The organism is Methylobacterium sp. P1-11, from assembly GCF_008329595.1.
Classification (GTDB): Bacteria; Pseudomonadota; Alphaproteobacteria; order Rhizobiales; family Beijerinckiaceae; genus Methylobacterium.
This window is the reverse complement of the sequence record NZ_NPKS01000009.1, coordinates 53,116-109,040: the sequence shown is the minus strand read 5'-3', so window position 1 is coordinate 109,040 and position 55,925 is coordinate 53,116. Positions and strand designations below refer to the sequence as shown.

Here is a 55,925-nt window from a genome sequence, read left to right as displayed (position 1 = left end):
GCACCAGCCGCTCGCTGGCCAGGCCCGTGAGATAGGCGACGATCGCGCCGGTCTCCGCGACCACCGTCGCGCCGTCGGTGATCACCGGCGCCTTGCCGAGCGGGTGCACGGCCACGAGTTCGGGGGGCGCGCGCAGAGTCCGGGGATCGCGGGCATAGCGCGTCACACGGTAGGGCAGCCCGAGTTCCTCCAGCAGCCAGAGCACGCGCTGCGAGCGGCTGTTCTCAAGGTGGTGGACCGTGATCATCGCGGGCAAGTCCGGGCCGGCGCCGGGACGCGCCGGGGCCCCTGTTACCCGAGTCCCGCCACGTGAGCATCCAGGTCAATGTCCAGCTCCGGCGCGGCGCCTTCGCGCTCGACGCCACCTTCGAGGCGGGGTCTGGGCTCACCGCCCTGTTCGGGCGCTCCGGCTCCGGAAAGACCACGCTGATCGACCTGATCGCCGGCCTCGCCCGGCCGGACCGGGGCCGGATCGTTGCCGGGGGGGCTCCGTGGGTCGACACCGCGACCGGGCTGATCCTGCCGCCGCATCGGCGGCAGGTCGGCGTGGTGTTCCAGGATGCACGGTTGTTCCCGCATCTCAGCGTCCGGAGCAATCTCGGCTACGGCCGCGTCTTCGCGCGGCGCCGTGCCGATCCCGCGGCCTTCTCGGCGGTGACGGGGATGCTCGGCATCGACCATCTCCTCGAGCGGCGACCTGCAGGCCTCTCGGGGGGTGAGCGCCAACGGGTGGCGATCGGGCGGGCGCTATTGGCCAAGCCGCGCCTGCTTCTGATGGACGAGCCCCTCGCGGCCCTGGACGAGGCCCGCAAGGCCGAGATCCTCCCCTATATCGAGCGGCTGCGCGACGAGGCCAGCGTACCGATCATCTATGTCAGCCACGCCGTGTCCGAGGTGGCGCGGCTCGCCACCACGGTGATCGTGCTGGAATCCGGGCGGGTGGCCGCCATCGGCCCAGCGGAAACGATCCTGCGCCGGGCCGATCTCGTGCCGATCCACGAGGCCGAGGCCGGCGCGCTCCTCGACATGGTCGTCGAAGCCGTCGATGGTGCGACGGGGCTCACATGCCTGGCCGGCACCGCCGGGCGCCTCCTGGTACCGGGGCTGTCGCGCCCCCCCGGGACGCGGCTGCGCGTCCGGATTCCCGCCCGCGACGTGCTCGTCGCCATCGAGCGCCCCCGCGGGCTCAGCGCCCGCAACGTGCTGGCCGGCCGGATCTGCGCATCGGCTCCAGCGGGCGCCGAGACGGCGCTGGAGATCGACTGCAACGGCGCACGCATCGTGGCGCGCGTGACGACGGCGGCCGTCCGTGAACTCGGGCTCATCCCGGGACGCGACGTTCACGCCATCATCAAGAGTGCGGCATTCGATCCCGCCGGGATCGGCCTGCTGCGGCCGCCGAGGGCGATCTGAGATCCTCCGCGATCGACGATGTCAGGGCGGCGGTCTCCGCAGCGAGCGCTATCATCGAGCAGCGCCGTACTTCCTGCCGCGCCTTACCCGAGCTGCGTGAGCAGCGTGAAGGCGCCGAAAATCAGGACCGCTCCTACCGAGGTGGCTAGCAGGATAAGCGCCGCGCGCGATTCCCGTATCTCCGGTGACATTGCCTCCTCCCGTCGCGGCCCGCCTTGGTTCGCGGGCCTAGTCTGTCAGGATTCGCACCGTTCGGCCGGCCTGTCGACGGCCGCCCTGGCAGACGGGGCGACATCACCCGCCCTCCGGAAAGCCCGGATGACGAGCGATGTCGGCACGTTAGGCGGCGGTGCGGCGCTCGACCATCCGCGCGAGGAAGGCGCTACCGATCGGGATGATCGAATCGTCGAAATTGTAGCCGGCATTGTGCAGGCCCGGGCCGGGATTGGCGCCGAGCCAGACATAGGCGCCGGGCACCGCCATGGTCATGTCGGCGAAGTCTTCGCTGCCCATCTTCGGCACGACGTTGGCCTCGACCTTGTCCGCCCCCAACAGCTCGGTGGCGACCTCCGTGGCGGCGGCCGCCTGCTCGGGGGCGTTCTCCAGCACGGAGAATACGTCCTGCAGGTCGACCGTAACCTCGGCGCCGTAGGCCGCGCCGAAGCCCGCCGCCAGCTCGCGCATACGGGTGCCGGCGAGCGCCCGGATCTCCTTGTCGAAGGTGCGGATCGTTCCGGCGAGATGGGCCGTCTCCGGAATGACGTTGTAGGCGGAGCCCGCCTCGATCCGGGTGATCGATAGGACGATGGACTTCAGCGGATCGGCGTTGCGCGAGACGATCGACTGGAGCGCCTGCGCGAGGCCGGTGGCGATGATGATCGGATCGACGCCCCGGTGCGGCTGGGCGGCGTGGATGCCCTTGCCGCGAATGTGGATGTCGAAGAAGTCGGCCGCCGCCATGATCGGACCGGGCCGCAGCTTGATCATGCCGTGGCCGCCGCCGGGCTGGTTGTGCAGGCCGTAGATCTCGTCGCAGGGAAAGCGCTCGAACAGCCCGTCCTTCAGCATGGCCCGGGCGCCGCCGCGGCCCTCCTCGGCCGGCTGGAAGACGAACACCGCCGTGCCGTCGAAGTCGCGGGTCTCGGCGAGGTAGCGCGCCGCGCCGACCAGCATCGTGGTGTGGCCGTCATGCCCGCAGGCGTGCATCTTGCCGGCGTAGGTGGAGCGGTAGGGGAGGTTGGTCTCCTCCTCGATTGGCAGGGCGTCCATGTCGGCGCGCAGGCCGATGCGCTTCCCGTTGTCGGTGCGCCCCTTGAGCAAGCCCACCACGCCGGTGCCGCCGACGCCGCGATGCACCTCGCAGCCGAATGTTTCCAGAAGGTCGGCGACGATGCCGGCGGTGCGGACCTCTTCGAAGCCGAGTTCCGGGTGGGCATGCAGGTCGCGGCGCAGCGCCGTCAGCTCGTCGGCATAGGTCTGAATGCGGTCGATCGGGCTCATGTCTCAGGGGCTCTCGGGGGGTGATGGTTTGGAACGCACCGCGCCGTCGCAGGCGTCGCCCTCATCCGTACGCCGGAAGGGCGTCAATGTGTCGAGGGCGTCCACCGCCTCGGCGACGTGGGCGCGTTCCCGCTGCAAGTAATCGGCCACCGCGCGGCGCAGCGCCGGGTCGGCGATGTCGTGGGCCGAGTGCATGAGGACGGGCCGGTAGCCGCGGGCGAGCTTGTGCTCCCCCTGGGCGCCGGCTTCGACGCGCTTCAGACCCCGGGCGATCGCGAAATCGATCGCCTGATAGTAGCAGACCTCGAAATGCAGGAACGGGTGATCCTCGATGCAGCCCCAGTTGCGCCCGTAGAGCGCCGTGTCTCCGATCAGGTTGATCGCGCCGGCGATGTAGGCGCCCGCCCGCTTGGCCATCACGAGGAGCACCCGGTCGGCCATGCGCTCTGACAGAAGCGAGAAGAACCTGCGGTTGAGGTAGGGACGCCCCCATTTCCGGGAGCCCGTGTCCATGTAGAAGGCGTAGAACGCGTCCCAATGGGCCTCGGTGATGTCGGCGCCGGTCAGGTGCTCCACCGTGATCCCGGGGGCGAGGGCGTCGCGGCGCTCCTTGCGTATGGTCTTGCGCTTGCGCGAGGCGAGGGCGGCGAGGAAGTCGTCGAAGTCCGCGTAGCCGTCGTTCTGCCAGTGAAACTGCTGATCGGTGCGCTGCAGGAACCCGGCAGCCCCCGCCCTGTCCCACTCCGCCTCGCGCATGAACGTGACGTGGACCGAGGAAGCCTTGGTCTCGCCGCGCAACGCCCGCAGGCCCGCAACGAGCCCGGCGGTGGCCTCATCCGGATCGGCGCCCGGGGCGATCAGGAAGCGCGGACCGGTCACCGGCGTGAACGGCACGCTTACCTGCAGCTTCGGGTAGTACTCGCCGCCGGCCCGCTCGTAGGCGTCGGCCCAGCCGTGATCGAACACGTACTCGCCCTGGCTGTGCGATTTCATGTAGCAGGGCGCCAGCCCGAGACGCTCGCCGTCGCGCTCCACGGAGACATGGAGCGGCAGCCAGCCGGTCCTGCGCGAGACGCAGCCGGACTCCTCCAGCGCCGAGAGGAAGGCGTGCGACACGAAGGGATTGTGGGTCTCGTCGCCGTCGGCCAGGGTCTCGGGTGAGAAGGCGCAGGCATCCCAATCCGCGGCGCCGATCTCCTTCAATCCGGGAAGCGCTCGCACGGTCAGTGCGGCGGTCTCCGGCGTCGGCCCGGGTGCTTGCTTCATGGGCGTGAGTCTAGCCCGTGCCCGGCGAGGAGCAAGCGGGCGGATGCGCGCGGCGGCAGTCGAAGCCTTGTCAGACGGCCGCGGACGTCACTCCGCCGGTTCGCCGAAACCGGATCCGCGGGCCATCGCCATGACCGGGCCCGCCGCAGAACATTTACGGCACGAACCCCTCGAACACCATCTGGTCCGCATGCGCGGCGGCACGGGCACGCTGCTCCGCGGTCCGGACCGTCCAGGTCATCACCGGGATCCGTCCGAGCAGCCGGCAGAGATGGGTCGGCGCGCAGGGCAGGTCGTCGACCCGCCAGGACAGGAAGTCGGGCCGCGTCTCGGCGAAGTGCAGCAGGTCGGAGAGCGACCTGCGGAGCGAAGGTGTCAGTGCCGCGTAGACCGGATCGTCCTGGGTCGTTTCCGCGACAATCCCCCGCGGGATCCTGGCCGGGCAGAGATCGCGCAGGGCCGCGACCACCTGCGGATCGAAGGATTTCAGCGCCACCGGCCCGGCATAGGCCGCGGCGATTTCAGCGCTGCGGGTCGCGAGCCGCAGGTCGCCGTCGTAGCGGGACTTCACCTCGATCACCACCGGGACCGCCCCGGCCACCGCCGCCAGGAAGGCCGGCAGGGTCGGGATCGTCTCCGCGGATCCCGCCACGGCCAGCGTCCCGAGTTCGGCGGCCGACCTGTCGGCTACTGCCTCGCGCGCGCCCGTGAGACGCCCGAGGGCGACATCGTGGAAGACCATCGCCTCGCCGTCGGCGCTCATCTGGACGTCGCACTCGATGCCGAAACCGCCCGCGACCGCCGCCCGGGCGGCCGCCAGCGTGTTCTCCGGCCGGCCCGCCGCCCGGTCGTGCAGACCGCGATGGGCGATCGGCCGCGCGGTGAGCCAGTCGGGGGCGGCCATGGTCAGCGGACCTCGAACAGGGCCTCGACCTCGACGGCGGCGTCGAGGGGCAGCTCCGCGACGCCGACGGTGGAGCGGGCATGGCGTCCGCGGTCGCCCAGCAGCTCGACCATCAGGTCGGAGGCGCCGTTCATCACCCCAGCCACGGCCGAGAAGCCCGGCGCCGCGTTGATGAAGCCACCGAGCCGCACGCACTGGACCACCGCGCGGTCGAGGTCGCCTACCGCCGCCTCGAGCTGGGCGAGGACGTTGAGCGCGCAGAGCCGGGCGGCCGCCTTCCCGGCTTCGGCAGTGACCCCGCCGCCGACCTTACCCTTGTGTTCGGCCGCGATGGCGCCGTCCGCGCCGAAGCAGACCTGACCGGAGATCACCACGAGGTTGCCGGTGCGCACGAACGGCACGTAGTTGGCGACCGGCGCCGCCGCCTTGGGCAGGGTGAGACCCTGCGCTTCCAGGCGTTCCTTGATCGTGCCCATCGGGATCTCCCAGCTTCCGTCGAATCCGCGGGAGCAGGAGCACGGCGGCACCCTGCGGCGCAAGGGCTGGACCCCCCGAAGGCTGGAAGCGCGGCGGCGATGGCCCGTCCCGGCGGCGGCCCTCGGGCATCCGTTCCGCGGGCGGGTGATTCGCCGACGGCGCACGCTAAGGCCGCACAGATTGGCCGCCGAGATCAGCGCTGTGCGAGCCTCGTGCAGGCCTGCCCGGCGGGTCCGCCGGCCATTGAAACGCCATTGAAACGTTGACAGCGGCCGGCTCTTTCATAGTAATCGCGCGCGTGCCGCCCATCCCTGAGGCGGCACTTTCATTTGGAGCCGGCTTAACGCTGGCTCCGAGATCCTGCGTGAAACGGAGATGGGACCCGTGACGTCAGCCCTTCTGCCGACTTACGTCCGCGCGCCGCTCGCCTTCGAGCGCGGCGAGGGCGCTTGGCTCGTGACGGAGGGCGGCGAGCGATACCTCGACTTCGGCGCCGGCATCGCAGTGAACGGCCTCGGCCACGCGCATCCGCACTTGGTCGGCGCGCTGACCGAGCAGGCGGCCAAGATCTGGCACACCTCGAACCTGTTCCAGATCCCGGGCGGCGAGCGCCTCGGGCAGCGCCTCGTCGACGCGACCTTCGCGGAGGTGGTGTTCTTCTGCAACTCGGGCGCGGAGGCCAACGAGGCGGCGATCAAGATCGCCCGCAAGTACCATGCGGCCGGCGGGCATCCCGAGCGCTACCGGATCGTCACCTTCGCGGGCGCCTTCCACGGGCGGACGCTGGCGACCCTCGCGGCCGGCGGCCAGCAGAAATACATCGAGGGCTTCGGGCCGAAGGTCGAGGGCTTCGATCAGGTCCCGGCCGGCGACTGGGCGGCGCTGGAGGCGGCGATCGGGCCGGAGACGGCGGCGCTGATGATCGAGCCGATCCAGGGCGAGGGCGGCGTGCGGGTCATTCCCCACGCGGATCTGCGCCGGCTGCGCGAGATCTGCGATGCTCAGGGTCTGCTGCTGATCATGGACGAGGTCCAGACCGGCGTCGGCCGCACCGGCCGGCTGTTCGCGCATGAATGGTCCGGCATCACCCCGGACATCATGAGCGTGGCCAAGGGCATCGGCGGCGGCTTCCCCCTCGGGGTGTGCCTCGCGACCCGCGAGGCCGCCCGCGGCATGACCGCCGGCACGCACGGCACGACCTTCGGCGGCAACCCGCTCGCCATGGCGGTGGGCAATGCCGTGCTGGACGTGGTGCTGGCAGACGGCTTCCTCGAACACGTCGCCCGCTCCGGCCTGCTGCTCAAGCAGAAGCTCGCCGCCCTGCGCGACCGCCATCCGCATGTCATCGAGGAGATCCGCGGCGAGGGGCTGATGCTCGGCCTCAAGCTCGGCGTGCCGAACACGGATTTCGCCGCCGCCGCACGGGACGCGCATCTTCTGGTGATTCCGGCAGGCGACAACATCGTCCGCCTGCTGCCGCCGCTGACCATCGGCGAGTCCGAGATCGACGAGGCGGTCCGGCGCCTGGACGCGACGGCATCCGGTTTCGAGGCCGTGCGCGGCGCGGCCGAGTAGCGCCGAGCCCCCTAATTTGCGAACACCGCCCTCCGGACCTCGGAGGGCGGCCCGAAGCGTTTCCGGGTGCGGCCGATCCCGCCGCGCCTGACGGAGATGCCCCTGCCAGGAGGTAGAGTGCGGTTCATGATCAGGTGATCGTTGAGCAGACTCTAATTATTGTGACGCGATGAAAGCCCAGATTGACGGCCGGGCACAGGCCCCGGCCAGGCACCTGAACGGTGCCGGCCCTCGTCATTTCCTCGATCTCAAGGATTTCTCCGGGGCGGAGCTGCGCCAGGTCCTCGATGCCAGCGCCGCCATCAAGGCGCGCCGCCGCAAGGGCGTGTTGGCCGCCGAGCGCCCGCTGGCGGGCAAGACGCTCGCCATGGTGTTCGACCGGCCCTCGACCCGCACCCGCGTGTCCTTCGACGTCGCCATGCGCGAACTCGGCGGCGAGACCCTGATGCTCACCGGCTCCGAGATGCAGCTCGGCCGAGGCGAGACCATCGGCGACACCGCGCAGGTGCTCTCGCGCTTCGTCGACGCAATCATGATCCGCATCCTCGACCACGGTCAGATGCTGGAACTGGCCGAATACGCCACCGTCCCGGTGATCAACGCCCTCACCAAGGTCTCGCACCCGTGCCAGATCATGGCCGACGTGCTGACCTTCGAGGAGCATCGCGGGCCGATCCGGGGACGGAAGGTCGCGTGGTCGGGCGATTCAAACAACGTGCTGGCGAGCTGGGTTCATGCGGCCGCCCGCTTCGACTTCACGCTCAACGTCGCGAGCCCGCCCGAACTCGCGCCGCCGCCCGCGCTGCTCGCCTGGGCGCAGCAGGAGGGCGCCGACGTCCACGTCACCACCGACGCCTTCGCGGCGGTGGACGGCGTCGATGCCGTGGTCACCGATTGCTGGGTGTCGATGGGCGACGACGACGAGGCCCACCGCCACAACCTGCTCAGCCCCTATCAGGTCAACGACAAGCTGATGGCGGCGGCGAATCCGGGCGCGATCTTCATGCACTGCCTCCCGGCTCATCGCGGCGAGGAGGTGACGGCCGAGGTGATGGACGGTCCGCGCTCGGTGGTGTTCGACGAGGCCGAGAACCGTCTGCACGCGCAGAAGGGCATCCTGGCCTGGTGCCTGGGCGCGAACGGGCTCTGATTCCGTCGCCACACGTCGCCGGATCCAACCGCACCCTGTCCGGCCTCGCGCTGGCGGGGTCGGCGCACCATATAGGCGTGAGCGGGCGGCCCGTACCGTCCGCCTCCCCATCACGGCTGCCGGAAGGCGGCATCCCGGCGACGAACGGAGCGCGCTGCGCCGCCGCTCCCGCTCCGGGCTGGTCGGGGTGAGGGATCCGATCGCTCCGCCAAGGTCATCGCCTCACGCCGCCCGGCCGCCGGGAAGACGGATCCCCGCCTTGCCGGCATGAGCCGCCGGACGCATCGATCGGAGACGGCATGACCTCAGGAACGCAGTCGCACCCCCAGTCGCCATCGCAGCCGCAGGCCCAGAATGCCGGCAACGGCCATGCCGGTGCGGACGACGCCGTGTTGCCCTTCGCCGTCGAGGCGCTGGACGTGCGCGGGCGCGTGGTCCGACTCGGTCCCGCCGTGGACACGATCCTGCGCCGCCACGGCTATCCCGACCCGGTTGCGCGGCTCCTCGGCGAGGCCGCGGCGCTGACGGTGTTGCTCGGCTCCTCCCTCAAATTCGAGGGCCGGTTCCAGCTCCAGACCAAGACCGACGGCCCGGTCACGATGATCGTGGTCGATTTCGAGGCCCCCGACCGGCTGCGCGCCACGGCCCGCTTCGACGCGGAGCGAGTCGCCGCCCTCGGCACCGGCCCGCTCCAGGATTCCGACCTGATCGGCACCGGCCATCTGGCCATGACCATCGACCAGGGTACCGCCGCCAGCCGCTATCAGGGCGTCGTGGCGCTGGAGGGCCAGAGCCTGGAGGAGGCCGCACATCAGTATTTCCGCCAGTCGGAACAGATCCCCACGCAAGTGCGCCTCGCCGTGGCCGAGGCCGTGGAGGAGGGGGCCGGGCATTGGCGGGCCGGCGGGCTGCTCGTGCAGTTCCTGCCCCAGTCGGTGGACCGTGCACGCCTCGCCGACCTGCCGCCGGGGGATATCCCGGAAGGCCACGCGCATCTCTCCGGCGGGGCGCCGGAGGACGATGCCTGGGTCGAGGCGCGCTCGCTGGTCACCACCGTCGAGGATCACGAACTGGTCGATCCGCACGTGTCGAGCGAGCGGCTGCTCTACCGGCTGTTCCACGAGCGCGGGGTACGGGTGTTCGATCGGCAGCCGGTCCACGAGACCTGCCGCTGCTCGCGCGAGCGCGTGATGGGCATGATCCGCTCGTTCTCGCCGCAGGAGCGGCACGACATGGTGGCGGATGACGGCCGCATCGTCATCACCTGCGAGTTCTGCTCCCGGCGCTACGATCTCGATCCGCAGGAGATCGAGGCGGAGATCGCCGGACAGCCGAGCCAGTAGAGAGCCGCCCCGCGGGCGCAGCGGACAGCATAGCTGCGCTTACGGCCAAGCTTTTTCGCGCGAAACGCCCGAAGTTCGGTATTCGTTGCGTAAATTTTTGGGACCTCCAGGCTGAACCGTTTCGCGACCTTTGACGTTGCGTGGCAGATTCAACATTGGAGGATTCGCTATGCGGACATTGTCGATCGGGTTGGCCGCGCTGCTGATCAGCACCTCGGCCTATGCCCAGCAGGGTGGGGCCGAGCGCGGCGCCGGGATGGGTGGACGCGGCGGCCAGGGCGGCGCCGAGTCCGGCATGAAGGCCGGCGGCGAGCGCGGCGGCATGCAGGGGGACATGAAGGGCGATCGTCAGGCGGCGTCCGACCGGTCCGGCGCCGATGCGGGCCGGGCCGCACAGGGACGCGAGGCCGGCAATGAGGGCCGCATGGCCCAGGATCGAGATCAGAATCGTGCCGGAGCCGAGCGCGGCGGTCGCGACGGTGCCCGCGCCGACCGGAACGAGCGCGGCGACCGTGACGGCGCCCGGGCCGAGCGTGACGACCGCCGCGGTGACCGCCGTGCCGACCGCACCGATTTCCACGGCCGGACCGATGTCAGCCGGACCGATGTCCGGTCCGAGCGGGTCGAGGGCGGCTTCCGCCGCGAGGGCCGGTACGTGTTCATCGGCGGCCGCCGGGTCGTGTACGGGTCGCCGGAATATCGCCGCCTGATCGTCACCGAGAACCGTGGTCCGCGCGCGCGCTACGTCGTCATCCGCGGACAGCGCGTTCTGTACGGCTCGCCCGAGTACCGGCGTCTCGTCAGTGTCCGCGAGACGGGGCCGCGCGAGCGCTACGTGGTCATCCGCGGCCATCGGGTCGTCTACGGGTCGCCCGAGTACCGGCGCCTCGTCTCCGTCCGGGAGGACCGCTTCGTGACGATCCGCGGCCAGCGGGTGCGCTACGGCTCCGACGAGTATCGTCGCCTGAGCGGCGGCGGCGCGGTCAGCGCGAGCTTCCGCTCCGAGCAGCGCGCCGGGGCGCGCTTCGACAAGCGCGAAGGGCGGGACGGCGTCCGCGATGTGTCACGGAAGGAAGGCCGCAACGACGGCCGCATGGACCGCACCGACCGTGGTCAAGACCGCGGGATGGATCGGGCGTCCGGCCGGGACGGCAAGAATGACGGCATGCGCAACAGCGACATGCGCGGCGGTCAGCAGGACGGCATCCGCAACGCGTCGGATCGCGGCGGCCAGCAGGGCGGCATGAAGTCCGGCGCCGAGGGCGGCCGGATGGGCGGCGCGGAGCGCGGCGGCATGAGCGGCGGCAATGCTGGTAACGCTGGCATGGGCGGTGCCCAGGGCGCCGGCCGGACCGGCGGCCAGACGGGTGCCGGTCGCAACTGAGCGGAAGAGAACGGGGAGGGGCCGTTCGGCTCCTCCCTCATGGCGCTTCCGGCCGTTCGCTTCGCGATCGTCCCGGCAGGCGCTGCGAAGGAAGTCCGCGGCACCCCGCGCGCTGATGTCGCCTGACCTGAGTTCATCGCCTCGCGCGTGCCGGCGGACGGCGCAGCATCAAGCTGAGGTTTCGGGCGACGGCCGTCTCACACCTTAAGGACGGGCTCCGCGATGTCGCCGCCCCCGCCGCGGGCCTTGAGATATTCGGGCTGGAACAGGCACATCCGCACCGCGTCGCGATAGCGCCCGTTCACGAAGAACTCGTCCTTCAGCACGCCTTCGGCATGGAAGCCGCAGCGCTCGTAGATGCGCACCGCCCGGGCATTGTCCCGGTCGACGTGCAGGTAGAGCTTGTGGATGTTGAGCACGCTGAATGCGTAATCCATGGCGATCCGCGTGGCCTGCCAGGCATAGCCGCGTCCCTGGAAGCTCGGGTGGATCGCGATCTGGAACTCGCAGCGCCGGTGCAGGTGGTTGATCTCCACCAGCTCGATCAGCCCGGCCGGCTCGCCACTGGGTTCGGCGACGATGAAGCGGCGCTCGGTCTGGTTGTGGATATTGCGCTCGTAGAGCTGCTGCAGTTCGGCGAAGGACTCGTAGGCCTCCTCGAACCAGTAGCGCATGATGCTGTCGTTGTTGTTAAGCTGGTGGACGAAGCGCAGGTCCTCCCGCTCCAGCGGCCGCAGCTTGATGGTGATTCCGGTCACCGCATTCATGACGCACTGGCCTCGATCAGTTTGCGCAGGAACCGCTCACCCTGGCCGAGGGCATCGAGGGTGATAAACTCGTCGGGCTGGTGCGCCTGGGCGATGTCGCCGGGGCCGCAGACCACGGTCGGCAGGCCCGCCGCCTGGAATCGCCCGGCCTCCGTGGCGTAGGGGACCGCGATGGTGCGGTTGCGTCCGGCGAAGCGCAGGCAGAGCCGCTCCGCCTCCGAGCCGGGCTCCGGGGCGAGACCCGGGATATCAACCTCCTCCAGGGTCTCGATCCGCCCGAACGCGCCATAGCGGTTGAGGCGCTCGCGGGTCACCCGCTCGGCCTCCTGGGCAAAGAGGCGCGGAATCTCGGCCGGGTCGAGATCGGGCAGACCGCGATACTCCCAGTGGAAGCGGCACTCCTTGGCCAGGATGTTGCGGGCGGTGCCGCCGTGAATCGTCCCGACATGGATTGTGGTCGAGGCCGGGTCGAACCGGCCTGACGAGTCGCCGCGCTCGATCATCAGATCGGCGATCCGGTTGAGGCCGGCGACGAGGTCGCAGGCGGCCGACACGGCATTGGCGCCGAGGGCGGGCCGGGCGGAATGGGCCTCGTGGCCGTGAACGGTGGTGAGGCAGGTGACGATGCTCTTGTGGGCGTCCGCCACCTCCATCCCGGTGGGCTCGCCGACGATGACAGCGGCCGGCCGGGGCAGGTCTTCGCCGAACCGTGCGATCCCATCCAGGGAGCCAAGGCAGGTGGTCTCCTCGTCGTAGGAGAGCAGGATGTGGATCGGCCGCCTCAGGTCGGCGGCGAGCATGTCGGGCACCAGAGCCAGCGCCAGGGCGTCGAAGCCCTTCATATCGACGGCGCCCCGGCCATAGGCCCGGCCGTCGGCGACGCGCAGCCTGAACGGGTCGCCGGTCCAGGCCTGCCCCGTCACCGGCACCACGTCTGTATGGCCGGAGAGGACGACGCCGCCATCGACCATCGGCCCGATCGTGGCCAGGATGGCCGCCTTGTCGCCCGTGGCGTTCGGGAGGCGCAGGTACGGCACGCCCCAGCCGTCGAGATAGGCGCAGACCGAGTCGATGAGGTCGAGGTTGGACTTGTCGCTCTCCGTGTCGAAGGACACGAGGCGGGCGAGCATGTCGAGTGGGCTCTGCCGCTCGCCGGTCGCGGACATGGATTCCTCCGGGGCGAGGCCCCGGGCCGGGACCTCAATGCAGGCTGCGGCGGACGTGCGGGCTGTCGAGGGAGAAGGCGGGGATCTCGGCCTCGAAGCTCTCGCCGGCCACCGTCGCCATGGTGTAGCTGCCGGCCATCAACCCGTCGGGCGTGTTGAGCGGACAGCCGCTGGTGTAGCAGAAGGACTCGCCCGGCTCCAGCACCGGCTGCTTGCCGACCACACCGGTGCCGCGCACCTCCTGGCAGGCGCCGTGGCCGTCGATGATGCGCCAATGCCGCGAGCGCAGCTGAACCTGCTCGCTGCCGTTGTTCACAATCTCGACCGTGTAGGCGAAGAAGTACCGGCTCTCGGTCGGCGAGGATTCCTCCTCGACGAAGCGAGATTGAACAGTCACACTTATTCCCCGCGTCTCGGCCTTGTACATCGCCCTAATTGGCCCTTCTTCGGACGGTGCGACTCGCTGAAGCCGAATGGAACACGCTTCCCGGCCGGTGGTAGTAGGCTGCGGAATCGCCGTCAATTGCGGCGGACTACCTCGCGCGGCGCCGGACCGGGTGCCCCGATCATCCCGGGCGCCGCAGTCTCGCGGAGCCCATCCATGGGTTAAGCCGGTATTAGCCGGTCCGGGCGGAAAACGGGCGGTGGACGCGGACCTGCCGGGGCGCGCGAGGGAGTCGGAGCGCGATGAACGCGGGCGCAGGCCAGGGGGGTACCCAGGAGGGTGCCGAGGGAGCCGCCAATCCGGGCGCGGACAGCCGCTCCGGCATTCTGCCGGCCCAGGCGATCGCCGCCCTGGCCAAAGCGGGCGGCATCCGCACCGGAACCCCCTTCGCGCCCGATCAGATCCAGCCCGCGAGTCTCGATCTGCGCCTGGGCGCCACGGCCTACCGGGTGCGGACGAGCTTCCTGCCCGGTTCGGGACGAACGGTCCAGAGCTGCGTCGACCGGCTGTCGCTGCACGCGGTCGATCTGCGCCCCGGCGCCGTCCTGGAGACGGGCTGCGTCTACATCGCGGAACTCCAGGAGAGCCTGGCTCTTCCCGGCAACCTGGCCGCGGCGGCAAATCCGAAAAGTTCGACCGGTCGCATCGATGTCTTCACCCGGGTCATCACCGACCGGGGTGAGGCCTTCGATCAGGTCGAGCCCGGCTATGACGGGCCGCTCTACGCGGAGATCTCACCGCGCACCTTCCCCGTCCTCGTGCGCAGCGGCTCCCGGCTGTCGCAGATCCGATTCCGCCGCGGGACGCCGCGGTTGACCGAATCCGAACTCGGCCTGCTGCATGCCCGTTCAGCCCTGGTCGACGCGGGCAGCCCGTCCTTCCAGGGCGGCGTCGCGGTCTCGGTGGACCTCGCCGGCTTCGACGGCCTCGTCGGCTACCGGGCGAAGCGCCATACCGGCCTTGTCGATGTGGATGCGCCCGGCCGCCACCGGGCTGCGGATTTCTGGGAGCCGCTCGCCGCCGACGGGTCGGGCAGCCTGATCCTCGATCCCGGGCAGTTCTATATCCTGGCTTCCAAGGAGGCCGTGCAGGTCCCGCCGGACCACGCCGCCGAGATGGTGCCGTTCGATCCTCTGGTGGGCGAGTTCCGGGTCCACTACGCCGGCTTCTTCGATCCGGGCTTCGGCTATGCCGGGGCCGGCGGGGCGGGGGCGCGGGCCGTGCTGGAGGTCCGCTCCCGCGACGTGCCGTTCCTCCTCGAGGACGGGCAGATCGTGGGCCGCCTCGTCTACGAGCGCATGCTCGACCTACCGGAGACGCTCTACGGGGCGGGGGCGGGCTCGAACTACCAGGCTCAGGGGCTCAAGCTCTCGAAGCATTTCGCGCTGTAATCCGGCCCGGGCCCGCCGGCGGGAGCATCGATCGCATGGACGCGGTGGACCGGAAGATCCTCGACCTGCTCCAGCAGGACGCGACGCTCCCGATCGCCGAGCTCGCCGAGCAGGTCGGGATCAGCACGGCGCCGTGCTGGCGCCGGGTGAAGAAGCTGGAAGCCTCCGGCGTGATCCGGCGCCGGGTCGCCCTGGTGGATCGCCGCAAGGTCAACGTCCCCACCACAGTGTTCGTGGCCGTGAAGGCGCCGCGCCACGCCGCCGACTGGTCCGACGCCTTCCGGCGGGTGGTGGCCGGCTTCCCCGAGATCGTGGAGGCTTGGCGCCTGACCGGCGAGATCGATTACCTGCTGCGGATCGTGGTGCCGGACATCGAGGCCTACGATGCGGTCTACCAGCGCCTCATCGCCAAGCTCGACTTCTCGAACCTGTCGTCGTCCATCGCCATGGAAGAGATGAAGTACACGACCGCCGTCCCGACGATCTACGTGACGTGATCGCGTCGCGGCGGACCTCAGCCCGCCGCCACCGCGTAGGTCCGGTGGATCGAAGTATCCTGCGCCCGGTGGTCGTAGCCGTAGACGTGGATCGAGACGGCCGCATCCGGTCCGTCATTGGCGATCCGGTGCAGGTTCGGCCCCGAAGGCATCATGCAGGCGACGAAGCCGGGCTCGCGGACGACGTCCTGCGTCGCCACCGCGTGGGTCTCGCTGATCGGGCGATACCACGTCTCCCGCAGGCTGCCGCGCAGCAGGCCGAAGCAGCACGAGCAGTGATGGTCGTGTACCGGCGTCACCGCGCCGGGGGCCCAGACCATCGCCCAGACGCTGATCGCCTCGCTGCCGAACAGAAGATTGCGGCTCAAGCCCGGACCGCGGCCGAGTAGCTTCGTCGAGTCGAGAAGGTCCGGCCGAGCCAGGATGCGGAGCAGCGTGGCCCGGGCCGAGGCCAGATAGGCATCCGGCGAGCGGCGCGCCGAGCGCGCGAGATTCGCCAACATCGCCTCGACCTCGGTCGGGCTGGTCGTCTGCGGCATCGGCGGGTCTCCTTCGGCGCACTTCACGAGGCTGTGCAAAGGGTACCGAAAGGCCGACGCTGCCGGATTGCGTTGTTGCGCGCATTTCCGCCCGCCGCGGCAATGACATTGCGTTCCAGGGCCAATTTGCGGAATTCTGTTGCGCGCTCTGCGCCCGCGCTGCGAAGCCGCCGCCGAAACGGGGGATCGTGCCGCGGACGCGACTCTCTCTGCGCCACTCAGGTCCTTCGCGGCACCGAGGCAGTCCAGCGCGCGGTCTCTGCCGCGCACAGCTGCAGACGGTCCGTGCGGCGCCGAGGGGAAAATACCCCGGGGGTCTTAACCCGCCGCGGCCTCATCGAGCAGCCACGCCACCGCGCCCGTGCTGGTTACGCGACCGGCGGGCAGGTCCTCACCCGCGGCGAGCCGGGTGAGGGGCGCCCGCTTGCCGGCACCCGTGACCAGGAACAGGACGTGCCGCGAGGAGGCGAGCGCCGGCAGCGTCAGGCTGATCCGCGGGACGAAGGGCTCCAGACCGGCCTCGGGCACGGGGGCTACGAGCCGGCGGGTCTCGTCGATGGCGGGCTTTCCGGGGAACAGCGAGGCGGTATGCCCATCCTCGCCGAGGCCGAGCAGCACGAGGTCGAACAGCGGCCGTGCCGGATCGAGGCGCTCGGCGCCGTAGAAGTCCAGGAGTGTCCGCTCATAAGCGCAGGCCCCCACCTCCAGTCCCAGGTCGGAGGGGATGAAATGGAGATGCGTCGGCGGGATCCGCGAGCCGTGACCGAACGCCTCGCGGACCATCCGCACGTTGCTGCGGGCATCGTCCCAGGGGACCGCGCGGTCGTCGCCGAAGAACCAGTGGATCCGCTCCCACGGCACACGCGTCGCGTAGTCCGGCCCGGCGAGCAGACCGTATAGCAGCTTCGGCGTCGAGCCGCCCGAGAGGCTGATCGCGATCCGCTCGGAGCGGCTTTCGCCGCAGGCCGCGATCAGCCGCTCGGCCGCCTCCCGGGCGACCGCCTGCGGATCCTTCAGGACGTGGGTGCCGATGGGAAGGCTCACGCGCTGACCCCTTTCTCTACGTCTTCGGCTCCTGGTGGCCGCCGAAGCCCTTGCGCATCGCCGAGAGCAGCTTGTCGGCGTAGCTGGCGTGCTCGCGGGAGCGGAAGCGGCGGTAGAGAGCGGCGGAGAGCACCGTCGCCGGGACGCCCTCCTCGACGGCGGCGTTGATGGTCCAGCGGCCCTCGCCCGAATCCTCGACGTAGCCCGAAAAGTCGGTCAGTTGCTCGTCGCCGGCCAGAGCCTGGGCGGTCAGGTCGAGGAGCCACGACGACACGACGCTGCCGCGCCGCCAGACCTCGGCGATGTCGCCCATGTTGAGGTCGAAGCGGCGCTCGGCCGGAAGCTCCGCGGCATTGGCGTGGCGGAGGATGTCGAAGCCCTCGGCATAGGCCTGCATCAGGCCGTACTCGATGCCGTTATGGACCATCTTGACGAAGTGTCCGGCGCCAGTCGGGCCGGCATGGATGTAACCCTGCTCGGCCCTCGGGTCGCGACCCTCCCGGTTCGGGGTCTTGGGGATGTCGCCGACCCCCGGCGCAAGGGTCTTGAAGATCGGATCGAGGCGGTCGACGGTCTCTTTGTCGCCGCCGATCATCATGCAGTAGCCGCGCTCCAGGCCCCAGACGCCGCCCGAGGTGCCGACATCGACGTAGTGCAGGCCCTTTTCCCTGAGGGCGAGGCCGCGGCGGACGTCGTCGCCGTAGAAGGAATTGCCACCGTCGATGATGCAGTCACCGGACTGCATCAGGCCCGAGAGGGTCTGGACCGCCTCCTCGGTGATCGCGCCCGCCGGCAGCATCACCCAGGCCGCCCGCGGCACCTCCAGCTTGGAGACCAGATCCTCCAGGCTGGACGCGCCGACCGCCCCGGCCTCGACCAGGGCCGCAACCGCGGCGGGGTTCTGGTCGAACACCACGGCTTTGTGGCCATCGCGAAGGAGACGCCGGACGATGTTGCCGCCCATCCGGCCGAGGCCGATCATGCCGAGTTGCATTGCTGCCCTTCCTTACCGATCGACCCCGCGAGGCGGGGTTGAGATTCTACGGCTTCGCCGACGTCAAGCCCTGAAACGCGACGCTTTCCCGGACACCTGAAAGGCCGTGGACAATGATCCGGGACCCGGCACGAGACGTGCCGTGAAGCGGCTCCGAACACCTAGCCATCTTCATCCGGATGCTGCGCGTCTCCTCGTGCCGGGTCCCGGCTGGCATTCCGCTGGCGCTGTATGCGCCCGGGAAGGGGCGGCGACCACCAGCCGCCGCCCCTTCCCGCCGCATCACGCCACTGCGGCCTTGAGCGCCGCCGCAACGCGCTTCAGCCCCGTCTCGAGGTCACCCTTGATATGGACCCGCAGCGCCCGCCGGCCGCGCTCGGCGAGCACTGCAAAATCGCCTCGCGCCTGTGCGGCCACAACGGTGGCGAAGCCGAGCTTCCGGCCGGGAATCGGCAGGTCCCGCGTCGGATCCGCGGTGATCTGGAGGAACACGCCGCTATCCGGGCCCCCCTTGTAGGCTTGCCCCGTGGAGTGGAGGAACCGCGGGCCGAACTCCAGGCAGGTTGCGACCTTGCGGGCGTCGCGCACGGCGATCCGCGCCTCCTGCAGGATACCGGCGGTCGTGGCATCGCGCGGCACGTAGGCGAGGAGCCCGAGATAATCGCCGTCCTTGAGCCGGGCGAACTGCGCCTTGAGGGCGGGCTCCAAGCCGTCGGCCGCCTGCTTCAACCCATCCGCATTCTGCGGGTCGGCGTAGAGGGCGATCGCGTCGTCCGCGTAGAGCGGCGTCTCCGCCGGAAGGGCGCCGCTCGCCTCGGCCTCCGCGAACAGCTTCTTGGTCTCGACCTTGCTGGCCTCGACGTCGGGCTGGTCGAACGGATTGATGCCGATCACCGCGCCGGCCACCGCGGTCGCCATCTCCAGCCGGTAGAATTCCTGCGGCAGCTGCTCGATCGAATCCAGAGTGATGCGGGCGATCGGGTGGCCGTCGCGCTCCAGAGCGCGCAGTGCCTCGTCCTGCGTGGCCTCGGCGTTGCCGTCGAGGCGGAGATAGAGGAAGAACCGATCGTGGCCGTAGACCGCCGGCACGCCCACTGGCTCGCCGTCCACAGGGACGAGGCCCTTGCCCTGCTTGCCGGTCGATTCCGCGATCAACTGCTCGGCCCATGCGCCGAAGCTGGCGATCGCCGGTGAGGCGATGACCGTCACCTTGTCGCGCCCGGCGCGCGCGGCGGCGCCGATGGCGGTGCCGAGAAGGACGCCCGGGTTCACGGCCGGAGGCACGGCCGGGCCGCAGGAGCGGACCATGATCCGGGCGGTCTCGAGGAGCGCCTTCACGTCGAGGCCCATGGCGGCGGCGGGCACGAGGCCGAAGGCCGAGAGCACCGAGTAGCGCCCGCCGATCTGCTTCACGCCGTAGAAGATCTTCTTGAAGGTGCCCGCCTTCGCGGCACGCTCCATGTCTGAGCCCGGATCGGTCACGGCCACGAAATGGTCGCCGGCCCGATCACCGAGCGCCTCCTTGGCGCGGGCCAGGAAGTAGTCGCGGAAGACGTTGGGCTCGAGCGTCGAGCCCGACTTCGACGCCACGATGAACAGCGTCCTGGCCAGATCGATGCTCGCCTCGAGGGCGCGGACCTGATCCGGGTGGGTCGAGTCGAGGATCTGGAGCTTCGGGAACCCCTCACGCTGGCCATAGGTCAGGCTCAGCACCTCCGGACCGAGGCTCGAGCCACCCATGCCCAGCACCACCGCGTCGGTGAAGCCTTGCGCCTTCACCCAGTCGGAGAAGGCGGCGTAATCCGCGGCCTTCTCCAATTCCTCCTCGACGATGTGCAGCCACCCGAGCCAGTTCGCCTCGTCATGACCGGACCAGACCGAGGCGTCGCCCGCCCAGAGCCGGCGGATCGACCCGCTCGCGCGCCAGGATTCGACCGTCTTCTTCGCCTCGGCCGCGAGGGCCTCGTCCAGAGCGAGGCTCTGGCCGTCCAGACGGTGCCCGAGGAGTGCCAGCCGCTTGCCGGCGACCGCGCCCAGCAGGTTGTCGGCCGCGTCGATGAAGAGCTGCACGCCCTCCTTCACTAGCTGCTCGGCGATCTTTTCGATCTCGATGCCGCTCCGGGCGAGCCGTGCCATCACGGCCTCGGCGCCGGGGACATCCTCCTCGATCGTCGCCCGCACTACGCCGTGGTCGCGGAACGCGTCCATCGTTGCCGGCGGCATGGTGTTGACGGTGTTCGGTCCGATCAGCTCCTCGACGTAGAGGACGTCGGAATAGGCCTTGTTCTTCACGCCCGTCGAGGCCCAGAGGAGCCGTTGCGCCTTGGCGCCCTTCTCGGCGAGAGCCGTCCATTTCGACTCGGCGAAGATGCGCTTGTAGCGCTGGTAGGCGAGCTTGGCGTTGGCGATCGCCACCTTCCCCTTGAGCTGCTCCAGGGCGATCTTCTCTTCGGGGTCGTTCGCCTGGGCGATCTTCTCGTCGAGGAGCTTGTCGACCAGCACGTCGATGCGGCTGATGAAAAAGCTCGCCACGCTGGCGATCCGCGAGACGTCGTGGCCGGCCTTCGCGCGCTCGTCGAGACCGTCGATGAAGGCGCGGGCCACGGCCTCGTAGGCCTCCTGCGAGAACAGCAGGGTGACGTTGATCGAGATGCCCTCGGCCGTGAGCTGGCGGATCGCCGGGATTCCCTCGGGGGTCGCCGGCACCTTCACCATCAGGTTGTCGCGCGAGACTGCCTTGTGCAGGCGCCGCGCTTCGGTCAGCGTCGCCTCGGTATCGAGGGCGAGGTAGGGCGAGACCTCCAGGCTGACATAGCCGTCGGCACCGTCACTCGCTTCGTAGACCGCGCGGAGCACGTCGGCGGCCGCCTGAATATCGGCGATGGCCAATCCCTCGTAGAGGTCGATCACGCGGCTGTCGCCGGTCGCCTGCACGGCCTTGAGGCTGTCGTCATACTCGTCCGAGTGGCCAATCGCCTTCTCGAAGATCGACGGGTTGGAGGTGACGCCCCGCAGGCCGTCCCGCTCCACGAGTTGCTTCAGTTCGCCCTTCGCGATGAATCCGCGGGCCACGAAATCGAGCCAGACCGCTTGATCCTGTTCGTCGTGCAGGGCCTTGAGCGCGTTCATGTCGGTTCCTCGTCTCGCGTACCGCGTACTCTCGCCCGAACGCGCTCTCCCGCACGGGCGGGGCGGAAGAGCAGGCGCTCAGGCTACTTTCTGTGTTTGGCCACCTGCGCCTTGGCGGCGTCCAGGACCTTCTCGGGGGTAAAGCCGAACTTGGTCTGGAGATCCTTGATCGGCGCCGAGGCGCCGAAGGTGTGCATGCCGATGATCGCGCCCTCGGAGCCGGCGTAGCGGTCCCAGCCGATGACGCTGCCCTGCTCCACGGCGACCCGGGCCTTCACGGCGGGCGGCAGAACCGAGTCGCGGTAGGCCGCGTCCTGCCGCTCGAACAGGTCCCAGGACGGCATCGACACCACCCGAGCCTTCACGCCCTCGGCCTTCAGGGCTTCGTAGGCACCGATGCAGAGCTGCACCTCGGATCCCGAGGCCAGCAGGATGACGTCGGGCGTGCCTTCCGAATCGGCAAGCACGTAGCCACCCTTGGCGGTGCCCGAGGCCGCGCCGTACTTGGTGCGGTCGAGAGTCGGCAGCGGCTGGCGCGACAGCGCGAGCACCACCGGCTGGTTCCGCAGCGAGAAGATCACCCGGTAGGCCTCGGCGACCTCGTTGGCGTCGGCCGGCCGCAGGGTCACGAGGCCCGGGATGCACCGCAGCGACAGGAGCTGCTCCACCGGCTGGTGGGTCGGCCCGTCCTCTCCCACGCCGATCGAGTCGTGGGTGAAGATGTGGAAGACCGGCAGCTCCATCAGCGCGGCGAGCCGGATCGGCGGGCGCATGTAGTCGGCGAAGACCAGGAAGGTCGCCCCGTAGGCCCGCAGGCCGGAGAGGCCCAGGCCGTTCACGATCGAGCCCATGGCGTGCTCGCGGACGCCGAAATGCAGGTTGCGGCCGCCCGGCGAGAACGGACCGAACGAGCCCGCGCCCTCGAAGGTCAGGTTCGACTTGTTGGACGGCGCCAGATCCGCCGAGCCGCCGAGCAGGAACGGCACGTGCTGGGCAATGGCGTTGAGCACCTTGCCGGAGGATTCGCGCGTGGCGAGGCCCTTGGCGTCCGGCTCGAAGACCGGGATATCCTTGTCCCAGCCCTCCGGCAGGCGGCCCTCCAGGAAGGCGTTCAAATCCTCGGCGTGCTCGGCATCGGCGTCCTTGGCCTTGGCGAGCAGACCCTGCCATGCGTCGTAGAGGCCGGCGCCGCGCTTGCCGATGCCGTCGCGGAAGTTCTCCTGCACGCCGTCCGGCACGAGGAACTGCGCGTCCTCGGGCCAGCCATAGGCGCGCTTGGCACCCTTGACCTCGTCCTCGCCCAGTGCGTCCGAGTGGGCCTTGGAGGTGCCCTGCTTCTTTGGCGCGCCGTAGCCGATCACCGACTTGACGATGATCAGGGTCGGCCGGTCGTTGGTGGCCAGGAAGGTCTCGATCGAGCCGGCCAGTGCGTGCACGTCGTTCGCGTCGGCGACGCGCAGCACCTGCCAGCCATAGGCCAGGAAGCGGGTCGCCACCTCCTCGCCGAAGGCCAGTTCCGTGTGACCCTCGATGGTGACGGTGTTGTCGTCGTAGATCCAGCAGAGATTGGCGAGCCGCAGGTGGCCGGCGAGTGAGGCGGCCTCCGAGGCGACCCCCTCCATCAGATCGCCGTCCGAACAGACCGCGTAGACGTTGTAGTCGAACAGCGGCAGATTCGGCCGGTTGAGGTGCTGGCCGAGAAAACGGCTGCCCATGGCCATGCCGACGGAGTTGGCCACGCCCTGGCCCAGCGGGCCGGTGGTGGTCTCAACACCGGTGGTGAAGTGGTATTCCGGATGACCCGGGGTGCGGCTGTCGAGCTGGCGAAACTTCTTGATATCCTCCAGCGACACCGCCGGAGCGTTGCCGCCGTCGCTTTCGGCGACCCCCGCGAGGTGCAGGAGCCCATAGAGCAGCATCGAGGCGTGGCCGCAGGACAGCACGAACCGGTCGCGGTTCGGCCAGTGCGGATGCGCCGGGTCGTAGCGCAGATAGCGGTTCCACAGGGTGTAGGCGACCGGCGCCAGCGCCATGGGCGCGCCGGCATGGCCGGAATTGGCCTTCTGCACCGCGTCGATCGCGAGCGTCCGGATCGTGTTGATGCTGAGGGTATCGATCTCAGCGAGGGCCGCCTTGGCCGGAGTGTCAGCACCGCTCATGATGTCGCGTCTTCCAGTTCGCCTCTCGCGGTCCGCTTGGCGGCTTCGCGCTGCCGTAGGACGGCGGGAGGAGCTCCGTTGGCCTTACCACCCTGCCGATCCGCCGGCCCTTCGCCGCGCGTATAGCTGAGCAGCGTGTTGACAAGCGCGACATGCGTGAACGCCTGCGGGAAGTTACCCACAAGACGCTTCGCTTGCACGTCGTATTCCTCGCTGGCGAGACCGAGGTCGGTGCAGATGCCGATCAGGCGCTCGATCAGCGTCGCCGCCTCGTCGCGGCGCCCCAGGCCGATCAGGTTGTCGGCGTACCAGAAGGTGCAGGGCAGGAAAGCCCCCTCGTTGCCGGTCAGGCCGTCGGTGGTCTGCCCCTCGGTCTCGTAGCGCAGGATGAACCCATCTCGCATCAACCCCTTGCCGATCGCCTCGACGGTGCCGATCACCCGGGGATCATGCTGCGGCAGGAAGCCGGTATGGGCGATGAGCAGCAGGCTCGCGTCCAGCGCCTTCGAGCCATAGGACTGGACGAAGCTGTTGAGCGCGGGATCGAAGCCCTTCTCGCAGACCTCGGCGTGGATCTCGTCCTTGATAGCGCGCCAGCGCGCGGCCTGTTCCTCGGTGGCGCCATTCTCGTGCATCTCATGCATGCGCAGGGCGCGGTCGAACGCGACCCAGGCCATGACCTTGGAATGGGTGAAGTGGCGCCGTCCGCCGCGCACCTCCCAGATCCCCTCGTCGGGCTGGCGCCAAGCCTGCTCCAGATGGCCGAGGATCGCCAGGCCGACCCGTATTCCGTCCTTGCTCACCGGGAGGCCGCGCGCATGGGCCTGATAGAGCGCGTCGAACAGCTCGCCGTAGACGTCGAGCTGGAACTGGCTGGCGGCGGCGTTGCCGATCCGGACCGGCCGGGAATTCTCGTAGCCGGGCAGCCAGTCCAGCTCGATCTCGGGCAGAAGCCGCTCGCCGCCGATCCCGTAGAGGATGTGCGCCTGCTCTGGGTTGCCGGCAACGGCCCGCAACAGCCAGCCCAGCCAAGCGCGCGCCTCGTCGATATAGCCCCCGTCCATCAGGGCGATCAGCGTCAGCGTCGAATCGCGCAGCCAGCAGAAGCGATAATCCCAGTTGCGGATCCCGCCGAGCCCCTCCGGCAGGGACGCCGTGGGCGCCGCCACGATGCCGCCGGTGGGTTCATAGATCAGCGCCTTGAGAGTCAGGAGGGAGCGCTGCAGCACGCGGTCCCAGGCGGTACCGCCGGTGCAGCGCGAGGTCCATTCGCGCCAGTGCTGATCCGTGGCTAGGAGGGCCCTGCGGGGCTCGATCGGGGGCGGGTCGTCCTCGTGCGAGGGGCCGTAGCTCAGGACGAACCGGTGCTTCTCGCCGGCATGGACGGTGAACTCGGACACCGTGGTCTGCGCGTTGGATCCCTTGAGATGGACGTCGCTGCGCAGCACGACCTTGTGCGGCCCCGAGACGGCGCGCAGGTCGCCGAGCTCCGAGCGGGACACCCAGGGCACGGCCGAGCCGTAATCGAAGCGGACCGCCATCTCCATCCGCATCGCGACCCGCCCATGCACGCCCTCGACGAGTCGCACGAGATGGGACCCGTCGCCGACTGGCATGAAATCCGTAACCAGGACTTCCCCCTGCCGCGTTCTGTGGCGGGTCTCGAGGACGAGGCTGCCCGGCCGGTACGACCACCGCGTCTCGACGTTCTCGGCCTCGGGAAAGATCTTCCAGAATCCGTGCGCCTCGGTTCCCAGCAGGCTGGTGAACAGGGAGGCCGCATCGAAGCGCGGCCAGCACAACCAGTCGACGCTGCCCTGCCGGCTGATCAGCGCCGCACTGCGGCAATCCCCGATGAGCGCGTAATCCTCGATGCGTGCAGCCATCCGGCCCCGGCTCCGGTCCGCGGACGGCAGCCCGGGCCATCCGCTGCAATGCACCTAGGACGGGATACCGGGAGGTCCAGGGGAGCCCGGACTTGGAAGGGGATGTCCGGGGGCGGACCTCCGGAGATCCCTCCAATGCGGAGACGTGCTGCGTCCGCGGGTCTGCATCCCGGTTCCGCCCAGCGAGCCAAGCGGTTGCCGACATGTCCTCCCGAGAACGAGGGCGGAAATCTGCATGCCTGCGGAACAATATGGGAGGTCAGGTGCGGCCCTCGCGGAAGATCCGCCCGTCAGCGCAGGCAGTCGGCCACCGCCAGGGACACGGACCCCTTCATCGCCGCCGCGCCGCTGCGCACGAGGTTGGCTGCGTCGCCGACAACCCGCGCGGCAGGCGCCAATGTCTCCGCCACCGTCTCGACGAAGGGGAGGGCCGAACCCGGAACCGGTCCATCCCCGCCCGGCTCGGCAGCCTCCGCATGCGCGGCGACGAACGGATCCACGGCGCGTTGCGGAATTTCCGGGCAACGCCGACCCGGGCAGGCGCGGCGGTTCACGGCGAGGCGGCCCGCCGGCCGGGTCGGGCTCCCCGTATGCAGGGCCACGGCCTTCGAGGCCGAGCCGTCGAGCGGATAGGCTTCAGCGAAGGCCATCGAAGCCGGCACACGGGCAGGCGCCGGGACGAGGGCAACCGATCTGGCGAAATCGGTCGCGGAAGGCGCCGTCCGGGCGGGAGCCGGTCCGACGGAGTCAGTCGTAAGCGGATCGCGCAGCGCAAGGTTCGCCTCGGCGCCGGGCCGGACCGGATTCGACGATGGGCAGTAGAGCGAGGCCAGGCCCAGGAGCCCTACGACAGCCAGCGTCGGCAGGAAGGGCATGGACACGCGGCCGTTCGCGGTATCCGTCAGGGCGGGCTTATCTGGCCTGCGCATCCGAATCACCGATCTCCATGACCGCCTCGAGGCGTAGAGAATGCGGCCAGCATTGCGGCGGAAGCTGGACCGTTTCTTTGCGCGCCGGTTACCGGCGCAGTAGAGTGGGATTCGACGTGGGCGGCCGGCCCGAGCATGGGCATGGGTCTTGCTACGATTGCCGCGGCCCGATCCGGGCAGGCCTCCAGAGAAGACTCGCCCTGTTCCGGGCCACGATGACCGAAACCAATCTCACTGTCGCCGTGATCGATCCAAGCCGTGCCCGCGCGGCCATTCTCGAAGAGGGCCTGCGGGCCGCCGGGATCGGGCGCGTGGTCGTGATCCCCGACACCGCCGATCTCATGGAGCGCGTGGCCGCGCTGAAGCCCGACGTGGTGGTGATCCATCTGGAGAGCCCGAGCCGGGACATCCTCGAACAGATGTCGGGTGTCTCCCGGCAGGTCGAGCGGCCGGTGGCGATGTTCGTCGACCGGTCGGATTCGACCATGATGCAGGCCGCCGTCGATGCCGGGATCTCCGCCTACGTGGTGGACGGGCTAAGGGCCGAGCGAATCAAGTCGATCCTCGATATCGCGATCCTGCGCTTCAATGCCTTCGCGCGGCTCCAACGCGAGCTGACGGAGGCGCGGGGTGAACTCGCCGACCGCAAGCTGATCGAGCGGGCGAAGGGCATCCTGATGAATCTGAAGGGACTTTCCGAGGACGAGGCGTACAAGCAACTGCGCCGCAAGGCCATGAACGAGAAGCGCAAGATTGCCGACATCGCCCGGGCGATCGTCACCACCGCGGACCTGCTCGGATGAGGCTCCAGCTCGGTTATGTTCCGCTCTGCGATGCGGCGCCTCTGATCGCGGCCCACGAACTGGGCTTCGCCCGGGCCGAAGGGCTTGACCTCGACCTCATAGCCGAACCGTCCTGGGCGACGCTGCGCGACCGGCTGGCACTGGGATACCTCGACGCTGCGCACATGCTGGCACCTCTGGCGTTGGCGAGCCGGCTCGCCCTGTCCGGTCCCCCTTCGGACCTGATCGTGCCGCTCCAGCTCAGCGCCAACGGCAACGCCGTCACCCTGTCTCGCACTCTCTGGAAAGCGATGGCTCCGGACAGCGAGGCTCCGGCGGATGTCGCCCGTGCCTTCGCCGGCGTCGCGGAGGCGCGGCATCGCGCCGGCAGCACCGTCACCCTTGGCACCGTCCACCCCTTCTCGTGCCACAGCTATCAGCTGCGGCTGTTCGCCGAGGCGGGCGGGCTCGATCCGGCGGCGCTCCGGACGGTCGTGGTCCCGCCCCAACATTGCGTCGAGGCTCTGGCTCGCGGTCTCGTGGACGGATTCTGCGCAGGCGCGCCCTGGAACGATGTGGCGGCCGCGGCTGGCCATGGGCGGATCGCGGTGCAGGGGAGCGCCCTGGCGCCGGATGTGGTCGAGAAGGTTCTGGCCGTCTCGGCACGGCTCGACGACGCGATTCTGCCACTGGTGCGTGCGGTCGCGCGGGCGGGACGCTGGTGCGCGGATCCGGAGAACCGGACCGAGCTGATCCATCGCCTGGGCCGCCGGACTTATCTGAACCTCGATCCGGCCCTGATCGGCCGGGCCTTTCCCGGCGATCCGGATGCACACGCCGAGACCGGTATGGGCCTCCGCCTCGGCGAGCCTGTCCAGGAGCCACGGGCGGAGCATGCCCGCTGGGTTCTGGAGCAGATGCACGCGTCGCAGCAGCTTCCCCCGCATCTGGACATCGCGGCAGCGATTAAGACCGTCTACAGACCGGATCTCTACCGTACGGCGATTGCGGATCCTTGAGGTCGGCGACACTTCATGCCGTTCGTCACCAGCTCGCTGAAACGGCTCGAACGGTGGTGGAACGCCAGGCAGGCTCGCCCGTTGTGCCTCCGCCATGCCTGGATGTCGCAAACTCGAAACTGGATCGTCGATGTCGCATCCGCGTGGGCGGGTCGAACTTCGACGCTACGTGAACCGGGGCGGCCGGGTGCCACGCGCCTGCAACGACAACCGCCGGGCCGGGGCGCATCCCGCCTGGTATTGGGCTCTCGTAGCAGGAGCGATGCCGACTTTGGGCCTCTTGGCGATGCTGTCGACGTTCCTCTAGCGAAGCGTGATGGCAAATTATTAATTCGTCTAATGTGTCCGAGAGCGAGTCAGTCTTTCGCTCCGCCGACTGTCCGGCAATTCCGTTGCGATCGACCGCTTCCCCATAACGTTCAGCAGCATAATTGCTGAGCCAATCGACTGGACGCGCCTTCTATTGGGAACGCGCTGGCGTCCTCCTCGACGCGCATCGTGGACCTGGGTCGTGATCGACCGACCGTAGCCGCTGCGTCCTTCCTCTACTCCTCCCCGACATGTCGGGCATCGTCGCCCGTTACTGGCCACCTTGCCGGCGCGTGATCGGTTTTGTGCCGGTCCGCACAGTTTTTGTGCAGCGCCGCAACGCGTCCGCCTAGCGGCATTGGTCGCGGCGGCGTCCACCAATCCGAGAGCATCCCCAGCCCCTCGCATCGCATGCATCGGTTGGCACGGAACCTGCAAACTCCTCCTTCGTCCGTCAATGGCGACGGACAGCGCCGTCAGCGAGGCCGCTGATCCGGTTCTCCCTGAGGCTGAAGCCTGATGGGGGGACGACCGGCAGCGGCTTTTTCGTGGGCGGTCCGCCAACGACCCTGCACTCGAGGTTCCAGACGCGATCGAGCGATGGCGATATCTCCCAAGGACACACGCGGACACGACGCGCGCGCCGGGTCGGACCTGCCGCGCGAACGGCTCGTCGTCGTCGGCAACGGCATGGCCTCCCTGCGCTTCCTGGAGCGGCTGACGGAGGTTGCCCCGGGCCGCTTCGACATCACCTGCATCGGGGCCGAACCCACCGCAGCCTATAACCGGGTCCTGCTCTCCTCGCTGCTCGGCGGTGAGGTCGATGAGGCGGCCTGCGCCTTCCGCGGCCTCGACTGGTACGCGGATCACGGCATTCGCCTGATTACCGGCGCGCCGGTGACGCAGATCGACCGGGAGAACGGGCTCGTGATCGTGGGCGAGACCCACGTTCTGCCCTTCGACAAGCTGGTCCTCGCGGTCGGCTCCTTGCCGATCCGTCTGCCGAAGCCCGGTATGGACCTTCCGGGCGTCATCACCTTCCGCGACCTCGCCGACGTGGTGGCGATCCGCAAGGCGGCCGTGCAGCACGCCCGCGCCGTCGTCATCGGCGGCGGCCTCCTGGGCCTCGAGGCAGCGGTTGGGCTCGCCCGCCTCGGCGTCGAGACCACGCTGCTCCACGTCATGGACCGGCTGATGGAGCGCCAGCTCGACCACCACGCGGCCGGGCTGGTGAAGCGGGCCATGGAGGCGCGGGGCGTTCAGGTGATTCTCAAGGCCGACACCGATCGGATCGAGGGCGCGTCCGGCGTCGAGAGGCTTGTCCTGACGGACGGCACCGTGCTGCCGGCCGATCTCGTGGTGATGTCGGTGGGCGTGCGCCCGTCGGTGGCGCTGGCGAAGGAAGCGGGATTGACGATCGGCCGGGGCATCACGGTCGATGATCGGATGACGACGTCGGACGCGCGCATCTTCGCCCTGGGCGAATGCGCCGAGCACCGGGGCCAGATCTATGGCCTGGTGGAGCCGGCCTACGAGCACGCTGAGACGCTGGCCCGCCATCTCTCCGGTCAGCCAGCCGAGTACCGGGGTACGGCTTTGTCCACGAGCCTGAAGGTTTCGGGCCTGCCGGTCTTCTCGGCCGGGATCGTGGACACGCCCGACGACGCCGAAGCGATCGTCCTCTCGGATCCCGGCGCCGGCCTCTACCGCAAGCTGCTGGTGCGCGAGGGTCGGCTGATCGGTGCGGTGTTCGTCGGCGACATCGCCGAGCAGGGCGCCTGCAAGGAGCTGATCCGCTCCGGTGATCCGATCACGAATGTGGACGACTTGATGTTCGGGCGCGCCGCGCCCGAGCCGCTGGCTGCTTGAGGAGGCGCGGATGTCCCAGACCACCACCCAGACCGCCCCCGGCGCATTCGAGGCCGAGCAGAAGCGCTACCTCGAGGGCTTCGCCTCCGGCATTGCTGCCGTCCGCCTGACCGGTGGCCTCGCCTCGGGCGGGGCCGGGGCGGCCGCGCCGCCCGCCGAGCCTACGGGCCCGGATGCGATCCACATCAAGGCGCAGGACCGGACCGTCAAGGAGGGCGGCAAGCTCTGCGAGCAGGAGAAGTGGAAGCGCGCCGAAAACCCCTTCGACGGCCATAACCGCCTGATCCAGGAGGCCGCCGCCGGCAAGCAGCCGAAGCCCGAAGACAATTTCCGCTGGCGCTACCACGGCCTGTTCTGGGTCGCCCCAAACCAGGTCTCCTATATGTGCCGGCTGCGGATCCCGAACGGGATCCTGCACCATTGGCAGTTCGCGGGCGTCGCCGACCTCGCCGATGAACACGGCGGCGGCTACGTCCACGTGACGACCCGGGCGAACCTGCAGGTGCGGGAGATCAGTCCCGAGCACGCCCAGCCCTTCCTCGACGGGCTGACCGATATCGGCCTCACCGCCCGCGGCGCGGGCGCCGACAACATCCGCAACGTCACCGGCTCGTCGACCGCCGGCATCGACGCCCAGGAGCTGCTGGACACGCGCCCGCTCGCCAAATCCTGGCACAACTGGATCCTCAACGACCGCTCGCTCTACGGCCTGCCGCGTAAGTTCAACGTCGCCTTCGACGGCAGCGGCATCATGCCGACCCTGGAGGAGACCAACGATATCGGCTTCCAGGCGGTGGAGGTTCTCGAGGGCGCTACCGTGCCGCCGGGCATCTACATGCGCCTCGTCCTCGGCGGCATCTCGGGCCACCGGGACCTCGCCCGCGACACCGGGATCGTGCTGAAGCCGGAGGATTGCAACGCGGTCGCCGACGCGATCATCCGGGTGTTCATCGAGAACGGCGACCGGACAAACCGCAACAAGAGCCGGATGAAGTACGTCCTCGACGCCTGGGGCTTCGACAAGTACCTCGCCGCCGTCGAGGAGAAGCTCGGCCGCAAGTTCGACCGGGTCGCGCCGGAGCACGTGGCGCCGCGCAAGCCCACCGATCGGTTCGCCCATGTCGGCGTCCACGCCCAGAAGCAGCCCGGCCTCAACTGGATCGGCGTGGTCCTGCCGGTCGGCAAGATGACCAGCGATCAGGTGCGGGCGCTGGCCAAGATCGCGGCCGAGTGCGGCGACGGCCAGATCCGCCTGACCGTCTGGCAGAATTTCATCTTCTCCGGGGTGCCGGACGCGAAGGTCGCCGAGGTCGAGGCCCGGGTCGAGGCGCTGGGGCTCACCACTAGGGCGGCGGGCATCCGCTCCGGCCTCGTGGCCTGCACGGGCGCGAAGGGGTGCAAGTTCGCGGCCTCCGACACCAAGGGCCACGCCCTGATCATCGCCGACCACGTCGAGCGGGCCGTGCCGAATCTCGACGTCCCGGTGAACGTCCACCTCACCGGCTGCCACCACAGCTGCGCCCAGCACTACATCGGCGATATCGGGCTGATCGGCGCGAAGGTCATCGTCTCGGAGGAGGGCGACACCGTCGAGGGCTACGACGTCGTGGTCGGCGGCGGCTTCGCCGAGAACCCGAAGATCGGCACCGAGATCTGGAAGGCCGTGAAGGCCGAGGATGCGCCGTCCCGCGTCGAGGCGCTGCTGCGCGCCTACCTCGCCCTGCGTCAGAGTCCTGAGGAAAGCTTCCAGGCCTTCACCAGCCGCACGGGCGCGGAGGCGCTCCGCGACGCCGCCGAGGACCAGCCTGCCCTGAGGGCCGCCGCATGACCCAGCACGTCTCGCCCCCCCTCGTCCTGATCCCCGAGACCGCACCCTTCAACGAGGACCAGCGCGCTTGGCTCTCGGGCTACTTCGCGGCTCTGCTCGGCCCCGCCGTCGCGGGTGCCACGGCGCTGCCCCCCGGCGAGGCGCCGGCGACCGGCCCGAAGCTGGCCGACAACGACGACGCGCCCTGGCACGACCCCTCCGTGCCGATCGGCGAGCGGATGGAGATGGCCAAGGATCGCCCCGAGCCGCAGAAGCTGATGGCCGCCATGGCCCAGCAGGATTGCGGCCAGTGCGGCTACAACTGCGCCGACTACGCCAACGCGATCTTCCTCAAGAACGAGGCGCGCCTGAACCTTTGCCAGCCCGGCGGCAAAGAGACCCTGCGCATGCTCAAGAAGCTGGACGAGGAGTTCGGCGCCGGCGGCGGCGCTCCGGCCTCTCCGAAGGCGGAGGACGATGCCCCGAAGGCGGCGGCCGATCTCGGCCCGCTCGGCTATTGCCGCGAGAACCCAGTCGAGGCGCTGTTCCTGTCCCGCCGCCGCCTCAACGATCCGGGCGGCGAGAAGGAGACGTGGCACATCGAGATCGGCCTCGACGGCACGCCGATCCAGTACGAGGTCGGCGATTCCTTGGGCCTGTTCCCCGCCAACGCCCCGGCGCTGGTCGACGCCGTGATCGCGGAACTCGGCGCCCGACCCGAGCGGGTGATCGGCGACAGGACCCTGCGTGAGCACCTGCTGATCAACTACGCGCTGGGCGCCGCGCCCGACAACCTCTACCAGCTCCTGTCACTGCTCACCTCGGGGCCGGCCCGCAAGAAGGCGCAGGCGCTCGCCTCCGGCGAGGATCCGGACGGCGATGCCGCCTATCTCGACGTGCTCGGCGCGCTCCACAAGTTCCCGGGCGCGCGGCCCGATGCCGAGGTCTTCCTCGAGGCCTTGGACGAGTTGCAGCCGCGGCTCTACTCGATCTCGTCCTCGCCGAAGATGGATGTCGGGCGCGTGTCGCTGACCGTGGACGCAGTGCGCTACAACCACCGCTCGCGGCTTCGGCTTGGCGTCGCCTCGACCCATCTGGGCGAGCGCCTGCCCGAGCAGACCAGGGTGAAGGTCTATCTTCAGAAGGCCCACGGCTTCGGCCTTCCGGCCGACCTGTCGAAGGACGTGATCATGTGTGGCCCCGGCACAGGGATCGCGCCGTTCCGCGCCTTCCTGCGCGAGCGCGCTGTCACGCAGGCGCCGGGCCGCAACTGGCTGTTCTACGGCCACCAGCGGCAGGCCTCGGACTTCTTCTACAAGGACGAGCTGAACCAGTTGAAGGACGACAAGGTGCTCACCCGCCTGTCCCTGGCGTGGTCCCGGGACGGCAAGGAGAAGACCTACGTTCAGGACCGGATGCGCGAGAACGGCGCCGAGCTGTGGAAATGGCTCGAGGGTGGCGCGCATTTCTACGTCTGCGGCGATGCCAAGCGCATGGCCAAGGACGTCGAGCGGGCGATCATCGACGTGGCGGCGCAGTTCGGCGGCAAGAGCCCGGAGGATGCGGTGGCCTACCTCGCAGCGCTCAAGAAGGCCGGACGGTATCAGGCCGACGTGTACTGAGCGCTGCGCGCGCTCCTCCCCCTTTGCGGGAGGAGCCGGAGGTGGGTGGTGCAGGATCGAGTGCAACGGCGCCTTCTGCACCACCCCCACCCCTGACCCCTCCCTGCAAGGAGAGGGGAAAAGGACGGCGCGAAGCTTGCTCCCGTCGCGGACGCCCCTTCGAGGACTCAAGCCATGACCCAGCCAGTGGCGGCGCCGACGGTGCGAACCACCTGCCCCTATTGCGGCGTCGGATGCGGCGTGCTCGCGACTCCGGATGGGCAGGGCGGCGCCACGATCGCGGGCGATGCCGAGCACCCGGCCAATTTCGGCCGCCTGTGCTCGAAGGGTTCGGCGCTGGGCGAGACGCTGTCGCTGGAGAACCGCCTGCTCCACCCGCAAGTCGACGGGACGCAGGTCTCGTGGGACGCGGCGCTCGACACGGTGACGGAGAAACTCCGCGCAGTCGCCGCGGAGCACGGGCCGGACGCGATCGCCTTCTACCTCTCTGGCCAGCTCCTCACCGAGGATTACTACGTCGCCAACAAGCTCGCGAAGGGCTTCATCGGCACGCCGCACGTGGACACCAACTCGCGGCTGTGCATGTCGAGCGCGGTCGCGGCCCATCGCCGGGCCTTCGGCTCCGACACGGTCCCGGGCTGCTACGAGGATCTCGACGAGGCCGACCTGATCGTGCTGGTCGGCTCCAACACCGCGTGGTGCCACCCGATCCTGTTCCGCCGCATGGCCGACGCGAAGGAGCGCCGCGGCACCAAGTTCGTGGTCATCGACCCCCGCCGGACCCAGACCGCGCAGGAATCCGACCTGTTCCTCGGGATCCGGCCGGGTACCGACACCGCCCTGTTCTCGGGCCTGCTGGTCTACCTGTCCGACAACGGTTTTCGCGATCGCGCTTTCATCGATTCGCACACGGCCGGCCTCGACACCGCCCTCGACCGCGCCCGCCAGATCGCCCCGGACGTGACGGCGGTCGCCGCCGCGACGGGCGTGCCGGAGGCCGACATCGCGGCCTTCTACGCCCTGTTCGCCGGCACCCGCCGGGTGGTCACGGCCTTCTCGCAGGGGGTGAACCAGTCGGCGCAGGGGACCGACAAGGGCAACAGCATCATCAACTGCCACCTCATCACCGGCCGCATCGGCGAGACCGGGATGGGGCCGTTCTCCCTGACCGGCCAGCCCAACGCCATGGGCGGGCGCGAGGTCGGGGGGCTCGCCAACATGCTGGCCGCCCACATGCACTTCACCCCGGAGGAGGTGGACCGGGTACGCCGCTACTGGGGTGCCCCGCGGATCATCACCGGCGAGGGCATGAAGGCGGTGGCGCTGTTCGAGGCGGTCAGCCGGGGCAAGATCAAGGCGCTCTGGGTGATGGGCACGAACCCGCTGGTCTCAATGCCGCGGGCCGACGCGATCCGCGAATCACTCGCGGGACTCGACCTCTATGTGGTGTCCGAGGCGGTGGCGGATTCCGACACCGCCCGGGGCCGGGGTAGGACCACCGTGCTGCTGCCCGCCCAGGCCTGGGGCGAGAAGGACGGCACCGTCACCAATTCCGAGCGGCGGATCTCGCGCCAGCGCCGCTTCCTCACGAGCCCCGGCGAGGCGCGGCCCGACTGGGCGGCGCTGTCCGACGTCGGACGCCGCCTCGGCCACGGAAGGGCCTTCGCGTTCGACTCCGCCGCGGCGATCTTCCGCGAGCATGCCGGGCTGTCGGCCTACGAGAACAACGGCACCCGCGACTTCGACCTCGGCGCGCTCGCGGAGATCAGCGACGCCGCCTACGACGTGACCCTGCCGGTGCAGTGGCCGATCCCGAAGCGCTCCGGCTTCCGGGGCGCCTCGCAGGGCAAGGCACGGCTGTTCGGCGATGGCCGGTTCTATACCTTCGACCAGCGGGCCCGCTTCGTCGCCGTACAGCCGCCCGCCCTCGCGCTCGCGGCCTCACCGGCGTTCCCGCTCATGCTCAACACCGGCCGGGTCCGCGACCACTGGCACACGATGACGCGCACCGGGAAGAGCCAGCGCCTCTCGGCGCACCGCGCCGTCCCGTTCGTCGAGGTCCATCCGGACGACGCGGCGGCCCACGGCCTCGCGGAGGGCACCATCGCCCGGCTGACGACCGCGCACGGCGCGGCCGAGCTGGAGGTGACGGTCACCGACACGGTGGTGCCGGGCAGCCTGTTCATGCCGATGCACTGGGGCGGCGCCTTCGCGTCGGAGGCCCGGGTCGGCGCGCTGGTGCGGGGCATGCCGGACCCGGTATCGGGCCAGCCCGAACTTAAAGCGACCCCGGCGGCGATCGCGCCCGTCGGCTACCGCGCCCGCGGCTTCCTGCTAACGCGTCGGCAGGTGGCGATGCCCGAGGGCTGGTGGTGGGCGCGCGCCGCGATCACCGGCGGCTGGGGCGCGCAGTTCGCCACCGCCGACAGCTCCCGGGCGGTGGCGCTGATGGTGCGCGGACTGATCCAGAGCGAGGCGCTGTCGGGCTGCGAACTGGCGGAATATGCCGACCACGCCCGCGACCGCTACCGCTGCGCGGTCTACGACGGCGACCGCCTCGTAGCCTGCCTCGCCTACGCGCCCGCCGCGGAGCGGCCGGACTGGGAGGCCGCCAAGGCTCTGTTCGCCGCCGAGGCGCCCGACGCCGCCGCGCGACGGGCGCTGCTCTCGGGCCGCGCGGCCACCGCCTCGGCCGGGCCGGTGGTCTGCGCCTGCCACGGTGTCGGCGCCGACATCATCGCCACGACCATCGCCGGGGGCGCCGGCTCCGTGGAGGCGGTGGGCGCCGCCTGCAAGGCCGGCACGAATTGCGGCTCCTGCATACCGGAGATCCGCAAGATGCTCGCTGGGCAGACCGCATGCGCCGCGTGATTTTCTGATACACTCGCCAGCGAGGACAGACCGGACCGCCCGACCAGACCACCTCATCCTGAGGTGCGGGCGCGCAGCGACCACCTCGAAGAGGCCTCCAGCCGGCCGCGCGATCCCTGGAGCCCTCCTTCGAGGCTGCTGCGCAGCACCTCAGGATCAGGGGGCGGACGGGAGAGGCCGGTTCGAGACGATTCAGGACAGGCCCGTGACCGATACTCCCCTGCGCGCAGCCCGTGCGCCTCGCGAGACCAAGGCTGCCGGCCTCGAGCCGCTGGCGGTGCTGCCCGTCTTCGTGCCGCTGCGCGGCAAACGGGTGGTGCTGGCCGGCTCCTCCGGCGGCGCGCCCTGGAAGGTGAAGGTCCTCGCCGCGGCCGGCGCCCATGTCGACGTCTACGCCCCCGAGCCCAGCGAGGAGCTGCGCGCGGTGCCGGGCGAGATCGTCGACGGGCAGGTGGTCCTGCATGAACGGGCGTGGAGCCCGGACGATCTCTGGGGCGCTGCCTTCTGCATCGGCGCCCTGGAGGACGAGGCCGAGTGCGTCGCCTTCGTGGCGGCCGCCCGCGGGGCCGGCGCCATCGTCAACGCGGTGGACCGACCGCATCTCTGCGACGTGAAGTTCGGCGCCATCGTCAACCGCTCGCCGCTCGTGGTCGGCATCTCGACCGAGGGCGCCGCCCCGGTCTTCGGCCAGACCGTGCGTGCGCGGATCGAGGCGATGCTGCCCCGCGGGTTCAGTCGGTGGGTCGCGGCCGCCCGCGACTGGCGGGACGGCGTCACCGCGCGCTTCCACGGGTTCGCCGACCGACGCTTCTTCTGGGAGCGCTTCACCGACCGGGCCTTCGCGGAGCCGGACCGCGCGCCGTCCGAAACGGACCTCGCGGAACTGCTCGGTGAAACGGAAGCCGCCCCGAAAGGCGGCGCGGTGACTCTGGTCGGAGCTGGCCCGGGGGACGCGGAGCTTCTGACCCTCAAGGCGCTGCGGGCGCTCCGCAATGCCGACGTGATCCTGTACGACGACCTCGTCGCTCCCGAGATCCTGGACTACGCCCGCCGCGAGGCCCGCACCATGCTGGTGGGCAAGACCGGACACGGCCCGTCCTGCCGCCAGGACGACATCAACGCGCTGATGGTCCAGCTCGCGCGCTCGGGGAAGCAGGTGGTGCGGCTGAAATCCGGCGACCCGCTGGTCTTTGGCCGGGCGGGCGAGGAGATCGAGGCCTGCCGGGCGGCCGGCATCCCTGTCAGCGTGGTGCCCGGCGTCTCCGCCGCGCAAGGCGCAGCGGCCAGCCTCGGCCTGTCCCTGACCCATCGCGACGCAGCGCGCCGGCTCCAGTTCGTCACGGGCCACGACCGCCGCGGCGCCCTTCCGGACGATCTGAACTGGGGCGCGCTCGCCGATCCGAGCGTCACGACGGTGGTCTACATGCCCAAGCGCACCTTGCGGGCGCTGCTGGCGCGGGCGGTGGAAGAAGGGCTGGCGCCATCGACCCCGGCGCTCCTCGTGTTCAACGCCACGCGCCCGAACCAGCAGGCCCTGCGCGGCACGGCCGCCGATCTGGCTGACCGGATCGAGGCGGCGGGGACCGACGGACCGGCGCTGCTGATGGTGGGCGAAGCCTTTGCCGAGATGCGGGGCGCTCTCCCGGTTCAGGCGGAGCAGAACGGCTCCGGTCCGTTCGGTCTGAACGACATCGACCCCACGGACAATCCGAGCCGGAGAGCCGGCAAGCCCGGCTAGCCGAGCCGCTCGGGATCAGGTCTCGCCGGCCACGAAGGCGCGCATCAGGTAGTTTGCGATCGCCATGGGCGGCGGGGCCTGGATCCCCTCAGGATGCGCACCCGCCAGCATGGCCGCGACGTCGGTCCGGGTGAACCAGCGCGCATCCTCCAGCTCGCTCGGATCGGTCACAATCGCTGCGTCGAGGCCCTCGGCGGCGCAGCCGAGCATCAGCGAGGACGGGAACGGCCAGGGCTGCGACGTCCGGTAGGTGACCGCGCCGACGCGGATCCGCGTCTCCTCGAACACCTCGCGGCGGACCGCGTCCTCGATCGTCTCGCCGGGCTCCAGGAAGCCCGCGAGGCAGGAATACATGTGCGGCCGGAAATGCGGCCCGCGGCCGAGCAGGCAGGTGTCGCCCCGGCGCACCAGCATGATCACCACCGGGTCGACCCGGGGGAAATGGTGGGCGCTGCAGCTCGGGCATTCGCGCCGAAAGCCGCCGGCCCTTGCCACGGTGGCGGTACCGCAATTGGCGCAGAAGCCGTGGCGGGCGTGCCAGTCGAGCATCGACTTGGCCACGGCGAGAAGGCCGAGCTCCTCAGCCTCCACGGCAGATTCGGTGGCGATCGACCGGAGGTCGAGGGTGCGGGTCGGCGCGGCGGCGAAGCGCTCCGCCGCTTCGGCGGGTGCGGCGGCGGCGAAGACGGGCTGCCCGTCCCGGTGCCCGAGGAAGATGCGCGTTCCGCCTTCGAGGCCGACGGCCTCCGCAGGAGCGATCAGCGCGGTCTCTCCGCGCAGCACGATCCGGTCGCCACAGATCAGAACGAGGCGGGCTTCGGCGGTGTCGAAGGCGGGCACCGACTCCTCGGGCTGCTCGGCCGAGTGGCGTACCAGGCGGTTGCGGACGAAGCCGAGGGTGTCGCGTGGATCGGTCATGCCAAGGTCAGGCCGCGGAGAAGAGAGCGCCGGCGCGCTCGAGGAGCTGGGCGCGGGCGTGGAGCGGGTAGGGCTTGCGGGTCTCGAATCCCCAGACCGGCCCCGGCCAGGCGGGATCCGAGCGGAAGCGGCCCACGATGTGGACGTGGAGTTGGGACACCACATTGCCGAGAGCGCCGATATTTACCTTGTCGGGTTTGGACAGGGCTTGCATCACCCCCGTGGCGAGGCGGGTTTCCTGCCACAGCCCCGCAGACTCGGCCTCGGAGAGGTCGGTGATCTCGGTGAGGCCGTGGCGGCGCGGTACCAGGATCAGCCACGGGAACCGGGCATCGTCCATCAGCAGCACGCGGCACAGGGCGAGGTCGCCCACTTCGGCCGTATCGGCCGCGAGGCGGGGATCGAGGGTAAAGGCTGGCTCGGTCATCGCCGACCGATGTAGCGCAGCTTCCGCTTCGGCGCGCGGATTTGCTGGGCTGTCGGTGACGCAGCGTCCCGGCCGGCCGGGTCAGAGCCCCGGCACGACGCCCTGGCGACCCACCACGATCGTCCCGGCCTCCAGCCCGCCGTCGGTGCCGGAGCGCGCAAAGATCGTCACGGCGGCGCCGGGCTGGAGCATCGCCTTCTCGCCGGGGGAGAGCTGAGTCACCGGCGTGTCCTCGGGAATCGCGAAGGAGGATTGGCCGCCCCCGTAGGCGAGCGTCAGCCGCATCGGCGTCCCCCGCTGCAGGTCAGCGACCCAGCCGGCGGTCAGGCGCGCGCCCTGCGCCGTGTCCCAGGGCTGGCTGCCCGCCTCGAAGCCGCGTTCAGAAGGCGAGTACAGCGTCACCGCGGCCGCCTGCCGCGGCACGGAGCCGGGTGCGCCGAGGACGCTGACGTAGCTCTCCGGCTTGATGCCCCGGAGGCTGGCGCCGTTGACTGCGTAGATCCGGGTGCGAGGGCTCATCCGCACGGCGAGGGTACTGCCGCTGGCGCGGCGGATGTCCAGGCGCTCCGGGTCGGCCCTGACCACGATTCCCCGGAACCGGACCGTCATCGGCTCGGCTTGTGCGCAGGGAACGGCTGCGATCGCCAGAAGGCCGGCGAGGAAGAGACGTCTCACGGGGCTGGTCACGGGGCTCCTTTCCAGGCGGCGCGCCATCCGGATGCGGGAGCCGAACGCCAAGGAGGGGCGCCGGTTCCCGGTGCGTCCCAGGAGGCAATCGGTTCGGTCGCGCTCCGCTCAATGCGCCATCAGCACTGGCATGTCGGCATGGGCGAGAACATGGCTGGTGACGCCGCCGAATATCATCTGGCGCAGGCGGCTCTGGGTGTAGGCGCCCTTGATCAGCAGGTCGCAGCCGAAGGCCTTCGCCTCAACCAGGAAAGTCTCGCCGGGCACCCGCCGGCCGGCCGGCAGGGCCCGATGCGACGCGTCCACTCCCTCGCAGGCCAGGGCCTGAGCGAGATCCTGGGCAGTCGGGCCCGGCACCATGCCGCCTTCGACGCTGAGCACCAGCACCCGCTCGGCCCGTCGCAGGAACGGCATCGCGAACGCCACCGCCCGGGCCGTCTCGGTGGATCCGTTCCAGGCGATGACCACCGCGTCCCCAAGGCTCGGGGGTGCGGTGGGCGGCGCCAGCAGGATCGGCCGGCCGCTCTCGAACAGGGCCGTCTCGAAGGTGGTCATGCGCGGGGCATTATCGGTCGTGCCTGGACGTCCGACCACCGTCGCCGAGAACAGTCGCGCATACTGGCCCAGGAATGCGTCGCCCGTGGGCACGTCCTGCCGCCAGCGGTAGCGTGGGCCGGCATCCGGCACGCGGTCCGGTATGCAGAGCCCGTCGCGGGCATGCCGCGGGATGCCGGCCCCGTCCATGAAGGCGACGAAGCGGCCGCCCGCTTCCTCGGCCTCGGCCCGGTCGGCCTCCTCGTCACGCAGCCAGGTCATGCCGCCGACCATGTCGACGGGCACGTACTCGGCAAGCGCAGGGCGCAGGGACACGCCCTCGATCAGACTACCGAAGCGCGTCGCCGCCAGCCGCGTCGTCTCGAAGACGGAGGGCAGGGCGTCGTGCATCGCGACGGGTACGAGCAGGGTCTTCATGCTGGCCTCCTCCTCGGGCCCGCGAGGCTAATCCGACCGGCCGCCCGGTGGAACCGGGGTCGACGCGGCACGCACACGGTTTTACGGCGCACCCGGATCGAGCCGCTTCCGGAGGGCGCGGGTGAGGGGCCGTTCGACGCGGCGGTGGATCGCGAGCGACGCCGCGACGCTGACCGCGAGCATCAGCGTCATGCTGCCCCAGGGATGCAGGGCAGGGGCCAGGCCGAACCGGAGCAGCCCCTCGCGCACGAGGCGCAGCGCGAACGGATGCACCAGGTAGAGGGCATAGGACGCGTCGCCGAGCCCGATGAGGCCGCGCATAGGGGATGGCAGCCGCACGACCTGCGCGACGTCGCGGGCCGGCCCGAGGGCGGCGGCCACCAGCAGGATGGCTGGCCCTCCGACGAGGAGCGGGCGCAGGCCCCCGTCGGCCTCGCCGAGGCCCGCGAGCACCCGCGCTGCCAGGACCAGCCCGAGCACGCCCAGAACCGCGAGTGCGATGCGCACGGGCAGGGCCGGCCGGAACCCTGCGCGATAGGCGAGGGCGAGTCCGGCGCCGGCGGCGAATTCGAGCACGATCGGGTTCGACCAGAAGCGCAGCGGCACCGGAAGGCCCGGCACGAGGGCGCCGACGGCCACGAGGACGGTCAGGGTCCCGCACAGCCAGGCGACGGCGCCGCGCCGGCCGAGGCCGAGGCCCGCGGCGAAAAGTACGTAGAACAGCGCCTCGTAGTTCAGGGTCCAGCCGAGGCCGTAGAGCGGCTGAATGGTGCCGTCGGGCCGGGCCGCCGGCCAGAACAGGAAGCTCGCGACGAGGGCGGAGGAATCGCGCGCCAGCGCTGCCGCCTCCCCGAGCAGATCCGGCCGCGTCAGGGCGAGGGCGAGGTAGAGCAGGCTCACCAGCCAGTAGAGAGGCACAACGCGGGCAACCCGGTGGGCGAGGAAGCGGACACGCGCGCCCGGCCGCCCGGCCAGCCGGCCACCGGCATGGACGATGACGAAGCCGGAGATGACGAAGAACAGATCGACCCCGCCCCACCAGGGCAGGAGGGTCGCGGAATCGAGCGCCGGGCCGGCTCCCCGACCGGCCATGAGCCCAACCTCGTGCCGCGCGTGGTGCCAAGCCACCATGAGGGCGGCGGCGGCGCGCAGGATCTGAACCGCGGCGAAGGTCACGGGACGCTCGCACGCCTCAACGGCCGGGCCGCACTGAATCTGCACCGGCCGCAGCGGAAGCCCGGCGAGATGGCTGTCTGCATGCCCGATCGGCGGCCCGCGCGCGGGATCGGCTCCAGTCGGGCACGACGGCGTCTGGAGCAAAAACGGCAGGAACCATAAGCCCATACCCTCGTTGACGCACCAATCCGCGAACGTGCCGGCGCCGAGTGTGTCGCCAAGCCTTCCGTGCTGCGCATGCGGCGCCTTTCCGCAGTTCGCGAGTCCATTTCGAACAGAGGTCCCAATGCTGAAGAACTACGCTGCCGCGTCCGCGCTCGTCCTGGCGCTGTCGACACCGGCCCTGGCTCAGAGCGCCAACGACTTCCGTCTGCAGTCGATGCAGGCGAACGCCTTCGAAATCCAGTCGTCTCAGATTGCCTTGTCCAAGTCGCGCAACCCGAAGATCCGCTCCTACGCCCAGGAGGCGATCCGTGACCACCGCGCCGCCAACGTGGCCCTGGCCGGCGGCCAGATGAACGGCGTTGCGGGCGATCCCGGCCTCGGCGGTCTGGTCACGGCACCGATCGCGGTGGCCGGCAGCGCCGTGGGCGCCGGCCTCGGCGCGGCGACCGGCGTGGTTGGCGGCACCCTGTCGGGCGGCCCGGTCGGCGGCCTCGAGGGCGCGGGTACCGGCGCTGCGCGCGGCGCCGCTGCGGGCGGCCAGATCGGCCGGGGCGACGTGGGGGCCACGGGTGCTTCGGCAATCGTGCCGCCGACCCCCGAGCAGCAGGCGATGCTGGCCGAGCTGTCGGCAACCCCGGCCGGCCCGCGCTTCGACCGCCTGTATGCCAACCAGCAGCTCCAGGCGCATCAGATGAGCATCGCGATGACCCAGGCCTACGCCCAGGGCGGCCCGAACCCAGCGCTGCGCAACTATGCCCAGCAGGCCCTGCCGGCCCTGGAGATGCACTACGCCCACGCCCAGCGTCTCCCGGGCGCGATGTAAGGCGGAACGCACGCGCGGCCCGGCCTCGGCCGGGTCGAACGGAGGGCGGCGGGCACGAGGCCGCCGCCTTTGTCGTTTGGAAGTCCCAGCCGCGGCACGCCGGGCTGACGCAGCGGGCGGTGCGTGACGCAGCCCCTCCGCGGACAGTCCGGGCGCGAGGGTCCGGACGGAACGGGCGGAGCGCGTCACGGGAACCGGCCGGAGACCGGATTCACGCGGGACCTGATGGCCCGTCCCGCGCCTCAGCGACGGCCCCGTGCGCTCACTCGCACGCGATGGCGGCGACGGAGCGGACGGCCTGGCCGGTCGTGTCGATTGGCGGTTTGAACGCGCCGGTCCCCGGATCGCGCACCAAGAGGGAGCCGCTGGCCACGCCGAAATGCGCCCCGTGGATCTCCAGGCGGCCATCATCGACCCGCTCCTTCACGAACGGGAAGGTGAGCAGGTTCTCCATGCTCTGGACGACCACGGCGTGTTCCAGCTTGGTCAGGTAGTCAGGCGCGCCGGGATCGCCGGCCTTGCCCTCGGCCTGCCCTACGAGCGAGACCCACTTGCCGATGAAGTCGCCGGGCGAGAGCGGCTTGGCCTTGTTGGCGTAGGCCTTGATGCCGCCGCAGGTGGCATGGCCGAGCACGACGATGTGCTTCACTTCCAAGGCCTGGACGGCGAATTCCAGGGCCGCCGAGGTGCCGTGATACTGGCCGTCGGGCTGGTAGACCGGCACGAGATTGGCGACGTTGCGGATCGTGAACAGCTCGCCCGGGCCGGCATTGAAGATCGCGCTGGGGGAGACCCGGCTGTCGCAGCAGCTGATGACCAAGATCTCCGGGTTCTGACTGGACGCAAGCTGCGCGAAGCGCCGGCGCTCGGTCGGGAAGCGATCGAGGAGAAAGGAGCGGTAGCCTTCGGTCAGGTAGACGGGGAACATAAAGTCGTCTCCAGTTAGACAATTCCGCGACAGCGGGAGTGAACTCAAAGTTCTCGCCAAGCAAGAACGCGCGGCTCGGCCGGAATAGTCCCCCGCGCGAGATCCGACGCGAGATCGGCCAGACCGGCCGGCTCGAAATGCTCGCCGCTGGCGCGCAGCTCGTCGATCGGCCACCAGCGCGTCCCGATCAGCGGGTTGTCCTCGGTCTCGGCGAGGCGGCTGGTGTTGACCCGGTCGTCGGGCAGGCGGACGAGGAAGTAGCGCTCCCGGGCGTCCCGCGCCTGCCGGAACAGGTGGAACGGGCCGTCGCAGGCGGCGACCTGCGGGCCGATCGCGACATCGCCACGGCCGATCTCTTCCTCCAGCTCCCGGCGGCAGGCGGTGACATGATCCTCGCCAGGCTCAAGGCCGCCGCCGGGCATGAACCAGAACCGAAGCGGTTTCCCGTCCGGCCCTTTGGCATGGACCGACGTGTAGGCGATGAGCAGGATCCGATCCTGCGGATCGAGGACGATCGCTCGGGCGATGTGACGGACGGGCAGGGGATTGGCGGCGCTCATGCAGCCAGAGTTAGAGCGCCCCCCGTGGACGGACACCGGCCGCGTGCGCGACAGCGTGCAAAACAGCACGCTGGGGCAGATGCCGCGCCCGGTGCTCCGGCTCAGGAAGGCATCCGCAAGGCAGGCGCCCAGATTACCACGGGAAGCCCGAAGGCGTCCTGCTCCGGCGGGTCCGGCAGCGGCACGGCCTGCCCGAGGCTGATGTCGCGGGCCACCACCAGGGCAGCCAGCGCGTCGAGATGGTCGTCCTGCGGAATGCCCTTCACCCGGGCCTCGATCAGCGCGTCCGGCAGACCCGCCGCCGCGAGGAGCGCCCACCGGAGGTCCAAGCCTTCCCGGGCGCGCTTGCCCTTCTTCGGCAGGCCGAGCGGCCGGCCGCCGTTGAGGGCATGAAAGGCCACCTCGGGATGGACTTCGTAGACCCGTGCACGCATCTCCGGGCGCTGCCGCAGGAGCGTGTCGACCGCGCGGACGTAGCGGAAGATGTTGTAGCCCTGGATCGAGGGTGCGAAGGGTGGGTCGCTCGCATCCCGCGAGGCCGCCTTCGCGGCCGCGTAGTCGGAGGCGTAGACGGCGCGCCGCGGCGGCATCGGAAACACCGACGCCCGCGCCGGCCCGAGCCGGACGCGCGCCGCCCGATCGGCGGCCCGACCGCCACCGGTGATCCGGTCGGGCAAGCCGATCGGCACGTCGATCCCGACGATGCCGGGCCGCTCCGGTGAATCGAGGAGCGCGGCAACGTCCGGGAACAGCGCGCAGCGGTATCGGTCGGGATCGTCGAGGTCGAGGAGCGACCCCGCCCAGGATCCGCGGCAGCCGTCCAGTCCCGCGATCCAGCGCGCCATATCGATCCTTGCTGTCGGTCCGCATGCGCGACCCGCGTTCTTGCCGGGATGCGCGGGGAAAGCTATCCGCGTCGCCATGGGGCGCCGCCGGCCCGGGAGAAGCGTGATGAGCGAGATCCGTCCCCGTCGCAGCGTTCTGGCGATGCCGGGCTCCAACGCCCGCGCACTTGAAAAGGCGCGGTCGCTGCCCGCCGACGTGATCCTGATCGACCTCGAGGACGGCACCGCTCCCGCCGTGAAGGCGGCAGCCCGCACCCAGGTCGCCGCCGCAGTGGCCGCGCGCGGCTTCGGCCAGCGCGAGATCGTGGTCCGGATCAACCCGCCCGAGACCGAGGACGGCGAGGCCGATCTCGTCGCGCTCGCGCAGGCCGCCCCGGACGCGATCCTGGTGCCGAAGGTCCGCACATCCGACACGTTGATCGCCGTGGGCTCACGCCTGCGCCGGCTCGGCGCGCCGCTGGCGACGCGGGTCTGGGCGATGATCGAGACGCCGATGGCGGTGGTCAACGCCGCCGAGATCGCCGGCGCGGCCCGGGACGTGGACGGGCGGCTCGGCGCCCTGGTAATCGGCCCGAACGACCTGCTGAAGGCATCCCGGATCCGGCCGCCGGGTCGGGCCGCCCTGATCCCCTGGCTGATGACCGTGCTGGCCGCCGCCCGGGCCTACGAGATTGAGGCGATCGACGGCGTCTTCACCGACCTTAACGACGCGGCCGGGCTCGAGGCCGAATGCGCGCAGGGGCGCGACCTCGGCTTCGACGGCAAGATGCTGATCCACCCGAGCCAGATCGGCCCGGCCAACGCGGCCTTCGGGCCGGATGCCGACGAGATCGCGCGGGCGCGCCGGTTGATGGACGTCTTCGACGCGCCGGAGAACCGTGAGCGCGGGGTCGTCGCGGTGGATGGGAAGATGGTCGAGCGCCTCCATGTCGAGGCCGCCCGCCGGACGCTCGCCATGGCCGCGGCGATCGCGCGGCTCGGCGCGTGAGCGGCCTTCCCGAGGTCGGCCTGCGGCTGCTCGATCCGCGACTGACCAGCTGGGGCTTTCCGCGCTGGGGGACCGCCGCATCGGCAGGCCTCGACCTGTACGCCTGTCTCGACGCGCCGCTGATCCTGCCGCCGCGGGCCCAGCCGGCCCTCATTCCGGCGGGCTTCAGCGTGCTGATCCGCGACCCCGACTGGTGCGGGCTGATCTTCCCCCGCTCGGGGCGCGGCCACCGCGAGGGCCTCGTGCTCGGCAACGGCACCGGCGTCATCGATGCGGATTACGAGGGCCCGCTGATGATCTCCGCCTGGAACCGCGGCGACGCGGAACCGGTCCAGATTGCGCCGGGCGAGCGGATCGCCCAGCTCGTCTTCACGCGGATCACCCGGCCGGTGCTGACGGTCCTGGAAGGCGCGCCCGGCCCCGGCTCAGAGCGAGGCGCAGGGGGATTTGGGTCGAGCGGGCGCTAGACCTCGTCAGTCCAGCGTCTTTCCGAGCCGCCCGGCCAGATCCTGGATGAACTGGAAGGCGGTGCGGCCCGAGCGTGAGCCGCGCGTCGTGGCCCATTCGAGGGATTCGGCGCGCAGCTGCTCCTGCGGGACATCCAGGCGATAGCGGTCGGCATAGGCGCGGATCATCGCCAGGTACTCGTCCTGGCTGCACTTGTGGAAGCCGAGCCAGAGGCCGAACCGGTCCGAGAGCGAGACCTTCTCCTCCACAGCCTCGCCGGGATTGATCGCAGTGGAGCGCTCGTTCTCCATCATGTCGCGGGCGAGGAGATGCCGACGGTTGGAGGTGGCGTAGAATAGCACATTGCCGGGCCGCCCCTCGATACCGCCGTCGAGGGCGGTCTTGAGCGACTTGTACGAGGTGTCGTCGGCGTCGAAGGAGAGGTCGTCGCAGTAGACGAGCCAGCGGTGCGGGTCCGGCCGGAGCAGGGCCATCAGGTCCGGCAGCGCCTCGATGTCCTCGCGGTGGATCTCCACGAGCTTCATCGGCAGGCTGCCGGCGGGCCGGCGGGCGTTGATCTCCGCATGGGCCGCCTTGACCAGCGAGGACTTGCCCATGCCGCGGGCGCCCCACAGCAGGGCGTTGTTGGCCGGCAGGCCCCGGGCGAAGCGCTCGGTGTTTTCCACCAGGATGTCGCGCGCCCGGTCGATGCCGGTGAGCAGGCCCATCTCCACCCGCGCCACCTGCGGCACCGGGGTCAGCCGCCGCTCCGGCCCCCACAGGAAGGCGTCGGCGGCGTTCGGGTCGAAGGCCGGCGGGGCGGCGGGGGCCGCCCGCTCCAGGGCGGTGGCGATGCGCTCCAGGAGGGGCATCAGGGCGTCGAGGGTCGCGGGGCTCGTCATCGGATCGGGGGGTTCGCTTCCGGGTCGGTCAGGCCGCCGGTTCTACGGGGAAGATCCAGCGAAATCATCCGTGTCCCCATGCATGGCGCGGACCTTCCGAACGCGAACCCGCATCGGGCGTTGGATATCCCGGCAGGTCGAGCCACGCGCCCGCCGGGGAGCATCGATGGATACGGGGCCGACGATCCGGATCACCCAAGTCGCGGATTACGTCTTCACCGTCGATTTCGGCGCGGCCCTGCCGGCGCTCCTCACCGACGAGGCGCCGCCGATCGGCGGCGGGACCGGGCCCTTCCCCGAGCAGCTGCTGATCTCCGGCGTCGCCAACTGCCTCTGCGCCAGCCTCGTCTTCGCCCTGGGCAAGTTCCGCCAGGAGGCGCGCGGCGTCGCCGCCGAGGCGTCCTGCCGGGTGGAGCGCAACGCCGAGGGACGGCTGCGCGTCACCGGGATCGGCGTCCACATCCAGCTCGGGGCAGCGGCCGCCGAGATGCCGCGGATCGACCGGGTGATCGCGCAGTTCGAGCGGTTCTGCACCGTCTCGGAGAGCGTGAAGGCCGGGATCCCGGTGGCCGTCTCGGTGGCCGACCGCGACGGCACGCGCCTGAAATGACCGATGCCGGGGACAAATCGGCCGCCCGGCGCATTGCCGCAACATCAACCGGCCGCCGAAGCCGGACGAGGAGACGCCATGACGGATCACACGCGAGAGCCCGCCCGCGCCCCCGAGGACCTCGCTGCCCTGTTCAACCGACGCGCCAATGCCGGCGACGTCGAGGGTCTCGTCGCCCTCTACGAGCCCGACGCGGTGCTGGCGGCGGGCCGCGTCGTCGCCACGGGTCACGCCCAGATCCGGAGCTTCTACGCCGACCTGCTGGCGCGCAAATCCGATTTCCCGGCACCGGAGACGCCGCCGCCCCTGCGCAACGGCGGGCTGGCCATGACCTTCGCGCGGCTGCCCAACGGCGCGTTCTCGGTGGAGGTCGCCCGCGAGCAGCCGGACGGGACGTGGCTCTGGGCGATCGACCAGCTCAAGCTCGCGCCGCCGAAGGGCTGACGGGCGGCTCGGACGCTGCCGCGCGCTTGTCCCACCGGACGCGATGCGGCAAAGCGGGGCCCGCGCGCTCGACGCCGCGCAGAAGACCCGAGCCGACTCGATGCACGACATCCGCGCTATCCGGGAGAACCCGGACGCCTTCGACCGCGACCTCGCCCGCCGGGGCCTCGCGCCGCTCTCGGCCGAGCTGATCGCGCTCGACGAGGCGCGGAAATCGTCCGTTTCGGCCGCGCAGGCCAATCAGGAGCGGCGCAACGCCCTGGCCAAGGAGATCGGCGGCGCCAAGAAGGCGAAGGACGAAGACCGCGCTACCGCCCTGATGGCGGAGGTCGCGGCTTTGAAAAGTGCCGAGCCGGAGCTGAAAGCCGCGCAGGATGCGGCCGACAAGATCCTGGCCGACCGGCTCGCCGCGATCCCGAACCGGCCGAAGCCCGACGTGCCGGACGGCGCCGACGAGCACGGCAACGTCCTCTATCGCAGCCACGCCGCGACGCGCGAGCGGCTGAACGAGGGCAAGGAGCATTTCGAGCTCGGCGAGGCCTCGGGCCTGATGGATTTCGAGGCGGCGGCCAAGTTGTCCGGCTCGCGCTTCGTGGTGCTGAAAGGTCAGCTCGCGCGGCTCGAGCGGGCGCTCGGCCAGTTCATGCTCGACCTGCACACGCAGGAGCACGGCTACCTGGAGGTGGCGCCGCCGGTGCTGGTGCGCGACGCCGCCATGTTCGGCACCGCGCAGCTGCCGAAGTTCGAGGACGACCAGTTCTCGGTCTTCAAGGGTCTCGATTACGTCAAGTCCCTGCAGGGGCAGGCCGGCGCGGAGTCCGCGCCCGTCAGCGACGAGCATTTCTGGCTCGTGCCCACCGCCGAGGTGCCGCTGACGAACCTCGTCCGCGAGGCGATCCTCCGCGAGGAGGAGCTGCCCCTGCGCTTCACCGCGCTGACGCCCTGTTTCCGCGCCGAGGCCGGGGCCGCGGGGCGCGACACGCGCGGCATGCTGCGCCAGCACCAGTTCAGCAAGGTCGAGCTGGTCTCGATCACGACGCCGGAGGAATCCGCCAATGAGCACGAGCGGATGCTGACCAGCGCCGAGGCCGTGTTGAAGAAGCTCGATCTACCCTACCGGGTGATGACGCTCTGCACCGGCGACATGGGCTTTGCCTCCCAGAAGACCTACGACATCGAGGTCTGGGTGCCGGGCCAGCGCACCCACCGCGAGATCTCGTCCTGCTCGGTCTGCGGCGACTTCCAGGCCCGGCGGATGAACGCTCGCTACCGCGGCAAGGACGGCAAGCCGGCCTATATTCACACCCTCAACGGCTCGGGCGTGGCGGTCGGCCGCGCGCTCATCGCCGTGATGGAGAACTACCAGAACCCGGACGGGAGCATCACAGTCCCGTCGGTGCTCCACCCCTACATGGGCGGGCTCAACCGGATCGAGGGCACCCGCTGATGCGCATCCTGGTCACTAACGACGACGGCATCCACGCGCCGGGCCTCACCACCCTGGAGGAGATCGCCCGGCAGCTCTCGGACGACGTCTGGGTGGTGGCTCCGGAGAGCGATCAATCCGGCGTGTCGCATTCCCTCTCACTCAACGACCCGCTGCGGCTGCGGCAGGTCTCGGAGCAGCGCTTCGCCGTGAAGGGCACCCCGTCGGACTGCGTGATCCTGGGCGTGCGCCACATCCTCGGCGATCATGGGCCGGATCTCGTCCTGTCCGGCGTCAACCGCGGCCAGAACGTCGCCGAGGACGTGACTTATTCCGGGACGATCGCGGCCGCCATGGAGGGGACAATCCTCGGCATCCGCTCCATCGCGCTGAGCCAGGCCTACGGCGCGGGCGGGCGCGGCGCGCTCAAGTGGGACTGCGCCCGGACGCACGGCGCGAAGGTCGTCCGGAAGATCCTGGAGACCGGAATCGAGCCCGGCATTCTGGTCAACGTGAATTTTCCGGATTGCGAACCGGCCGACGTGCAGGGCATCGCGGTTGCGGCGCAGGGCTTCCGCAACCAGGCGCTGCTGTCGATCGACGCGCGGGTGGACGGGCGCGGCAACCCGTATTTCTGGCTGGCCTTCGCCAAGGCCCGGTTCGAGCCGGGCCACGGCTCGGATCTCAAGGCCATCGCGGAGAAGCGGATTTCGGTGACGCCGCTACGCCTCGACCTCACCGACGAGCCGACCCTGACGCGCTTCGCGCAGGCCTTCGCCGAGTGATCGATCTGGGCAGCCTGGAGGAGGCTGCCGGCAATGCGGCCTTTGTGATGGCGCTGCGCGGGCGCGGCCTGCGCGACACCGCGGTGCTGAGAGCCATGGAACAGGTGCCGCGGGACGCCTTCGCGCCGCCGCAGCATCGGGAGCATGCACGGCGCGACATCGCTCTGCCCCTGCCCTGCGGCGCGTCGATGACGGCGCCGTCAACGGTGGCGCTCATGCTGACGCTTCTGCGCCTCGAGTCGGGCCAGCGCGTCCTGGAGATCGGCACGGGCTCGGGCTACGTGACCGCCCTGCTGGCCCAGCTGGGCGCGGGGGCGGTGCTCAGCCTGGAGCGGTACACCTCGCTGGCCGGGGCGGCGACGCGGCGGCTCGCCGCCCTGTCCGAAGTGCATGTCGTCCGGGCCGACGGGCTCGCCCCGGAGCTGCCGGACGGGGGCTTTGACCGCATCCTGGTCCACGGCAGCATCGCAGCGATTCCGCCGCATTGGCGCGCGGCCCTCGAACCCGGCGGCCGGCTGGTGACGGGTCTCAACGGCGCGGGGGGTTGCCGGGTCGCCGTGCTGGCGACGCCGGAGGCCGAGCCGGAACCAGGCGCGTCGGCCCGTCTCCCGAGGCTGGTCCCGGGGCTGGCGCAGCTTCTCTGACGCCGAGCCGTCATCGCGAGCGCAGCGACCTTTACCCCACCCGCCGCGCTGCCCGCCAGAGACGCCACAGGCGGCGCCAGCGCGGCAGCTCCGTGGGCGTGTTGAGCGGATCGTAGGAGGCCCGCTCCATGGTGGAAAGGTAGGGCTCCACTAGGGCCACCGGCAGGAACGCGGCCCCCGCAGAGGGCGCGATGGTCGGGCGCGCCGCCTCGAAGGCCTTGAGATGCTGGCGGGCGAGGTCGCGCAGATCGGCACAAGCCCGGCGTAGGCCAGGCCCGCCGCGGCCGGTGACGATGTCCTCCCGGGTGACGCCGTAGCGGCCGAGGATGTCTGCGGGCAGGTAGACCTGCCCCGCGCGCGCGTGCCAGGGCAGGGCCCGCAGGAGCCCGGTCATCCCGTAGGCGACCCCGGCATGGCCGGCCGCGCCCGCGCCGCCCGGCTCGGTGCCGTTGCCGATCACGAGGCTCGCCAGCCGGAACAGGGCCGAGGCGGTCTCGCCGCAATACCCTTCCAGGTCGTTCACCCGCGGCATCGGATCCTCGTAGAGGTCGAAGACACGGGCATCGATCAAGTCGACGAAGGGCTGCCGCCCGAGGCGGTTCACCCGGATCGCCTCTTCCAGGGCGGCCGCCACCGGGTTCGCGCGCACGTCGCCCCGCGCCTCGCCCTGGAGGGCGTCGCGCCACCATTGCAGGCGGATCTCGCCGGCCATGGGGTTCGAGACGGCCTCGCGCACCCGCGCGATGGTCAGGCTGAAGGCGTAGAGGGCGAAGAGATGCGGCCGTGCGGCGGCCGGGGCGAACAGAGTCGCGTAGTAGCGGTCCGGGTCGCCGGTCCGCACGAGATCCTCGCAATGAGACTGCGCGAAGGCGAGTCCAGTCTCAGCCGTCCTGCCGTCGACCTCCGGCATCAGGCCACCGCAATCAGCGCGGCCGCGACCTTGCGGTTCTCGGCCACGAGGATGTTGTAGGTGCGGGCCGCGGCCCCGGTCTGCATCACGTCGAGCCCGACGCCGTAATCCCTGAGCCAGCTCCGCAGGGCCGGGTCGATCGCCGCGATGTCGAGGCCGGTGCCGACGAGCAGCAATTCGATTCCTGCCGCCTCAGCCTGGACCGGGCGAAGCGCCGTGCGGTCGATCGCCCGGGGCTCCAGCACGTCCCACGCGCGCACGCCCGAGGGCAGCATCAGGATCGAGCCGCGATGCGACATGCCGGCGAAGCGGAAGCCGCCATTGCCGTAGGTGTCGATGATGTGGCGCCCCGGCACGAAGCCGGAATCGAAGCTCTTCGGGGTCTCCCGCTCGGCCATGTTCGAAACAAACTACTCCGCGGGTTGCGGGACGCCCGACCGCTCGGCCGCCGCGCGGGCGCCCGAGAGCATCAGCCCCAGGTAGATCAACACCGGCGTCGAGATGAAGATCGCCGAGTAGGTGCAAATCAGGACGCCGCAGAGCATCACCACGGCGAAGCCCTTGATCGCCTCGCCGCCGAACAGCACCAGCGCCAGCAGCGACAGGGAGGACGAGATCGACGTCATCACGGTGCGCGACATGGTCGAGTTGATCGACAGGTTGAGCAGGTCGACGGTGGGGATGGTCTTGTACCGGCGCATGAGCTCGCGGGTCCGGTCGAACACCACCACGGTTTCGTTGAGCGAGTAGCCCACGATCGTCAGGATCGCGGCGATCGAGGTCATGTTGAACTCGATGCGCGTGATGATGAACACGCCGACCGTCAGCACGATGTCGTGGAGGGTGCCCACGATGGCGCCGAGCGCCAATTCCCGCTCGAACCGGAACCACAGGTAGAGCAACACCGCCACGACCGAGAGCACCACGCCGAGCGTGCCGGACTGGACCAATTCGCCGGAGACGCGCGGACCGACGGTCTCGGTGCGGCGGAAATCGTAATCCTTGTCGAAGGCGGCGTGCGCCTTGTTCATTACCGCGGTCTGGCCCTGCTCGCCGGGCTGGAGCGGCAGGCGGACCAGCACGGTGCCCTGGTTGCCGAGCTCCTGCACCTCCGGCTCGCCGAAGCCGAAGCCGGCGGCCGTGTGCCGGATCGAGGCCACGTCGGCCGTGCCGGACTTCGCCTGCAGCTCGACCAGGGTCCCGCCCTTGAAGTCGATGCCGAAATTCAGCCCGATCGACAGGAACAGCGCCACGGTCGCGAGCGACAGCACCGCCGAGAGCGGGAAGGTGAAGCGCCGGAATCGCATGAAGTCGAAATGCGATTCATCGGGCCAGAGGCGAAGCAGGCGCATGGAAACGGACCTAACGTTTGGGAGATCTCAGCACCGACCCGTTCGTCCCACCTTCACCCTCATCCTGAGCTGCCGAAGCGAAGCGGAGGCCTCGAAGGAGGCTTCCAGGGATCGCTGCGCCTCCTGGAGCGCTCCTTCGAGGCCCGCTGACGCGGGCACCTCAGGACAAGGTGATGGTCTGGAGCGGCCTTTCCGCCGGTGATGCGTCTCCCGAAAGTGAACTCGTTCAGAACGGCAGGGCCTTCGGCCGGAAGGTCTTGTACCACACCGCAATCATCATCCGGGTCAGCGTCACGGCAGTGATGACCGTCGTCAGGATGCCGAGGATGAAGACCACGGCGAAGCCCTTCACCGGGCCCGAGCCGAGGAAGAACAGGATCAGGGCGGCGATCGCCATGGTCGAGTTCGAGTCGATGATCGTGGCGAAGGCCCGGTCGAAGCCCGCCTGGAGCGCCGAGATCAGCGAGCGGCCAGCATGACTCTCCTCGCGCATGCGCTCGTAGATCAGCACGTTGGAATCGACCGCGGTGCCGATGGTCAGCACGATGCCGGCGATGCCCGGCAGCGTCATGGTCGCTTCCAGGACAGACATCAGGCCCAGGATCAGCCCGACATGGACCATGAGGGCGATGTTGGCGATGAAGCCGAAGGTGCCGTAGGTGGCGAACATGAAGGCGACCACGAGGGCCGCCGCCACCAGGGTCGCGAGCTTGCCGGCCTCGATCGAGTCGCGGCCAAGACCCGGTCCGACGACGCGGCGCTCGACCACGGTAAACTTGGCCGGCAGCGCGCCGGCCCGGAGCAGCACCGCGAGGTCATTGGCCTGCTGGACCGTGAAGTTGCCGGTGATCTGGCCCGAGCCGCCGGTGATCGCCGAGCGGATCACGGGCGCCGACACCACCTCGTTGTCGAGCACGATTGCCATGCGCCGGCCGACATTCTCCGAGGTCGCCTGCCCGAAGCGCTGAGCCCCGCGCAGGTTGAACTTGAAGCTCACCATCGGCTCGTGGGATTGCTGGTCGAAGGACGGCTGCGCGTCGGTCAGTTCGCCGCCATCGGCCATCACCCGGCGCTCGACCGGTACCTTCGCGCCCTTCTCGTCCTTCGACGGCAGCATGTCGACGTCGCCGGACGGGCTGTCGGCGAGCATGCGGAACTCGAGCTTGGCGGTGGAGCCGAGGAGCCTCTCGAGCCGCTCGGGGTTCTGCTCGCCCGGCACTTGGATCAGGATCCGGTCGGCGCCCTGCTGCTGGATCGACGGCTCGGTGGTGCCGGTGGAATCGAGGCGGCGCCGGATGACCTCGATGCCCTGGCTCACCGCCCGGCGGGTCCGGTCGGTGATGCCGGCATCGGTCAGCGTCAGGCGGATCACGCCGCCGGGCTGCTCGGAGATGTCGAGGGTCCGGGCCGCCGTCTGGCCGAGCGACGTGGTGATCGGCAGCGACAGTTCCTGAAGCTTCGGCAGGACCTTGGCCCGGGCCGCGTCGTCGGCGACTTTCACCTGGACGCCACGCTGGAGCAGGCCAATGCCGCCGTCGGCCCGGACGTTCTCCTGCTGGAGCACCCGGCGCACGTCGTCGCGCAGGGCCTTGGCCTGGGAGGCAATCAGCTCGTTCTGATCGACTTCGAGGAGGAGTTGCGAGCCGCCCTGAAGGTCGAGGCCGAGCACGATGGCGCGGGTCGGCACGACCCAGCTCGGGAACCACGAGGGCAGGCCGGCGACGAAGCTCTTGCGCTGCTCGGGCGAGAAGAAGCTCGGCACGGCGAGCATCAGCCCCACCAGGATCAAGCCCAGCGTCGCGATGATCTTCGCACGGGAGAAGCGCAGCATCGGCCGTCTTTTTCTCTTTTGGGCCGGCGCAGGACGCCGGCCGGTTCAATCTAGGGATTCAGGCGGCCTTCACCGTGCCCTTGGCGCGGACCTCCGAGATCATCGACCGG

General features: G+C 70.2%; 52 protein-coding genes (2 of these 52 only partly in view). 23 read left to right on the top strand and 29 right to left on the bottom strand.

From position 1 onward, the window contains the following. Positions 1 to 247, bottom strand: the beginning of a protein-coding gene (locus tag CIW48_RS11560) for a glutathione S-transferase (protein ID WP_149310910.1). Its footprint begins 410 nt before the window's first position; only the first 247 of its 657 coding nucleotides appear in the window; the start codon lies at positions 245 to 247; its stop codon lies beyond the left edge, outside the window. Positions 248 to 309: 62 nt separating this feature from the next. Between CIW48_RS11560 and modC the strand changes: the two genes are divergently transcribed. Continuing rightward, complete coding sequence (gene modC / locus CIW48_RS11555) at positions 310 to 1,413, top strand: molybdenum ABC transporter ATP-binding protein (RefSeq protein ID WP_149310909.1); 1,104 nt, start codon at positions 310 to 312, stop codon at positions 1,411 to 1,413. Positions 1,414 to 1,752: 339 nt separating this feature from the next. Here modC and CIW48_RS11550 read toward each other — a convergent pair whose 3' ends face one another. From CIW48_RS11550 to CIW48_RS11535, 4 genes are all read right to left on the bottom strand, one after another. Then, positions 1,753 to 2,913 carry a M20 aminoacylase family protein gene (locus tag CIW48_RS11550; protein WP_149310908.1) on the bottom strand — a complete coding sequence of 387 codons (1,161 nt, stop codon included), beginning with the start codon at positions 2,911 to 2,913 and terminating at the stop codon, positions 1,753 to 1,755. A 3-nt stretch (positions 2,914 to 2,916) separates the two neighbouring features. After that, positions 2,917 to 4,179 (bottom strand): GNAT family N-acetyltransferase, encoded by a 1,263-nt coding sequence (locus CIW48_RS11545; RefSeq protein ID WP_149310907.1) that lies wholly within the window; start codon positions 4,177 to 4,179, stop codon positions 2,917 to 2,919. Between the two features lie 154 nt (positions 4,180 to 4,333). Then, positions 4,334 to 5,083 (bottom strand): glycerophosphodiester phosphodiesterase family protein, encoded by a 750-nt coding sequence (locus CIW48_RS11540; protein ID WP_149310906.1) that lies wholly within the window; start codon positions 5,081 to 5,083, stop codon positions 4,334 to 4,336. Positions 5,084 to 5,085: 2 nt separating this feature from the next. Beyond that, positions 5,086 to 5,559, bottom strand: a complete 474-nt coding sequence (locus CIW48_RS11535; RefSeq protein ID WP_149310905.1) for a RidA family protein — start codon at positions 5,557 to 5,559, stop codon at positions 5,086 to 5,088. 385 nt (positions 5,560 to 5,944) lie between these two features. On the opposite strand from CIW48_RS11535, the gene CIW48_RS11530 reads away from it, so the two are divergent. The 4 genes from CIW48_RS11530 (at position 5,945) to CIW48_RS11515 (ending at position 11,012) form a co-directional block, all read left to right on the top strand. Continuing rightward, on the top strand, positions 5,945 to 7,135 hold the full coding sequence (locus tag CIW48_RS11530) for an aspartate aminotransferase family protein (protein ID WP_149310904.1): 1,191 nt from the start codon (positions 5,945 to 5,947) through the stop codon (positions 7,133 to 7,135). Between the two features lie 169 nt (positions 7,136 to 7,304). After that, a complete protein-coding gene (gene argF / locus CIW48_RS11525) occupies positions 7,305 to 8,285 on the top strand; it encodes an ornithine carbamoyltransferase (RefSeq protein WP_149310903.1) in 981 nt (326 codons plus the stop codon). Between the two features lie 299 nt (positions 8,286 to 8,584). Beyond that, entirely contained in the window at positions 8,585 to 9,628 is a 1,044-nt protein-coding gene (locus CIW48_RS11520; protein ID WP_149310902.1) for an Hsp33 family molecular chaperone, read from the top strand. A gap of 169 nt (positions 9,629 to 9,797) precedes the next feature. Beyond that, a complete protein-coding gene (locus CIW48_RS11515) occupies positions 9,798 to 11,012 on the top strand; it encodes a hypothetical protein (protein ID WP_149310901.1) in 1,215 nt (404 codons plus the stop codon). A gap of 197 nt (positions 11,013 to 11,209) precedes the next feature. On the opposite strand, the gene speG is transcribed toward CIW48_RS11515, so the two are convergent. From speG to apaG, 3 genes are read right to left on the bottom strand one after another with little or no spacing between them, the layout of a single operon-like run. Beyond that, positions 11,210 to 11,761: a spermidine N1-acetyltransferase gene (gene speG / locus CIW48_RS11510; protein WP_281407339.1), complete on the bottom strand. Its 552-nt coding sequence runs from the start codon at positions 11,759 to 11,761 to the stop codon at positions 11,210 to 11,212. Between the two features lie 14 nt (positions 11,762 to 11,775). Continuing rightward, positions 11,776 to 12,945: an acetylornithine deacetylase gene (gene argE, locus CIW48_RS11505; protein ID WP_149310899.1), complete on the bottom strand. Its 1,170-nt coding sequence runs from the start codon at positions 12,943 to 12,945 to the stop codon at positions 11,776 to 11,778. Positions 12,946 to 12,979: 34 nt separating this feature from the next. Beyond that, positions 12,980 to 13,372, bottom strand: a complete 393-nt coding sequence (apaG, locus tag CIW48_RS11500) for a Co2+/Mg2+ efflux protein ApaG (protein ID WP_012319280.1) — start codon at positions 13,370 to 13,372, stop codon at positions 12,980 to 12,982. A gap of 260 nt (positions 13,373 to 13,632) precedes the next feature. Between apaG and CIW48_RS11495 the strand changes: the two genes are divergently transcribed. Next, the gene (locus tag CIW48_RS11495) at positions 13,633 to 14,781 is read left to right on the top strand and encodes a 2'-deoxycytidine 5'-triphosphate deaminase (RefSeq protein WP_246695204.1); all 1,149 of its coding nucleotides are present in this window, start codon (positions 13,633 to 13,635) and stop codon (positions 14,779 to 14,781) included. A 35-nt stretch (positions 14,782 to 14,816) separates the two neighbouring features. Beyond that, positions 14,817 to 15,278, top strand: coding sequence for an Lrp/AsnC family transcriptional regulator (locus CIW48_RS11490; protein ID WP_149310898.1), 462 nt, complete (start codon positions 14,817 to 14,819; stop codon positions 15,276 to 15,278). Between the two features lie 17 nt (positions 15,279 to 15,295). On the opposite strand, the gene CIW48_RS11485 is transcribed toward CIW48_RS11490, so the two are convergent. The 7 genes from CIW48_RS11485 to CIW48_RS11455 all read right to left on the bottom strand — a co-directional run bounded on the left by CIW48_RS11485 (position 15,296) and on the right by CIW48_RS11455 (position 25,958). Next, positions 15,296 to 15,817, bottom strand: a complete 522-nt coding sequence (locus CIW48_RS11485; RefSeq protein WP_149310897.1) for a cysteine dioxygenase family protein — start codon at positions 15,815 to 15,817, stop codon at positions 15,296 to 15,298. A 318-nt stretch (positions 15,818 to 16,135) separates the two neighbouring features. Further along, positions 16,136 to 16,861: a 6-phosphogluconolactonase gene (gene pgl / locus CIW48_RS11480; RefSeq protein WP_149310896.1), complete on the bottom strand. Its 726-nt coding sequence runs from the start codon at positions 16,859 to 16,861 to the stop codon at positions 16,136 to 16,138. A 16-nt stretch (positions 16,862 to 16,877) separates the two neighbouring features. Further along, positions 16,878 to 17,855, bottom strand: a complete 978-nt coding sequence (gene gnd, locus CIW48_RS11475) for a phosphogluconate dehydrogenase (NAD(+)-dependent, decarboxylating) (protein WP_149310895.1) — start codon at positions 17,853 to 17,855, stop codon at positions 16,878 to 16,880. A gap of 282 nt (positions 17,856 to 18,137) precedes the next feature. Further along, positions 18,138 to 20,984, bottom strand: a complete 2,847-nt coding sequence (locus tag CIW48_RS11470; protein ID WP_149310894.1) for a bifunctional transaldolase/phosoglucose isomerase — start codon at positions 20,982 to 20,984, stop codon at positions 18,138 to 18,140. Positions 20,985 to 21,067: 83 nt separating this feature from the next. Next, the gene (gene tkt / locus CIW48_RS11465; RefSeq protein ID WP_149310893.1) at positions 21,068 to 23,143 is read right to left on the bottom strand and encodes a transketolase; all 2,076 of its coding nucleotides are present in this window, start codon (positions 23,141 to 23,143) and stop codon (positions 21,068 to 21,070) included. Next, entirely contained in the window at positions 23,140 to 25,029 is a 1,890-nt protein-coding gene (locus tag CIW48_RS11460; protein ID WP_149310892.1) for a glycoside hydrolase family 15 protein, read from the bottom strand. Before CIW48_RS11460 ends, tkt begins: the two co-directional genes overlap by 4 nt. A 290-nt stretch (positions 25,030 to 25,319) precedes the next feature. Continuing rightward, positions 25,320 to 25,958 carry a hypothetical protein gene (locus tag CIW48_RS11455; RefSeq protein ID WP_149310891.1) on the bottom strand — a complete coding sequence of 213 codons (639 nt, stop codon included), beginning with the start codon at positions 25,956 to 25,958 and terminating at the stop codon, positions 25,320 to 25,322. 215 nt (positions 25,959 to 26,173) lie between these two features. Between CIW48_RS11455 and CIW48_RS11450 the strand changes: the two genes are divergently transcribed. From CIW48_RS11450 to cysG, 8 genes are all read left to right on the top strand, one after another. Then, a complete protein-coding gene (locus CIW48_RS11450) occupies positions 26,174 to 26,761 on the top strand; it encodes an ANTAR domain-containing protein (protein ID WP_091783942.1) in 588 nt (195 codons plus the stop codon). Further along, positions 26,758 to 27,759, top strand: a complete 1,002-nt coding sequence (locus CIW48_RS11445) for a CmpA/NrtA family ABC transporter substrate-binding protein (RefSeq protein ID WP_149310890.1) — start codon at positions 26,758 to 26,760, stop codon at positions 27,757 to 27,759. Before CIW48_RS11450 ends, CIW48_RS11445 begins: the two co-directional genes overlap by 4 nt. A 130-nt stretch (positions 27,760 to 27,889) precedes the next feature. After that, entirely contained in the window at positions 27,890 to 28,066 is a 177-nt protein-coding gene (locus CIW48_RS33725) for a hypothetical protein (protein ID WP_207105488.1), read from the top strand. Positions 28,067 to 28,668: 602 nt separating this feature from the next. Then, complete coding sequence (locus CIW48_RS11440; protein ID WP_149310889.1) at positions 28,669 to 29,937, top strand: FAD-dependent oxidoreductase; 1,269 nt, start codon at positions 28,669 to 28,671, stop codon at positions 29,935 to 29,937. A 10-nt stretch (positions 29,938 to 29,947) separates the two neighbouring features. Continuing rightward, positions 29,948 to 31,765 carry a NirA family protein gene (locus CIW48_RS11435; RefSeq protein WP_149310888.1) on the top strand — a complete coding sequence of 606 codons (1,818 nt, stop codon included), beginning with the start codon at positions 29,948 to 29,950 and terminating at the stop codon, positions 31,763 to 31,765. Beyond that, positions 31,762 to 33,366 (top strand): sulfite reductase subunit alpha, encoded by a 1,605-nt coding sequence (locus tag CIW48_RS11430; RefSeq protein ID WP_149310887.1) that lies wholly within the window; start codon positions 31,762 to 31,764, stop codon positions 33,364 to 33,366. The genes CIW48_RS11435 and CIW48_RS11430 overlap by 4 nt, the downstream gene beginning before the upstream one ends. A 174-nt stretch (positions 33,367 to 33,540) precedes the next feature. Next, the gene (locus tag CIW48_RS11425; protein ID WP_149310886.1) at positions 33,541 to 36,237 is read left to right on the top strand and encodes a nitrate reductase; all 2,697 of its coding nucleotides are present in this window, start codon (positions 33,541 to 33,543) and stop codon (positions 36,235 to 36,237) included. A 205-nt stretch (positions 36,238 to 36,442) separates the two neighbouring features. After that, positions 36,443 to 37,975, top strand: coding sequence for a siroheme synthase CysG (gene cysG, locus CIW48_RS11420; protein ID WP_246695203.1), 1,533 nt, complete (start codon positions 36,443 to 36,445; stop codon positions 37,973 to 37,975). Between the two features lie 15 nt (positions 37,976 to 37,990). On the opposite strand, the gene nudC is transcribed toward cysG, so the two are convergent. From nudC to CIW48_RS11395, 5 genes are all read right to left on the bottom strand, one after another. Then, a complete protein-coding gene (gene nudC / locus CIW48_RS11415) occupies positions 37,991 to 38,893 on the bottom strand; it encodes an NAD(+) diphosphatase (protein ID WP_149310885.1) in 903 nt (300 codons plus the stop codon). Between the two features lie 7 nt (positions 38,894 to 38,900). Beyond that, positions 38,901 to 39,320 (bottom strand): HIT family protein, encoded by a 420-nt coding sequence (locus tag CIW48_RS11410; RefSeq protein WP_149310884.1) that lies wholly within the window; start codon positions 39,318 to 39,320, stop codon positions 38,901 to 38,903. Positions 39,321 to 39,401: 81 nt separating this feature from the next. Further along, positions 39,402 to 39,995 carry a hypothetical protein gene (locus CIW48_RS11405; protein ID WP_246695202.1) on the bottom strand — a complete coding sequence of 198 codons (594 nt, stop codon included), beginning with the start codon at positions 39,993 to 39,995 and terminating at the stop codon, positions 39,402 to 39,404. A 120-nt stretch (positions 39,996 to 40,115) separates the two neighbouring features. Further along, positions 40,116 to 40,979, bottom strand: coding sequence for a universal stress protein (locus CIW48_RS11400; RefSeq protein ID WP_149310882.1), 864 nt, complete (start codon positions 40,977 to 40,979; stop codon positions 40,116 to 40,118). An 81-nt stretch (positions 40,980 to 41,060) separates the two neighbouring features. Continuing rightward, entirely contained in the window at positions 41,061 to 42,155 is a 1,095-nt protein-coding gene (locus tag CIW48_RS11395; protein ID WP_149310881.1) for an acyltransferase, read from the bottom strand. 286 nt (positions 42,156 to 42,441) lie between these two features. Here CIW48_RS11395 and CIW48_RS11390 point away from each other — a divergent pair, with 286 nt between their 5' ends. After that, positions 42,442 to 43,143 carry a DUF4142 domain-containing protein gene (locus CIW48_RS11390; RefSeq protein ID WP_149310880.1) on the top strand — a complete coding sequence of 234 codons (702 nt, stop codon included), beginning with the start codon at positions 42,442 to 42,444 and terminating at the stop codon, positions 43,141 to 43,143. Between the two features lie 262 nt (positions 43,144 to 43,405). On the opposite strand, the gene CIW48_RS11385 is transcribed toward CIW48_RS11390, so the two are convergent. From CIW48_RS11385 to CIW48_RS11375, 3 genes are all read right to left on the bottom strand, one after another. Further along, entirely contained in the window at positions 43,406 to 44,071 is a 666-nt protein-coding gene (locus tag CIW48_RS11385; protein WP_149310879.1) for a carbonic anhydrase, read from the bottom strand. 44 nt (positions 44,072 to 44,115) lie between these two features. Beyond that, complete coding sequence (locus tag CIW48_RS11380) at positions 44,116 to 44,631, bottom strand: NUDIX domain-containing protein (RefSeq protein WP_149310878.1); 516 nt, start codon at positions 44,629 to 44,631, stop codon at positions 44,116 to 44,118. Positions 44,632 to 44,732: 101 nt separating this feature from the next. Then, positions 44,733 to 45,476 (bottom strand): DUF429 domain-containing protein, encoded by a 744-nt coding sequence (locus CIW48_RS11375; RefSeq protein ID WP_149310877.1) that lies wholly within the window; start codon positions 45,474 to 45,476, stop codon positions 44,733 to 44,735. A gap of 106 nt (positions 45,477 to 45,582) precedes the next feature. On the opposite strand from CIW48_RS11375, the gene CIW48_RS11370 reads away from it, so the two are divergent. Both CIW48_RS11370 and dut read left to right on the top strand, forming a co-directional pair. Beyond that, positions 45,583 to 46,464, top strand: coding sequence for a CoA ester lyase (locus CIW48_RS11370; protein ID WP_149310876.1), 882 nt, complete (start codon positions 45,583 to 45,585; stop codon positions 46,462 to 46,464). Then, positions 46,461 to 46,931: a dUTP diphosphatase gene (gene dut / locus CIW48_RS11365; RefSeq protein WP_149310875.1), complete on the top strand. Its 471-nt coding sequence runs from the start codon at positions 46,461 to 46,463 to the stop codon at positions 46,929 to 46,931. The genes CIW48_RS11370 and dut overlap by 4 nt, the downstream gene beginning before the upstream one ends. A 6-nt stretch (positions 46,932 to 46,937) precedes the next feature. On the opposite strand, the gene CIW48_RS11360 is transcribed toward dut, so the two are convergent. Beyond that, positions 46,938 to 47,813 carry an ATP-binding protein gene (locus CIW48_RS11360; RefSeq protein ID WP_149310874.1) on the bottom strand — a complete coding sequence of 292 codons (876 nt, stop codon included), beginning with the start codon at positions 47,811 to 47,813 and terminating at the stop codon, positions 46,938 to 46,940. 166 nt (positions 47,814 to 47,979) lie between these two features. On the opposite strand from CIW48_RS11360, the gene CIW48_RS11355 reads away from it, so the two are divergent. The 5 genes from CIW48_RS11355 (at position 47,980) to CIW48_RS11335 (ending at position 51,722) form a co-directional block, all read left to right on the top strand. Continuing rightward, a complete protein-coding gene (locus CIW48_RS11355; protein ID WP_149310873.1) occupies positions 47,980 to 48,423 on the top strand; it encodes an OsmC family protein in 444 nt (147 codons plus the stop codon). 78 nt (positions 48,424 to 48,501) lie between these two features. Further along, complete coding sequence (locus CIW48_RS11350) at positions 48,502 to 48,867, top strand: nuclear transport factor 2 family protein (protein WP_091783878.1); 366 nt, start codon at positions 48,502 to 48,504, stop codon at positions 48,865 to 48,867. 100 nt (positions 48,868 to 48,967) lie between these two features. Continuing rightward, positions 48,968 to 50,314 carry a serine--tRNA ligase gene (gene serS / locus CIW48_RS11345; RefSeq protein WP_149310971.1) on the top strand — a complete coding sequence of 449 codons (1,347 nt, stop codon included), beginning with the start codon at positions 48,968 to 48,970 and terminating at the stop codon, positions 50,312 to 50,314. Further along, positions 50,314 to 51,078 carry a 5'/3'-nucleotidase SurE gene (surE, locus tag CIW48_RS11340; RefSeq protein ID WP_149310872.1) on the top strand — a complete coding sequence of 255 codons (765 nt, stop codon included), beginning with the start codon at positions 50,314 to 50,316 and terminating at the stop codon, positions 51,076 to 51,078. The genes serS and surE overlap by 1 nt, the downstream gene beginning before the upstream one ends. Then, complete coding sequence (locus tag CIW48_RS11335; protein ID WP_149310871.1) at positions 51,075 to 51,722, top strand: methyltransferase domain-containing protein; 648 nt, start codon at positions 51,075 to 51,077, stop codon at positions 51,720 to 51,722. Before surE ends, CIW48_RS11335 begins: the two co-directional genes overlap by 4 nt. A gap of 31 nt (positions 51,723 to 51,753) precedes the next feature. Here CIW48_RS11335 and CIW48_RS11330 read toward each other — a convergent pair whose 3' ends face one another. From CIW48_RS11330 to yajC, 5 genes are all read right to left on the bottom strand, one after another. Then, on the bottom strand, positions 51,754 to 52,632 hold the full coding sequence (locus CIW48_RS11330) for a phytoene/squalene synthase family protein (RefSeq protein WP_149310870.1): 879 nt from the start codon (positions 52,630 to 52,632) through the stop codon (positions 51,754 to 51,756). After that, the gene (locus CIW48_RS11325; RefSeq protein ID WP_149310869.1) at positions 52,632 to 53,030 is read right to left on the bottom strand and encodes an MTH938/NDUFAF3 family protein; all 399 of its coding nucleotides are present in this window, start codon (positions 53,028 to 53,030) and stop codon (positions 52,632 to 52,634) included. The genes CIW48_RS11330 and CIW48_RS11325 overlap by 1 nt, the downstream gene beginning before the upstream one ends. A 12-nt stretch (positions 53,031 to 53,042) precedes the next feature. Then, the gene (gene secF / locus CIW48_RS11320; RefSeq protein WP_091783862.1) at positions 53,043 to 53,984 is read right to left on the bottom strand and encodes a protein translocase subunit SecF; all 942 of its coding nucleotides are present in this window, start codon (positions 53,982 to 53,984) and stop codon (positions 53,043 to 53,045) included. Positions 53,985 to 54,210: 226 nt separating this feature from the next. Beyond that, the gene (gene secD / locus CIW48_RS11315) at positions 54,211 to 55,815 is read right to left on the bottom strand and encodes a protein translocase subunit SecD (protein ID WP_149310868.1); all 1,605 of its coding nucleotides are present in this window, start codon (positions 55,813 to 55,815) and stop codon (positions 54,211 to 54,213) included. Positions 55,816 to 55,873: 58 nt separating this feature from the next. Continuing rightward, positions 55,874 to 55,925, bottom strand: partial view of a preprotein translocase subunit YajC gene (gene yajC / locus CIW48_RS11310; RefSeq protein WP_149310867.1) — the 3' portion only. Its footprint extends 281 nt past the window's final position; only the last 52 of its 333 coding nucleotides appear in the window; the start codon falls outside the window, past its right edge — the gene reads right to left on this strand; the stop codon is at positions 55,874 to 55,876.

Excerpts from the sequence above, each read along its gene's own strand:
- CIW48_RS11535 (WP_149310905.1), bottom strand. The coding sequence starts at position 5,559 with ATGGGCACGATCAAGGAACGCCTGGAAGCGCAGGGTCTCACCCTGCCC.
- CIW48_RS11360 (WP_149310874.1), bottom strand. The coding sequence starts at position 47,813 with ATGACGAGCCCCGCGACCCTCGACGCCCTGATGCCCCTCCTGGAGCGC.
- CIW48_RS11455 (WP_149310891.1), bottom strand. The coding sequence starts at position 25,958 with ATGCGCAGGCCAGATAAGCCCGCCCTGACGGATACCGCGAACGGCCGC.
- CIW48_RS11440 (WP_149310889.1), top strand. The coding sequence starts at position 28,669 with ATGGCGATATCTCCCAAGGACACACGCGGACACGACGCGCGCGCCGGG.
- CIW48_RS11410 (WP_149310884.1), bottom strand. The coding sequence starts at position 39,320 with ATGACCGAGCCAGCCTTTACCCTCGATCCCCGCCTCGCGGCCGATACG.
- CIW48_RS11545 (WP_149310907.1), bottom strand. The coding sequence starts at position 4,179 with ATGAAGCAAGCACCCGGGCCGACGCCGGAGACCGCCGCACTGACCGTG.
- CIW48_RS11470 (WP_149310894.1), bottom strand. The coding sequence starts at position 20,984 with ATGAACGCGCTCAAGGCCCTGCACGACGAACAGGATCAAGCGGTCTGG.
- CIW48_RS11450 (WP_091783942.1), top strand. The coding sequence starts at position 26,174 with ATGACCGAAACCAATCTCACTGTCGCCGTGATCGATCCAAGCCGTGCC.
- CIW48_RS11425 (WP_149310886.1), top strand. The coding sequence starts at position 33,541 with ATGACCCAGCCAGTGGCGGCGCCGACGGTGCGAACCACCTGCCCCTAT.
- CIW48_RS11400 (WP_149310882.1), bottom strand. The coding sequence starts at position 40,979 with ATGAAGACCCTGCTCGTACCCGTCGCGATGCACGACGCCCTGCCCTCC.
- CIW48_RS11540 (WP_149310906.1), bottom strand. The coding sequence starts at position 5,083 with ATGGCCGCCCCCGACTGGCTCACCGCGCGGCCGATCGCCCATCGCGGT.
- nudC (WP_149310885.1), bottom strand. The coding sequence starts at position 38,893 with ATGACCGATCCACGCGACACCCTCGGCTTCGTCCGCAACCGCCTGGTA.
- CIW48_RS33725 (WP_207105488.1), top strand. The coding sequence starts at position 27,890 with ATGTCGCATCCGCGTGGGCGGGTCGAACTTCGACGCTACGTGAACCGG.
- CIW48_RS11520 (WP_149310902.1), top strand. The coding sequence starts at position 8,585 with ATGACCTCAGGAACGCAGTCGCACCCCCAGTCGCCATCGCAGCCGCAG.
- CIW48_RS11490 (WP_149310898.1), top strand. The coding sequence starts at position 14,817 with ATGGACGCGGTGGACCGGAAGATCCTCGACCTGCTCCAGCAGGACGCG.
- secD (WP_149310868.1), bottom strand. The coding sequence starts at position 55,815 with ATGCTGCGCTTCTCCCGTGCGAAGATCATCGCGACGCTGGGCTTGATC.
- CIW48_RS11460 (WP_149310892.1), bottom strand. The coding sequence starts at position 25,029 with ATGGCTGCACGCATCGAGGATTACGCGCTCATCGGGGATTGCCGCAGT.
- secF (WP_091783862.1), bottom strand. The coding sequence starts at position 53,984 with ATGCGCCTGCTTCGCCTCTGGCCCGATGAATCGCATTTCGACTTCATG.
- CIW48_RS11390 (WP_149310880.1), top strand. The coding sequence starts at position 42,442 with ATGCTGAAGAACTACGCTGCCGCGTCCGCGCTCGTCCTGGCGCTGTCG.
- apaG (WP_012319280.1), bottom strand. The coding sequence starts at position 13,372 with ATGTACAAGGCCGAGACGCGGGGAATAAGTGTGACTGTTCAATCTCGC.
- CIW48_RS11375 (WP_149310877.1), bottom strand. The coding sequence starts at position 45,476 with ATGGCGCGCTGGATCGCGGGACTGGACGGCTGCCGCGGATCCTGGGCG.
- CIW48_RS11485 (WP_149310897.1), bottom strand. The coding sequence starts at position 15,817 with ATGCCGCAGACGACCAGCCCGACCGAGGTCGAGGCGATGTTGGCGAAT.
- CIW48_RS11430 (WP_149310887.1), top strand. The coding sequence starts at position 31,762 with ATGACCCAGCACGTCTCGCCCCCCCTCGTCCTGATCCCCGAGACCGCA.
- surE (WP_149310872.1), top strand. The coding sequence starts at position 50,314 with ATGCGCATCCTGGTCACTAACGACGACGGCATCCACGCGCCGGGCCTC.
- CIW48_RS11330 (WP_149310870.1), bottom strand. The coding sequence starts at position 52,632 with ATGCCGGAGGTCGACGGCAGGACGGCTGAGACTGGACTCGCCTTCGCG.
- CIW48_RS11435 (WP_149310888.1), top strand. The coding sequence starts at position 29,948 with ATGTCCCAGACCACCACCCAGACCGCCCCCGGCGCATTCGAGGCCGAG.
- CIW48_RS11370 (WP_149310876.1), top strand. The coding sequence starts at position 45,583 with ATGAGCGAGATCCGTCCCCGTCGCAGCGTTCTGGCGATGCCGGGCTCC.
- CIW48_RS11380 (WP_149310878.1), bottom strand. The coding sequence starts at position 44,631 with ATGAGCGCCGCCAATCCCCTGCCCGTCCGTCACATCGCCCGAGCGATC.
- CIW48_RS11445 (WP_149310890.1), top strand. The coding sequence starts at position 26,758 with ATGAGGCTCCAGCTCGGTTATGTTCCGCTCTGCGATGCGGCGCCTCTG.
- CIW48_RS11385 (WP_149310879.1), bottom strand. The coding sequence starts at position 44,071 with ATGTTCCCCGTCTACCTGACCGAAGGCTACCGCTCCTTTCTCCTCGAT.
- CIW48_RS11350 (WP_091783878.1), top strand. The coding sequence starts at position 48,502 with ATGACGGATCACACGCGAGAGCCCGCCCGCGCCCCCGAGGACCTCGCT.
- argF (WP_149310903.1), top strand. The coding sequence starts at position 7,305 with ATGAAAGCCCAGATTGACGGCCGGGCACAGGCCCCGGCCAGGCACCTG.
- tkt (WP_149310893.1), bottom strand. The coding sequence starts at position 23,143 with ATGAGCGGTGCTGACACTCCGGCCAAGGCGGCCCTCGCTGAGATCGAT.
- CIW48_RS11325 (WP_149310869.1), bottom strand. The coding sequence starts at position 53,030 with ATGGCCGAGCGGGAGACCCCGAAGAGCTTCGATTCCGGCTTCGTGCCG.
- serS (WP_149310971.1), top strand. The coding sequence starts at position 48,968 with ATGCACGACATCCGCGCTATCCGGGAGAACCCGGACGCCTTCGACCGC.
- CIW48_RS11355 (WP_149310873.1), top strand. The coding sequence starts at position 47,980 with ATGGATACGGGGCCGACGATCCGGATCACCCAAGTCGCGGATTACGTC.
- CIW48_RS11550 (WP_149310908.1), bottom strand. The coding sequence starts at position 2,913 with ATGAGCCCGATCGACCGCATTCAGACCTATGCCGACGAGCTGACGGCG.
- argE (WP_149310899.1), bottom strand. The coding sequence starts at position 12,945 with ATGTCCGCGACCGGCGAGCGGCAGAGCCCACTCGACATGCTCGCCCGC.
- gnd (WP_149310895.1), bottom strand. The coding sequence starts at position 17,855 with ATGCAACTCGGCATGATCGGCCTCGGCCGGATGGGCGGCAACATCGTC.
- CIW48_RS11515 (WP_149310901.1), top strand. The coding sequence starts at position 9,798 with ATGCGGACATTGTCGATCGGGTTGGCCGCGCTGCTGATCAGCACCTCG.
- CIW48_RS11495 (WP_246695204.1), top strand. The coding sequence starts at position 13,633 with ATGAACGCGGGCGCAGGCCAGGGGGGTACCCAGGAGGGTGCCGAGGGA.